A 57,671-nucleotide genomic window follows, 5' to 3' on the forward strand; every position below is an offset into this window, starting at 1 on the left:
CAAATCAAAGCGCGCCATCACAGCCTCCAATCGCTGAAGAAAGTGAATCACAAACCGCTCAAATCTAAAACTATTTTATGGGTATGTGACCTAGACCGGTATTCTCGTGTCCGCCAGACGCGACCTTTTAAAGGGCGTCAAATCCGATATCCCCAAACTAGAGATCACGTTCGCTAAGCATGCAAGTCAGCTAGCCCTGCGATGTGACATTCCGCTCCCAGTACCAGGCAGCGTACATGGCCTTGCGGTCGTGCTTGCGGCTTTTCAGAAAGGCGCGGACGGACCTGACATCCTCCTTTTCGCATGCCACCCAGACAAAAGCCTCGTTGCCGATCGATTCGATCGCTGCCTTTGCGACTTCAGCCAAAGTGCCCCTTGCTTCCGTCGCATAATCCTTGCGGTGCAGCCAGCGGATATCGATCGATCCTGCCGTCGGGAGCGGCTGTTCCTCGCCGGCGTCCTCGACCTCGATGATTGCCTGCATACGGGTGCCGGCCGGCGCTTCGGCGGCGATGCGGGCAATGGCCGGCAGTGCGCTTTCGTCGCCGATCATGAGAATACGGTCCATGGCGGGAAGGCCGCCGCCACCCGGCCCAAGAAGGGCGAATCTATCGCCAGGCCGGCAATCGCGCGCGAAATCCGCGCCCGGCGTCTTAATGCCGGGCAATGGATGCTGAAGGAAATCGATCCACAGTTCTCGGCGTTCTGCGTCGACGGCGCGGATGGTATAGACCCGCACGAGCAGTTCATCCTCGCCCTCGGGCCAGGCGATGCGGCCATCCTCGCGATAGCCGGGCCAGACCGGTTGCCTGCCCTTCGGCGGTACCAGAATGCGGACGTGCATGTCGCCGCCGATGAAGGCTGTCACGTTGGCGCAGGAAACCTTCACCCGGCGCATATGCGGCGTGACGTTTTCCACCGAGGTTACCGTCACCTCATGGATGTCGGGCCGCAGAGCGGCCGATACCGGTTCCGCCCAATTGAGCTCGAAGGGGTCTTCGCCGGCAAAGTAAAACATGTGTTCGGCAATGCTGGTGCGGGTCATCTGAAGTGCGACCTCGGATGGGCAGTTCAGATCGATCACGAGCGCTTTGTTCTCCAAGCGGATACTCGCCGTTCCTAACGGGCTCGTCAGCAGCGCAAGATCGGGGCTTCGCTGTACGTCGGCGTGCTCGACGAAGTGCTCACACATTTCATCGAGCATGTGCATCGCGTCCTTCGGATGCGCTACGCCCGAAAGGGTAAATTGTTGGACTGCGTTCATCCGCGTTGCTCCTTGCGCTGTGGTTCCGTTTCCGGTGCGGTCAGGTGATGCCGTCCGACCGGCAGCATGATCGGTCGGCCGGAAACCGGGTCTGTCATGATCTGGCTTGCGAGCCCGAAGACGTGCCGCACCATGGCCTGCGTCAGCACCTTTTCCGGCGCACCCGTGACTTCGACCCTGCCGTCCCGCATGGCGACCAGAAAATCGGCATAGCGGGCGGCGAGATTGAGATCGTGCAGCACCATGACGACTGTCGTGCCGCGCTCCCGGTTGAGGTCGGTCAGAAGGTCGAGAACCTCGACCTGATGGCTGATATCGAGAAACGTCGTCGGCTCGTCGAGCAGCAGGATGTCGGTCTGCTGCGCCAGCGCCATGGCGATCCAGACACGCTGGCGCTGACCGCCGGAAAGTTCGTCCATGGGCCGCTCCGCCAACTCCGCCGTCTGCGTCGCATCCAAGGCGGCTGCGACCGCCTCGTCGTCCCTCTTTGTCCAGCGGGAGAACAACGTCTGGTGCGGATGTCGGCCGCGGCTGACGAGATCGGCAACCGTAATGCCTTCGGGCGCAATCGGTGATTGCGGTAGCAAGCCAAGCGTGCGGGCAAGCTCCCTCGGTGGCGTATGGTGGATCGACTTGCCGTCGAGCAGGACCTGTCCTCCCTTCGGCGAGAGGAGACGCGACATGGCTCGCAGCAGCGTGGACTTGCCGCAGGCATTGGCGCCGACGATGACCGTAATCCGGCCCGGCGGTACGGCAAGATCGAGACCATGGAGGATTTCGGCATCACCGTAACCTGCCGAGATTCGACTGGCGTTCAGGGTGTGAGGAGTCATAGCGAGCCTCCGCCGCGATTGACGCGTATGATCAGATAAATCAGATAGGGTGCTCCGAGCGCGCCGGTCACGACGCCAACCGGATAGCGGCTTGGCAGCAGGAACTGACCGACATAATCCCCGCCGAGCACCAGGATGGCGCCGATCAGAGCGGAGGGGATCAGCAGCGAGCCGGAGGCCCCGACGATGCAGGCGGCGATCGGCCCGGACAAGAAAGCGACGAAGGCGATCGGACCGGTGACGGCTGTCGCCGAGGCGATGATGCCGACCGCGGCGACGATGACGACCATCCGGGTTGTCGAGATTCGGACGCCGAGTGCTGCGGCCATATCGTCGCCCATGCGCAGTGCGTCGAGATCGCGCGCGCGGCTAAGAAGTAGGCCGCCGAAAGCGATGAGCGCCAGCAAAAGCGGCAGGGCCTGGCTTAACTGCGCGCCATTGACGCTGCCGGTCAACCAGCGCATCGCCTCTTGCAGCGTCCAGGAGGGCGCGGTCGAAAGGATATAGGCAATCACGCTTTCCAGCATGGCGGAAACGCCGATCCCGACAAGGATCAGGCGAGTGCCGGCGACGCCGTTGCGGAAGGACAGACCATAGACCAGCACCGCGACGCCGAGACCGGCAGCCACCGCGAGAACCGAGACCGACGGACCCTTCATTGCTAGGACGACGATGGCAAAGACGGCCGCGGCACTCGCTCCGGACGTAATGCCGATAATGTCAGGGCTCGCCAGCGGGTTGCGCAGCATCGTCTGGAAGGCAACGCCGCCGAGGCCGAAACTCAGGCCGGCCAGCAGGGAGAGCAGGGCGCGCGGCAACCGCAACTGTCCAACCGTGAAACTGGCGCCGGCAATCTTCTCGCCCGTCAAGACGCGGGCCACATCGCCAAGCGGCGTAGAGGATTGCCCGAGCGACAGGGTGAGGACGAAGAGCGCTGCGATGATCGCAAGCAGCACCGCAATAACCAACCTATGCCGTTGTAGGCTGCGTTGGCGACCGGAAGCGATGAGCGCAACTGTGGGAGACGGCATGGTCACAGGTCGCGTACCCTCTGACGCCGGACGATCCAGATAAAGAACGGTGCGCCGATCAGTGCGGTAATGATGCCGACATCGATTTCCGCCGGCCGCGCAACGATGCGGCCTGTAATATCGGCAAGCGTCAGCAGGCAGGCGCCAGCAACCGTCGAAAAGGGCAGTAGCCAACGGTGATCGACGCCGATCAGCAACCGGCACAGATGCGGTACGACAAGTCCGAGAAAGCCAATCGGGCCGCAGCCCGCCGTGGTTGCGCCGCAAAGCAGTATGGCGCCGAGCGAGGCGATGGCACGCGCCAGGGCGACGCGCTCTCCAAGCCCGGCGGCGAGTTCGTCGCCCAGCGCCAAGGAGTTCAGCTTGCGCGCGGACAGGAGGCTGATGGCAAAGCCGACGGCGAGAAACGGCAACACGGGGAGGAGGCGATCGAACGTCGCGCCGCCGACGCCGCCGATCTGCCAGGAGCGGATGCCGCCGGCGATGTCGCCGCGCGGCAGCACCACCGCGATCACCATCGACGAGAAGGCGACCGAGGTCGCGGCGCCCGCGAGCGCCAGCTTCAGCGGCGTTGCCCCGCCGCGTCCCAATGAGCCGACCGTGTAGACGAAGACCGCCGCGCAGCCCGCGCCAAGGATCGCTGTCCAAATATAGCCATCGGCTGAATCCATGCCGAACCAGGCAACGCCAACCACGACCGCAAGCGATGCGCCCATATTGACGCCGAGAATGCCAGGATCGGCAAGTGGATTACGGGTCACGCCCTGCATGATCGCCCCGGCAAGCCCGAGGGCGCCGCCGGCGAGGACCGCAAGCGCGGTACGCGGGATGCGAAGTGCCACGGCCGCCTGTCCAATCGTATCGCTCCTGCCAGTAAGGGCAGCAGTAATATCGACCCATGCCACGTCGCGGGTGCCGACCGTGACGGACAACATGCAAAGCAGGAAGAGCAGCGCCAACAGTCCGAGCAGCCAGAGGCCGCGTCCGCCATTGGAATGAGCGGCGACGCCCGTTCGCGCTCGCGGGGGTTTCAATGCAGCGGCGGTCATTTCGATTGCTTGGCCGACTTCTTCGCGGCTTCGGACAGCAAGGCGATATAATCCTTGAGCACCCAGGAGACCGAAAGCGGCGTCGGGTTGGCGGCATTGCCGATCGGATTGTTGCCAAGCATCACCAGCGAGCCATTGGCGACAGCCGGCATCTTTGACAGAAGTGGATTGGCATCCAGCGCATCGAGCAATTTCTGGCCGCCATAGGTCACCAGAATGTCGACGTCGTCGAAACTGTCGACATGCTCGGCGCTGACGGAGCCGGAAAACTTGCCCGGTTGCGAGGCGGCGACGACGCTTTTCGGCGAGGTCAGCCCAAGATCCGCGAAATACTTCACCCGCGTATCGTTGGTCGTATAGAAGTTGACGATGCTGAGGTCGGTCGCGTTCAGATGGGTGATGAACATGGCCGACTTGCCTTTGAGTTCGGGATGGCCGGCCAGGGCGGCGGCGATGTCGCTCTCGATCTTTTTGATGAGTGCCTCGCCCTCTTCAGCCATGCCCATGCCCTTGCTGTCGAGGCGTATCGTCTCCCGCCAATCGGTCGAATAGGGCGCCTCCGGATAGGCCACCACCGGCGCGATCTGGCTCAACGTTTCGTAGGCGGCGCGGCTCAATCCTGAATAGGCGGCCAGAATGACGTCGGGCTGTGTGGCGGCAACCGCCTCGAAATCAATGCCGTCGCCTTCATCGAACAGGACCGGCGTCTTGGCATGCAGTTCCTTCAGCCGCGCAAGGTTCCACGGCAGGATGCCGTCACCGTCATCATCGCCGAAATTGGCGCGCGCCATGCCGACCGGAACGACACCCAGCGCTAGCGGCACCTCATGATTTGCCCATTCAACGGTTGCGATCCGTACCGGCTTCTTTTCGATGACCGTCGTGCCAAAGGCATGCTTGATGGTGATGGGGTAGGTGGTCGCCTCGGTCGCCCAGGCTTTTCCTGGCAACAGAGCCGAAACGACAATCAATGCTGCTCGAGCAGCAGACAAAAGGGACCGCATCATTGCCCATAACCCGTCCGTTGATAAGTGGACTTTCAGTTTCAGGTTAAAGCGGTGACGTCAACCGTAGGCGTGTCATCAAGGTCACGCCGTCGTGAGATTTCCGTTGGTTTGTACAAAACCATGGAAAGTTACAATACTGGATAATATCACTCAAGTTAGTAGCGATGTCGGGGCATGCCAGACCAGTGCGACGAAAGATCGGAGAGGGGCTCTCGATCATATCGCGATTTTGGTTCGGATGATCTTTTTCGGGATCATGAGATCGCGCCTCCGACGGAAGTCGGACATCGTGACGTTAACTTTTGGAATTTGACAATGGATATCAATTCAACAGGCCGCCGCTCGAACCGAGCTTTCTCCCGCAGCCTGAAGACCGTTCTGTTCGGCTGCACGGCGCTTGTCGCGCTGACGCCGGCAATGCTGTTCGCCCAGGAGGCAGGCTCCGATACGACGCTGGCGCCGATCGTGATCAAAGGCAGCGGCACGTCCAGCGTTCTGAATACGGAAAATGATTCGAAATCGATCGTCGCGACCGAGACGACGGGCGTCGGCAAAATGCCGACGGACATTCTCGTCGCTCCCGCCTCGGTCTCCGTCATCACCTCGAAGGAAATCGAAGAACGTGCCGCCGACAGCGTCGAGAAGGTCGTTCAGTACACGGCGGGTGTCAGCGGCGATTTCTACGGTTCGGACGATCGCTACGACTATTTCGATATCCGCGGCTTCGTCCCCTATACCTATCGCGATGGACTGGCGATCGGCAGGACTTTTGGCGGCGTGCGCGAAGAACCCTATGCCTTCGAACGCATTGAAGTGTTGAAGGGCACGAGTTCGGCCGGTTTTGGTGTCGCCGAACCCGGCGGCTCGGTGAATTACGTCACGAAGCTGCCGAAACGCGAACGCTTCGGCGAAGTCTATGGCACCGGCGGTTCATTCGCGCATAAGGAAGCCGGTTTCGATTTCGGCGATAATATCACCGAAGATGATACGCTCTCCTACCGCCTGACCGGCAAGTTCCAGCGAGCGGATGGGGAATACGACTATTCACGCGACAACGAGAACTTCATCATGGGCGGTCTTACCTGGCGCCCAACGGATGTGACCAGCCTTTCCTTTGTGTTCGACCATCTCGACAAGCGGGGCACTCCGGGCAGCGGTGGCCAACCCTACGGCACCGACTTCCGGCGCAGCAAATTCTTCGGCGAACCGGATTATTATTTCAACGATACCAATCGCAACACCTATAGCCTCTTGTTGGATCATGATTTCGGTGATGGCCTGAGCTTTAGTTCGAAGGCCCGCTACAGCAATTCGAAGCTCGATTTCGGCAGCGTCTATCCGTCCAGTCTGCGCACCGACGGCTCTCATCTGATCGATCGCTACTACTTCGGCAGCGACACCGCTTCCGAACAGTTCGTCATTGACGCTCATTTGATGTATGAGGCGAACTTCGACAACGTCGAAAGCCGCACGCTGGCGGGCATCGATTACAACAATTTCAAGTCGGAGAACTACGGCGTCTATGTTCCGGGCGCTCCACCGATCAATTGGCTGGACCCGGTCTATTCGGGCGCCCCCAGTTCGATCTCGCCGACCTATGGAACGCGCAACGACCAGAAGACGACCGGGCTCTATCTGCAGGAGGATCTGACCTTTGCCGATAGGTTGACGGTCAGCCTCGGTCTTCGCAACGACTGGCTCGACCTCAGCGAAACGGATCTGTTTGCAATCTCGAATCCCACGACCTCAGGAAACCACAGCGAATTTTCCAAGCGCGTCGGCGTGAGTTACAAGTTTACCGAGGAGTGGGCGGCCTTCGCAAGCTATGGCGAGTCCGTCGCGCCGCCGGCGATAGGAGCTGATCCGACCACCGGAAAGCAGTACGAGGTTGGCGTCAAGTATCGCCCGGATGCTTTCCCGGCTTTGTTTACAGCGTCGATTTACGATCTGACGAAGGGCAATATCACCACCTATGACTCGGTCACCTACATACCGCAGACCGTCAAGAAAGTGCGGCATCGCGGCCTCGAACTTGAGGCCAAGGCGGAAGTGACTGATAATATCAACCTGATCGCGGCCTACAGCTATATCGACTCTCGGATCGATGAGCCAGGCGGTGCCAATGATGGCAATCGCCTGATGCATGTTCCCAAGCATATGGCATCCGCCTGGGGAACCTATACGCTGGAGGGCGAGGGTGCCCGCGGCGACATGACCTTCGGTCTCGGAGCCCGGTATGTCGGATCGTACTTTACGGATCTTGCCAACACCACGAAGTCCGAAGGCGCGGTCGTGTTCGACGCCGCCTTTGTCTACAAGATCCAGAAGAACACCACGCTTCAGGTGAATGCCAGCAATCTGTTCGACGAGAAGCATCTCGTTCACCAGAACAACGGCATCATCTTCTACAATCCGGGTCGGACGATCATGGCAACACTGCGCCAGACCTGGTAACGACATAACTCCCGCCGGATAATGTCTTTGGCGGGAGCATTCGACCTAAAGGATTTGCTGCAGTCGCCGCCAGGCGGCAGGTGTATCTCCGGCGATCTGCCTGAACATTCTTGTAAAATGCGCCTGATCGGAAAAGCCAATTTCCGCCGCAACGGCGGCGATGGTCATGTTGCTTTCGACAAGCAGCTTTTTGGCGTGGTCGATGCGTTTGGCGAGCTGCCATTGCAGCGGTGTTTTGCCCGTCGTTTGCTTGAAAACATTGGAAAACCAGCTTTCCGAAAGCCCGACGATGCGCGCCATTTCGGCGACAGTCAGCCGATGATCGCGCAGATCGTCGACACGCGAAACAAGCTTGTTCATCTGCGCCTGGGTGAGCCTGCCTGACGCCTGCCCATCCCGCTCCTTAGGGAAATCGAACAGACCCGCGACGATGCTGCCCACCAGGCTTTCAGCATAGAATTCATGACGCGTGGGGTTCGAAAGCTCCTCCACCAAGAGGCCCGCCAGCGTGTCGACCGGGCCGACATCATGGACCTCGACGGGCAGCCTCATCGCCGCGAGCGCCGCCGAAGAACCCATGGCGGGCGACAGGACGCGCAGCAACCGATCCCTGTGGATATGAAGATTCAAATGGGAAAAACGATGGGCGACGTTACTGCCGGTCCACATGGGCATGCCGGCCGGCACATAGATGGCGCGGGACATCGGCCTGTAACGCTGCGAAAACTGCCCGTCATCATTCGAAACCCGAAATTGCGGCGACATATCGTTGAAAAAGATCATGATGTGCGGATGAGCAGCGAGATAGTAGCCCTTCGCTCCGGACTCGCTTTCAGCCTGCCAAAACGCGCCTAATATCCCGTCGAGTGGGCGCCACCGAACCGGAGCTGTGGGTCGAATGCCCTCGGTACGCCAAATCATGGATTGCGAAAAACTCAATAGTCCGACCTGTTCTCGTACATTGTTGATGGGGCTGAATACCCGTTCAAAAAGTCTTTGATCGCAGTAAGTAACACGATGTTTCAAATGCAATGACAAACATGAGTATTTTTATCGTGTTTGTTGCCGTAAATCAATCGCAGGCAAATTTCGGTGGAGTTGGTATCGGGGCGCTACGGCTTTCGCCCGCCGGCGACTGCCTCGACCGATTTGGAATTTACGACACGGACATAGTCTCGGAGCCCTCCGTACTGCCATCATTTCCACCCGTGATAGCGATCCCGTGTGAAACCCGGTTCACAGCGAATATCTCTATTCTTATGAATAGATTGGACTATCCGTACTGGGATCAGACAATCAGTGGTCTCGCATTGGGCCTGAGAGATCGAGTTTTCTACGCGGTAACTCCACAGTTGAAGGTAATGTCCGCGACGACCTAAACGACGGCGTGTCTTCGAAACTGCACGACTGGCCGTTTCGTTCGAAGCCAAATTCTCAAGCACGAGATGAAGTAAATCAAATATGTCAATGAGACCGGTATTCTTGCAGGTGACATCTTCGGAACGACCCAATCGAGATTGGGGATGTCTTGGTTACTCTACCTGCACCCGCAATACATCGAGAGCGTCATTCCTGACGTGCGGATAGAGATCTCGTCGAACCATCTTCCGAGCGTCGGAATCGCCCGCGGAAGGCCTCCGTTTGGATTGCGGGCAAGCGTTGAGTCCAGGCGTCAATTGGAGAATGTTGCATCCCCTTCGGGCCAGGCATGGACTGCCTACCAGCCATAGCTGAAGGTAGCGCCGATGCCGTTATCTCCATCCTGTACCACGTCGGTTTCTGTATTTCGCCCGTACTGGAAAATGCCATAGGCGTTGTTGTTGCCGTTCTGCCGCAAGGTTGCGGAATGGCCATTGCCGCGCTGCTGGATGAAGCCGAGGTTGCCGCTGCCATTCTGAGCGATGCCAGCAGCGTTACCGCGACCCAACTGCCGGATATCGGCGTTCTTCAGATCGCGGTAGAGCGAATAGACGCGCAGTCCGGTCGAGAAGAGATCCGCATCCTCGGCATTAGCAGGCGCCAGATTGAACGAAATCCGGCCGCCGGCATAGGCTGGCACGGACAAGGCTGCTTGCCCCAGGCTCCCGGCAAGAAGAGTGACGGTAAGGATCTTAAACACGTTGCGGGTCATCCTGATCTCCATTTGCCGGCTGCCTTTGCCGATGATCAACCTTCGCATCTTGCAGCTGAACCCAATCGGAATTGCCCGTTCAGTTGGCGTTCAGTCGTTTCGTCCGGATCGAAAGCAAAAGGCGCCGGAAACCGGCGCCTCTTTGAAGGGAATTGCAGGGTGTGGCGCGATCAGCTGCCGCCGACCTGCTTCGTGCAACTGAAACTCTTATCCCCGATCATGACATCCAATGTCGCCTTGTACTCGGTTCCTTGGGAGTTGAGCGATACCGAGCTGAGGATTGTCGCATGCCCCGCCGTAGCCTCAAAATCGCCACTCTGGTTGATCGTGGAGCTTCCACCGTTTCCCACTTTCTCGACATGGAAGGTGTATGTCCCGGTGGCATGCGTGTCAGCGTGGACGAGCGCATCCAGTCTCACCATACCTGCTCCAGGCGTTGCCTTGATTTCGCAAAGCTGCGCCCCGTCAGATGGGTTGGCAGTCGTCATGGCCGCAATTGCGCCAACGGGAAGCAGGGCCAGTGCGAGAACCGTCATCAGGCGGCGCGGATATTTGACGCTATTTGACATGGGTTGTCTCCCCTAGTGGTCAGCAGTAGCGATCTTGACCTCTTTCACGTCATCACGCCGCTGCTTACGGGCATGCCTGCACGAAGGCTGCGACATTGCCGTTGCCGCCCTGGCTGACATTGGCGCTGCAGCCACGACCGACCTGGACGCCAGCCGCGATGTTGCCATTGCCGTCTTGGGTAAGGATGGTCGTGTGGTTGGAGCCAAACTGGCCGATGCCCGCTACGTTGCGGTCGCCGCTCTGATAGGTGGCGCCGTAGTTGTCATTGCCTTCCTGACCGACAGCTGAGAGGTTATGGCGACCATATTGATGGCCGACGATCCGGTTATAGCCACCGTTCTGGTAGGTTCTGATCCGGTTTCCGTAGCCTTGCTGCGCGCCACCGGCGGAATTCGACCAGCCATATTGTTCGATACGCACATCGTTGGCCATGGCGGGAGCCGCGGCGGTGATGCCGACGAGAGCGACGAGTGCGGTTGCAATGAAAGACGTGCGGATCATGACTATGTCTCCTCAGGCGGATAAGACCGCGGTTGAACGTCTTTCTTTTAGATGTTCCCTTTGGAACGGAAGCTGAAGACACCATTCAGTCAAGGTTCATTCGCAAGGACGGGCGCCTGCTTTCTCGCGATCAAACCGAGTATGATACTCCGTTAATGAAGGGAGCGAGCCGATCCATGACGATTTCAATCTTGGGCATCGATATGGTCAAAGCGGCGATGTCACATGATATATGTAACGACTGTGCGTTGCTCTCAAATTGGGCGCGGGACACTGCTACAGATTTCAGCGTCTCGGAAATGTAAGAGGACGGATCTGTGGTCTGAAGCCCCTCAAGCGCAGGGATGCGTGACTTTCATTGGAGCACCGTCTCTTTAGCGCGACAAGGTTGTAGGTTCGGAATTCAAGTTGGCTTGAGGCGCGTGGCTGCGGGCGATCTACTGGGCGTACTGGCGAGGTGCCTCCAATGGCCTATGTCTTAAATCCTCATTTGCTTGCTTTCTGCTGCATTTTGCCGGCAGGAAACGTCGCCTGGGCATGGCATTGGCGATGGGCTGTCCCATCGCCAATGAGAGTCCGAAATCCGGTAGAAACACTCCTGCCTGACCTTAGGCCATCAGGAACGAGATGACGGCGGCGTTGAAGTCGGCAGTCGAATCGACGTTCGAAATATGGGCAGCACCGGCGATCTCAATATAGCGCGAAGAGGGAACGGCATCGGCCATCCGCCGGCTTCGGGCGGGAGGAGACATGCGATCCTCGGCTCCTGCGATGAAGAGCGTCGGCATGGCCAGCAAAGATAGCCTTTCCCTGACATCGAAGCCGACAATTCCTTCCGCGACACAGGCAATCGAATGTCCATCGCCTGTGGCGGCGATGCCGTGCCAGACCTGGTAGGTCCTCATACCTTCCTCGCTCGCACGGAAGGCCTCATTGACGTTCATGGGCCAGATGCCTTCCAGACGGCGTGCCGGCCCGTCCTCGCTGCGGAACGTCGCGGCCCATCCTTGCGCCATGTCCCTGAAGGCGTCGGTCGCGGTCGTGTCGAAACTGTTGGCGACGACGAGGCGGCGGACGCGGTGCGGCATCGTAAGTGCTGCTTCGAGCGCCACCATTCCGCCAAGTGACAGACCAACAATGTCGACCTCGTCGAGCTTGAGATGATCAAGGAGGGTCTGAACATCAAGGGCGAGGTCCGTAACACTGATCGGATGGCCGATCTTCGCCGATGCTCCGTGACCCGCATGGTCGGGAATGACGACGCGAAACCCTGCCTCGACCAGCGGACCGATCTGCGGCGCCCATGCGCGCCCCGAATTGCTGATGCCATGCAGCAAGACGACCGGGCGGCCCGATCCGAACTCGATGAAATAATTCCGGCGTTCGTCGTTATAATAATAGGCCATGCCTATTTCCTCTCATGGATTGGCGATTATCGGGAAAGCCTGGCGTAGGAAGCGGGCGAAAGGCGCAGGCACATGACCGCAAGCACGATGGTGCCGGCTGCCATGACGATCCAGGCTTGTGAAAGATCGGAAAAGCGATCGCGAAGTATCCCCGCAAGGAGCGGCATCAGGCCTGCAATGATATAGCCGCCGCCCTGTACAAACGCGGCCAGATCACCGGCCAGCGCGGGGTCCTCGATGTGATCGAGCGTGACAATCAGGGATAATGGGAAGAGGGCGCCGATGCCGAGCCCAAGAAGGAGGCTGGCTGGAAGAGCAAGCGATAGTGGTGCCGCAAGCAGGCAGAGCAGCCCTGCCAGCAGAAAGCCGAGGACAGTCAGCAACGGTCCGCGTCGATCGGGAAAATAGCCGATGAATGCCGATACTGCGAGCCCGGCAATCACCTCCGTCAGCGTCAGGCCGCCCAGGAGGAAACCGGCGTCATCAGCGCTCCATCCAAAGCCCGTGTAGTAGGGAGGCAACCAGGCGAGGACCAGCGTGTAGGCGCCGGTTCCTATGCCAAAGAAGACGAGCAATTCCCAGGCGCGTGTATTGCGCCAGAATGCGGGCCGGTGGGACGCGGAAACCGGACCTGTAGCAGGCTCAACACCGGTCAGATCTGTTGTAGACGCAAACCAGAATAGCAGTCCGACCAGCGCCGGCAGAGCCCATACCGCCAGCGTCAGCGGCCAGTCAAGTTCCCGCGCCAGGCCCGCGGCAGAGGCAGCCGCGATCGCCGCCCCGGCCATGATGCCGGTCGTGTAGAGGCCCATGACCCGTCCGGCCTTCGACGCAAATTGCCGCTTGATGAAGGCAGGAAGAAGGACCTGGACCAAGGCGATGCCGATACCGGCGATCAGTGCTGTCGCAATCAAGCCCGCTTTTCCCGTCAGCTCCAGGCGGCCGATGCAGGCGATCATGACGAATGCCATGCCGAGCCCAATGCCACGCCGTTCTCCGAAGTAGTTTCTGAGGCGGCGGCCGAGAAGAGCGCACAATCCCATAACGATGACGGGAAGCGCCGTGAGCAGGCTCGCCTCGGTGTGTGTCAGCCCGGCGGAACTCTCGATCCGGTCAAGCAGCGGGCCAATGGCAGCCAGAGCCGGCCGCAGATTGAGAGCCAACAGGATGCACGCGACAATGTGTATGGTCGATTTTGGGAGCCGACTGACCATAGGAAGCCTTTCTGTCTTGATGTAAAGTATCTTTATATCGAGACAATTTATGCGTTGCGTCGGGTCGACGCAAGAACTATCTTGATGTCAAGATTTTTGATATGGAGACAATTTGACGTGGATGATCGTGCCGGCAGGGCGGCTGCGCAGTGGCGCAAGGAACTTCCCGATATCGATGCTGACGTAATGGCAACCGTCGGCAGGTTGCTCGAAGCGGCACGATTGATCGAACGCGGGCGGCTTACGCCATTTGCGGCACGCTTTGGTCTGCAGAAAGGAGAATTCGATGTCATCGCCTCGCTGCGGCGCGCCGGTCCTCCTTACGAACTCACCCCCACGGATCTTTATGACGCGCTCATGCTTTCTTCCGGAGCAATGACTAGCCGGCTGGACAGGCTGGAACAGGCGGGGTTGATCGAACGCCGCCCGGCGCAAAGCGATCGCCGCAGCGTTCGCGTTCGTTTGACGGAAAAGGGATTGGGTCTGATCGAGGAAATTCTGCCGCTGCATATCGCAAACGAAAAGGAAGCGTTAGGCGCCCTTACTGACGAGGAGCGCTCCGAATTGGATCGGCTCCTCGTGAAGTTGGTCGGCGGATTAGCCGACACCTAAAATCGCCCAGAAGCGCAGGGTGGCAAGTCTGGTTTGCCATGTCAAAGCGCTACAGTTTGATCATGTTGTTTCGGCGAAGCCCGCTGTTTCGTTTTATCTCCGTCTTGGTTTCCCATCCTGGCAAACGCGACGGACGCGGCGGTTGACCGCGAAATTCCGACGCTGGTTCCCGCAGGGGTCTTGCAACATGTCGGTCGCGAAGAGATGAAATCCGATCGCCGAGAGCCTCCGTGGCAAACTGCAACATGATTTAGGTTGCCCATGATGGAGAGCACATCGGTTGCTCGCGTGACTGCCTTATTGCCCGCATGGTTCGCAACCCTGTCCGGTATCCGATTGTAGCGGGACGAAAGTCCAAGCTTGTTGCAAGCTTTCGGCAGGCTCTCTGATTCGCCACTTGCGCCAAGTATTGTGTAGGAATTCGCTTTAGATCTCGCTGTTCGATGCGGTGCTCGTCTATTGTCGGACAGATGAGGCGAGGGATGTCTGGCCTCGCTCCCCTATCGATTTCCGCAGTTCTTACTTCGCGACCTCAGAATTACACTTTTTGATTGAATGTGGTCGGCAGAAGGCCAATCTGCCGCTGTCCTACAGCAATGCGTACGTTTAAATAGTACCGCAGATCAACTGAAGATCTACCAAATGTTGCTGGCTCAATTTTTACGACCGGTCATCTGGAACTACAATTTCTATAAAACACATTATTACATTTATGTAATTTGCATATTTATTGTTGTCTTTAGCGGGCGTATCTGGCCTCCTATCCATAACAGCGCCAAAAGCGACGAGCATGAAGCTCACTATCTGTCATGATCCGGCTCTCACGGGCGGACTTCCCCCACATATACCAGCCTTACATGTGCTTAGCGCATGTCGGCTCGTTGCGGCTTAAGAGCTTCGCTATGTCGTCTTCGTCGTGCTCACCCATGCTCGTTAATGTGTTGCAGAACGTGTCCGAGCTTATGGCATCTGGAAACAGCAATCAGGCCATCAACAACCTGCTCTCGGTGCAGGCACTGATCCGTGAGCAGCCCTTGGCTTGCAACACACTTGCATATCTATTGCTGCATAACGACAGACCAAGGGAAGCAGTTACATGGTTCGACGCTGCTCTTGTTGTCAATCCGGCCGACGCGCAGGCGATTACAGGCCTCGGTATGGCGTCCCAGGCCATTGGCGATCATGTTCGGGCACTGCAATGCTATGAAGCGGCCCTGGTTTGGCGTTGGAATGAAGCCGCGGCCTGGTATCACCATGGCGCCTTGCTCACACAGCTCGGCCGCTTGCGAGAAGCACTTGCGAGCCTCGACAAGGCGATCGAGCTTCAGGAGGACTATGTCAAAGCGTTCACCAAACGCTGTCAGGTCCTGTCCGCACTGGGAGACGTCTCGGGTGCTGCCTTATCTGCAATGCGTTGCTGCCAGCTGTCACCGAATGACGTCTCATCATGGCTGCTTTTCGGTGATCTCTGCCTGAAGCACGATGACGTCCAGCATGCGCTATCGGCCTATGATCGTGGTTTGGAGGTCGCGCCCAACAACTTTCAATGCCTCTATAACAAGGCATTTGCCCTCAAGCAGGTAGGGCAGGCGGCGGCGGCTCTTGAGCATGTTCGGACAGCGCTTGCTGTAGAGCCCCAAAACCGGGATGCGCTTTTGCTTTGCGCGGGCTTGGAGCACGATGCCGGAAACGTTGCATCGGCCCACGAGTACTATCGCCGTGTTGCGGCCATGGGCGTGGCGCGCAGTTACCTAGCCGCCCATCGCCCTCCGCGGTTTCGAGCGATGCTGCTCTTCTCACCACTCTCAGGAAACACGCCCTACGAGGATCTGATCAGTGACGCCTGCTACGATGCTGATGTCGCTCTCGTTTTACCGGATCAGCGTGTGGAACTGCGAGCCGCGGACGCGGACATCATCGTCAATCTCGTTTCCGAGGCCGATCTCAGGCGAGATATCGTTGCGCATGTCGCAGAGATCGTCGCTCCGCTGACAATACCCGTGATCAATCATCCCCTTCAAATCCTTGGCACGGACCGCCAGAGCATCTCACAACGCCTCGCTGCTATTCCAGACACGGTTGTCCCCGCGACCATCCGCGTGGAGGCGACCGCGCTTCATCAGTTTCTGTCGTCCAACAGCCTCCCGACGTTCAACCTTATCGCCCGCCACGCCGGGACGCACGGCGGCGACAAGATGGAGTTGATCTCCGATCTTTCGCAACTGCGTGCCTTTGCCGGTGAGGCTGGCGATCAACCGCTCTATCTGACAGATTTCTTCGACTACAGATCCGCCGATGGCTTCTACCGTAAATATCGTTTCATCTTCGTCGGAGAGGACATTCTTCCCTATCATCTCGCCATTGGCGACGTCTGGAAAGTTCATCACGTATCGACCCGCATGGGCGACGTCGAATGGATGAGGAGAGAGGAACAGTCATTCCTGGAGCAGCCTCAGGACGTTTTGGGGTCCAAGGCCATGGCGGCGTTGGAGGCCATTCGACGCGAGATCGGGCTCGATTATTTCGGGATCGATTGCTCCCTGGATGCCGAGGGCCGTCTCGTCGTATTCGAGGTCAACGCTTCGATGTTGATACATCTTCACAATGCCGGATTTGAGTACAAGACGCCTTATGTCCTGCGTATCAAGCACGCGTTTGAACAGCTTTTGGCCCGGCGAGCGATATCTGTTGATTGCCGCTAGGAACTGACCCGACGTTGGACTGATGGACGCGCCCGCCAGAGGAAGTATCTCTCGTGATCTGCTGTCGCTGTCACGTGGAGAAGCAAGGAGCTTCCACTTCGAAATCAACAACTCGGCTTTGCGGGTCGGCGGCAGCAAGGGATGGGCGTTGCGCCTTGGGAGCGTCGGTTCGATTCCATGCAAGGGCGAGATAGATAGCCGAACTTCCGGCGGCCCTTGACAACTTCGACACTTCAAGCCGGATCGACTTTCAGTAGTATGCATCCTTCCCAAAACGCCTTGGCTATGGTCGCAAGCTTGAGGGCTTGCCATGATCGGTAGTCCCGAACGGTGTCTGGTGAGATCCAGTAATTATTGTGATTTCCTTCCTTGACCCACCCTATCGAGCGAGTGAGGCGCGCCGTTTCCAAAAGATACGCGGTATGAGTTTTGGAAAGTCCGTAACGTTTCGCGAGCGCGCCCAGTGCGATCTTGCCGACCCATATCTGCGTTCCGGCTCCCGTCAGATCGCGAGGAACTCCCAAAGCGAGCTCGTGCAGGATGCTGCTGCCGGAATTCGACCGGGTGAGTTGCGCGATGCTGACCGGCGGCTCGTACCATGTCTCTTGAGCGACGATTTCGCGGGCAAAGAGCGGTTGGGCGTAGCTTAGCAATTCCGGATGCTTTTCCAGGGTCGCCTGACGTTGACCTCCGTCGATCATGTCGAGCGCGCGCAGGTGGATGTCGAAGTAGCGACAGATGAGCTGCTCGGCCATGGTTGTGACCCGAAGCGCTCGCTTGCGCTTGTCCCCAACTGTCAGCGATGCACAGAAGCCATAGCGCTGCATCTCCTTCAAGAACATCGTGACGGTGTTGCGGCTGGCGATCTTTGCTTCTCCCAGCGCTTTGAACAGGGACGCCGGCGTTAGCGGCATTGCCGAGGGCGTGATCTGGTGTTCGAAGTGAATTGCCGTTGCAACGTGGCTTAAAAGCCATCGCTGCTGGTCGGCCACATAGCGACATTCCCGTTGGAGCTCGACATGCGTCGCGAGCAGCAACTGCGCGCAATATGCCAGGCCATCGGGAAATCGATCGATGTTCACGAGCGTAGCGGGGTGACAGGCAGGTGGGCAGGCAATCGTCTGGTGAAGCATGGGGCGTGCTGAAGAGGGGCTAACGGCTGGAAATCATTGAAGAATATTCCGAAAGTCGTCACTTGAAAAGCGCGCCCCGTCTTCGTCAGCACTCGTATGTTCAAAATATGTCGTGGAAAGCCTGAAATCCCTCCCGCATCGGTGGCTGCGACGACCTCATTGCCACGGTTACGCGTGTGCCGTTGTTATCCCCATGCATACGTTCGACGGGATGTGCGCGCGCAGGTGTGCTGACCTGAGACAGCCGTAATCGCGTCTTCCCCGGAACTCGGCCCGATCATGCTTGCCGCTGATTGTTGCGGCAGCTTGAGCAGCTTAAATTGCGACAATCCCCGCATCGAAACGACAGGCATGACAGCTATCGGGCGCTACTTCGAGCAGGTCCAGTTCACGATGCGGCAGCCGCCGTCATTTTCCTCGCAATTCGAAAGAGCGGTGTCCTGCGCTTCGTCGCGTCTGTCGCTCCAACCATAACCGAACCCGCGATGGCTGCCGACGGCAAGCGCAGCGCAGGCATTGTGGAAATAAACGATGACTTGGCAGTCGTCGGCATAGGAGGAACAGCCCGACAAGGCTTCGTCCTCGGCATCGGCTCGTGTGGAATAATTATGGGAAGAGCCGTAGGAGCCGGTGTGCCTCGAATAGGCCAGCGCACCGTATTCTGCTGCGGAAGCGATGCCAGTGCTCACCGCTGCGGTCAGCGCAACGGTCGCCATAGTCAATTTCAAGGATGTCATGTCTGCAGATCCCATGGAATGTGGGGTGCAGCCGTGCCTTTCTCGCTGCACGTTGCACCCTGCTTTCGAGGTGGTGAATGAAGGCAGATCTCGTTGACCCGGCCGCGGCAAGGAAAGGCGTTTAACCTCTGTGCGGTCATGGCCGATTAATTCGAACCGGCCGGACTGCCGGCGAGAGGTCAACGTCACATTAACTCGCGCGGATTTGTATCCTTTTCATTCCTAGAGCCGCTGGAAAGGTCTCAAGTCCAGGACTTCAGCTTGCGCCCGGCCTTGTCGGTAAATGCGCCGACGATGATCATGACGAGATCGATGAGTGTCCAAATGCCCAAGCAACCAAGCGTCAAGAGATGAAGGATGCCGGTGCCGATCTTGCCAACATAAAATCGGTGAAAGCCGAGAACGCCGAATATGAAGCACAGAAGAAACGTTGGCAGGATCTTCTTATCGGATTCAATTGGAGCATCTGCTGTATTTTGCAAAATCTGTTCCTCGTTAAATTTTCGGTACGCAAACGATCACCCCTACAAAGTCTGTAGGGGGCCGCCTGCGGCTGCATTTATTGGTCGAATTGCAGGAAGACGAAGCGTGTCGTCGGCGATGCGGCAAGGCACCTGCGCGCCGACTTGCCCATCCCTCCTTGAGGTCTACTGGACTAGGTCGAAGCTGCTCATGATTTCATCGAACTTCGCCTTGTTGGCCTTGTCGCCGTCCGGTGTGCCCCAATAGCTTATCACGAGAAATTTGCCGTCGGTCGGCAGCGGCAGCAACATAATTTCAAATTCCTGCGGCCCGTCTTCGTTCGAGCCGTTGAAGGTAATGTCGGTTGCCTTCGTTGAACCGAAGTCGACTTGTTTCGACTGCATCGAAGACCCATCGATCTTCATTTCGGCATCCTTCAGGAACACCTTCATCGAAGCTTCGGTCGCCGCCTTGACGTCGTCCGCTGCCAGTACCTCGGCGGCGATGTACGTGCTTCCATCCGGAGATGTGCCTTGTGCGCCGGCATCAATCGCCTGAGGACTCCAGTCGTCCGGAATTGTAACCTTCACCGTTGGCGTATCGTCTGGGATGGAAAAATTCTTGGCCATAGCTGAATTCGACAAAACTATCGCCACTGCCGCTGCGGGAATAATCCACAACTTCATTGTTGTCTCCTGATATTAATGCTGGGGCGGCATTTATACTTACGATTCTTCTCCTGGAACTATTCCCTATGGCTGGGTGTATATTTCGTCAATGAACTATTTTTGGGCATACTTTATAAGTATTAATTGAATGCGTCTGGCGACACAATCACGGATAGTGGAGCTGTTCGTGGGAGATAATTCTTTTTGAATATCATTTCATCATACTTTTAAATATACTCAAGTTTAATAGCTCGATATCTGCATCGGTATTCGCGAATGTTGCCGGATCGATAGATAGGCATACTTGAGTAAATTCATCTCAAGATTGTCAACCTCTGGCGTTCGGGATCGTGGAAACCTTGGGCGTGAGGTGCCGCCGTATCCTGCCCGACCTGGTGCGGCGGAGGCGCTGTCAACTTCAGCCGGGCCGATTATGACTCTTGGCGGAAGCGCGAGCCTGGAGGATTGCCTGACGGCAATCTTGCCGTTGAATTGGATTCATACAGAAGCTACGGTTTCAATTATCGGTAGCAAGCTACCGGAATGCCTGCGGCGGCAAACAATCCGTGACCGGCCGACCGTTTCCTGATCGAAGCGAGGGACCGTGTTCCTTGCCGGTGTGGCAAGCACTCTGACAGCAGTGCCGGATCGATGAGCTACGCCCCGGCCAATCGCTTCGCAGATGGCCACTAAGGCTTGTCGATAACAGCCTCTGTTCCCCGATCGGCTCGGTGGAGTACTGTGGAGCTTTACGATCTTCCACCGTCGGAGCGGCAGAATATCTTCCGCTCTTCTTGTATCTCTTGCGGCTCACTCTGTGAGTTGCCCAATGATATAGAGTTAATGGTTGTAATGAATTTTGGCTTGATTACAGCATAGCGATAATGTGACTAGGTGCGAGGCTATGAAAATCTCGGGGCGCGCTTCCGGATTTATTTTATGTTGGGAATGTGATAGCTGACATATATTAAGGCTGCGAGAGTGAGAATGGTAGAATTCAAATTTAGCGAACCACCTTTGGGAAACGGTGCAGACGACATTTCAGGCGAGTGCCAACGCCAATTGCAGCCTATTGTTAGTGAAATCGTTCAGGCCGCAGCTGCAGCTGGGTGGAATCAGAAAGATGTTCTTCTGGCGATAGTGGATGTTGCTTGGGATCTATATGAAAAGCGTCGGGGCGATATTTAGCAGCCACAGGGGGCGATATCGGCCCTCCACTCCGACGCGAATTAGGATTTAGCCTGGAAACAACCTTCTGTCGAAGTGCGCGGGATGTATTCGCCCGCGTAAAAACCGACGTGCCCCGCCGCCTCATCCTTTCTTTACTATATGCATATCTCCCCTTCCAAACTCCGCGATTTATACTATTTAATCTCGCGCTATAAGCTGACTACAATGTCGAGCTGACAGTGTTGGGAAACTGGGATCTCGAGCGAAGTCGAGGTCCGGTCCGCTTGTTTGCACTTACAGGATTTCGTTCGGGCGGGGCGATGAAGAATGATTTATGCGGGTGAGGTTCGGGAACGGGCCGATCGATATGTATTTGATATAATTCCTGAAAATGCAGGCCCGAGGAAGGCCACCGCGCGCGGGAGCGTTATCAGCTCCGTGCGTAATCCCGGCTCACAGAAATTCCTGGCAAAGGAACACGCCGTAGGGATCGTGTTGGCGCCCTCGCGCAAGTTGAGGGCCTCTCTAGGCAGCGACAGAATCACCGAATATGACGCGCCAGTCGGTTGTGTAGCGGTTAACCCCGCTGGCGTGGACAGCAGCCTTGCGTGGTCGGAAACCAGGAGAAATCTTGTCGTCGCAATTCCCCCCGAAATTCTATCCGAGCTGGCGCTGCAGGAGTTTGATCTTGCCAATGTAGAACTCGAGCCTCCAGCATTTGGCACTGTCGATCTTGCTGCCCTCAGCATCGCGCAGAGGATTTCTGTCGAGTTAACCGGGAAGGCAACTCCAAATGAGCTCTATTTGGATTCATTGGTTACGCTGTTTAGCACACATCTTCTTCGTACTTATGCAAGCACGATGAAGCAGCTTCCGTTGCCCAGGGGAGGGCTCTCCGCGAAAAGCGCTCGACGCGTGGAAGAGTATCTTCGCGAACGCTTCACCGAAAAGGTCCACGTCGCCGAGCTTGCGGCGGTTGCCGGCATTTCGCCCAATCATTTCATCGTGAGGTTCGCCAAGACCTTTGGCATGCCACCACACCGGTATCTGATAAATCTGCGCCTGGATCTTGCGCAAAGATTGCTGTCTGAGGGCGAAATCGCGATTGCGGAAATCGCCTACATGTCGGGGTTTTCGGATCAAAGCCATCTGGCGACCACGATGAAGAGATACCGTGGACGGACGCCGACAGAGCTTCGATATATGCGATAACCGCACGGGCCCGAACGCAAGCCCCGGTCCGTCCCAAGCCAATTCGAATATTCCGCGACCGATGATTTTCCGTGCGCCAGCCAAGAGATGCGTGGCGGGCATGGGCATTTTCTGCTCGTGTAGCAGAAGAGATTTTTCGGAATGGAAAGAACCACTTGCCGCCGATCGTCCAGCAGTTTGCATATTCATGCAGAACAGCCTTCGGTTAAGTGTGGCAAAGTGGCGACACCTGCAACCGGCTAAGCAAAAACCGTAGTTTTCTAAAAAAAATCCGGAATTTTCTAAAATACGGTTGCACTGAAATAAGGCCATGTTCCCGAATGGTAATCATCCGGTGCTATATGGACATTCAATTCCCTGAATTTGAAATCTTTGCTCCGAAAATCGAGGTAGCCTGGTCTGCCTTGCAAGAACGATATGCCAGCCGTCTGACAGGCGCGGAAGTCGATCATTTATTTGCTTGCCTTGTCTTCGGTCTGACCTCTCCGGCCTATGCCGAGGGAGAGCCATTATTTCACTTTGATGTCTGCCGCACCCTGGTGGCGACAAAGCTTCCGCCCGATCGGGCCGACGCTGCATTGTATTCCGTTCCGGTATCGACGCAGCCATGGGTCGATACGGTCCGCGAACAGCTCGAAAGCCAGGCCGCCAAAATGGGTCGCGCGCTTCAGCAAGCGCACAATTTCAACGACGACACAGCCGCAGATGCGGGTTCACGCGTGCTTGGTCGTCCAGATAGCAGCGAGGAGAAAGCAGCATGAGCGAGTGCGTTGGGGAGCATCTGCAGGCCAAATCGCCTTTTGATTTTGTTGGAAACTGGATGCGAGAGAAAATCGATAACCGTTCCGCGCGCCGCAGGCTGATGGCAGCCCTTCGAGCAGCTCACCGTGTATTGGGCATGAAACGCCTTCGGCTGGGTTTGGGAGTGCCCACGATCGGCGGCATTGCCGGGATACTGCTCGCCGCCATCAGCGGTATGGCGCCGCAAACGGCCTTCGCGCAGCTAGCCATTGGTAACGGGGTCCTGACCAACACCGCAAATTGCTCGTCTCCCTCTGCAGGAGGGCAAAGCGTAGCTATCGGTTGTGCGACCGCCGCCACCGGCTCTGCCTCAACCGCCATCGGTGATGGCGCCAAGGTGAATGGCGACAACGGAGTGGCAATAGGCACCGGTAACACCGCGACGGGTAATGCCTCGATCGCTATTGGCTATACGATGAGTGCCAATGGCCTTAACGCGATAGGCGTGGGTGTTTTCGCGAATGCGACTGGCGTCAATGCTCTTGCCGTAGGCGGAAACGCCCACGCAATGGCGGACGGAGCGTCGGCTTTTGGTGTTAATACCACTGCAAGCGGGGCGAACGGCCTCGCTCTCGGCTCAACGGCCACCTCTTCAGGTGGCGCCTCGGTGGCAATTGGATTATCTTCCAACGCCTCATCTTCAAACGGTGCCGCCGTGGCCTTGGGGGTCGGCGCCACGGCAAATGCCGGAACGGGCGGCGGTTCTCCCGTTGCCATTGGCACTAACGCCAATGCAAGCGGCACGGCTCCTGCCGGCTTCACGTTCGAGGCTGTTGCGTTAGGCTCCGCTGCAACGGCCACGGGGGCATGGGCGAATGCCGTTGGTTCGAGTTCATCTGCGACAGGGACCGGAGCCAGCGCATTCGGTACGTCGGCCGCCGCAACGGCCAACCAGTCGACAGCGATCGGAAATGGGGCAGTTGCTTCCGCTTTGAGGGGCTCGGCCATGGGCTACCTCGCCAATGCCTCGAACACCGATTCTATCGCCATCGGCACGTCAGCCGCCGCATCGGGGACTAACTCGCTTGCCATCGGCCCTACGACGGTCGCATCGGGAGACTTCGGAGTTGCATTAGGTAATCAGGCCGAGGCGCTTGCTGCCGGCGGTAGTGTTGCAATAGGCTCGGGCGCAATTGTCGCAAACGGTGCGACCTCCGGCGTCGCTCTCGGCAACAATGCAAACGCCGGCTCCAACTTAGCCACCGCGGTCGGCCCCGGCGCGAATGCCTCGGGGACTGGGGCCGTGTCCATGGGCTCTCTGGCAAAGGCCACGGCCATTAATGCCGTCGCTTTGGGCGCGGGCGCGGCCGCGAGCCAGGCAAACACTCTAGCTTTGGGCGAGTCCTCCACTGCCAGTGGTGTGAACAGCACATCGATCGGCGGTGGGTCGGTCGCTAGCGGGCTCCAGGCGGTCTCTTTGGGCATCAACGCGAACGGGGCAGGCGCCAACGCGATTGCAGTCGGAACAGCGGCTCAGGCCACCTCTGCCGAAGCGGTTGCGGTGGGCAATAATGCAGTTGCGACCGGCGGCAAGGCGGTCTCCATCGGCTCCGGCAACACCGCTTACGGCGATGGCGCGGTTGCCATCGGCGATCCGAGCTACGCGAGTGGCACGGGCGCTTTCACCGGCGGCGCCAACAACATCGCCAATAGCGATGGCACGGCAAGCGCCACCGCCGCCAACCAGGCGAGCGGCGCGGTCGCGATCGGCAACAACAACAAGGCGATCGGGCAGGGCTCCGTCGCGCTTGGCAACGGCTCGACGGCCGGTGCGTCCGGTTTTGTCGGCAACGTCGCCTTGGGCAATGGCGCAACGGCGACGGCAAGCTCGGGCGATGTAGCGCTCGGCTCCGGTTCGACGACGGCTGCGGCCGTCGGTACGCCCAGCGCGGTGATCGGCGGCACGACCTACACGTTCCAGGGCACCACGCCGACCTCGACGGTCAGCGTCGGCGCTGTTGGTGCCGAGCGTACCATCACCAATGTCGCGGCGGGCCGGCTCAACAATGGTTCGACCGATGCGGTCAACGGTTCGCAGCTCTTCGCGACCAATCAGGCGGTCGACAGTGTCACCACCACCGTCAACAACATCAATGACGGCGCTGGCATCAAATATTTCCATGCCAATTCGGCGGCGGCGGACTCGTCGGCGACGGGTGCGGAATCAGTCGCGATCGGACCGCTCTCGATCGCGTCAGGGCAGAGTGCCATCGCGGCAGGCAACGGTGCGGGTGCCTCCGGCCTCGACTCAGCTGCGTTTGGATACATAGCCAAGGCCACGGGTGACTTCAGCACCGCCATGGGCGCCGATGCCAATGCGACGGCCACGTCCAGCACTGCGATCGGCCAGAATGCGTTTGCAACTGCCGTTCAGGCGACAGCGCTCGGCGTCAACGCCAGTGCCAGCGGCACGAGTGCGCTCGCGCTCGGCGCCAACGCCTCTGCGGGTAATGCAGGCGACGTCGCACTCGGCTCCGGCTCGGTGACCGACGTAGCAGTCGGCACGGCCAGTGGGGTGGTCAACGGCACGACTTACGCCTATCAGGGCATCAACCCGGCTTCGACGGTCAGCGTCGGCGCTGTTGGTGCCGAGCGCACCATCACCAACGTCGCGGCGGGCCGGGTCAGCGGGTCGTCCACCGACGCGATCAACGGTTCGCAGCTCTTTGCCACCAATCAGGCGGTCGACGCCATCGGCACGACGGTCAACAACATCAATGACGGCGCTGGCATCAAATATTTCCATGCCAATTCGGCGGCGGCGGACTCGTCGGCGACGGGTGCGGAATCAGTCGCGATCGGACCGCTCTCGATCGCGTCAGGGCAGAGTGCCATCGCGGCAGGCAACGGTGCGGATGCCTCCGGCCTCGACTCAGCTGCGTTTGGATACATAGCCAAGGCCACGGGTGACTTCAGCACCGCCATGGGCGCCGATGCCAATGCGACGGCCACGTCCAGCACTGCGATCGGCCAGAATGCGTTTGCAACTGCCGTTCAGGCGACAGCGCTCGGCGTCAACGCCAGTGCCAGCGGCACGAGTGCGCTCGCGCTCGGCGCCAACGCCTCTGCGGGTAATGCAGGCGACGTCGCACTCGGCTCCGGCTCGGTGACCGACGTAGCAGTCGGCACGCCCAGTGCGGTGATCGGCGGCAAAACATATAACTTTGCCGGCACGACACCTGCCTCGACGGTCAGCGTTGGCGCACCAGGCGCCGAGCGCACCATCACCAATGTTGCGGCGGGCAGGCTCAACAACGGTTCGACGGATGCCGTCAACGGCTCGCAGCTCTTTGCGACCAACCAGCAGGTTGACCTGAACACGACCGGTATCACCAACCTGAACAATGAGATCACCAACATCAACACCGGGGCAGGCATCAAGTATTTCCACGCCAACTCGACCTTGCCGGACTCGCAGGCTATCGGAACGAATTCCGTCGCGGTCGGACCGAACGCGGTGGCCAACAATGCCGGCGATGTGGCAATCGGCCTCAATGCAGCGTCGGGAGCGACCACGGCGGTCTCGGGCGCAACCGTGGGCGGCACCGCATACACCTTCGCAGGCGCGACGCCGGCGGGCGCATTTTCTGTCGGTTCGGCAGGTGCCGAGCGTCAGATCCAGAATGTCGCAGCCGGCCAGCTTAACGGCGGCTCGACGGACGCGGTCAACGGTTCGCAGCTCTTTGCCACCAACCAGGCGGTAGACAGTCTTAACACGACCGTCACCACGATCGGCGGCAACCTGACCAATCTTGGCAGTACGATCAACAACATCGCCGGTGACACATCGACGACCTACACTGATGCAAATGGTAAGGGCATTCGCTATGTGCGCACCAACGACCGCACCCTTGCCGTCAGCGATTCCTCCGCACAAGGCATCGGCTCTACTGCGGTCGGCTACAATGCCACCTCGGTCGCCGACAATTCGCTTGCACTTGGGATGAATAGCCAAGCCACCATCGTCGGCGGAGTTGCTCTTGGTTCGGGATCGGTTGCCGATCGCGCCCTGGCGCCGGCCACCGGCCAAATCGCGGCCGGGCCGACGAACTTCATCCAATACAATACGACGGATAAAACCCTGCTGGGCGCCGTCTCGGTCGGCTCGAGCACGTCCTATCGACAGATCATCAACGTCGCGGACGGTACCAGCGCGCAGGATGCCGTCACGGTTCGGCAGCTCCAAGGCGCCATCGCTTCGGTCGCAACGACGCCGAGCAAGTACTTCCATGCGAATTCGGCCGCTGGCGACTCCCTCGCCGTCGGCGCTGAATCGGTGGCGGTAGGTCCGACGACCGTCGTCAACGGCGACAACGGTATCGGTATCGGCAATGGCGCGATCGTCGACCAGGTTGCTCCGGGCGGCACGGCGATCGGCCAGAATGCCCATGTCATGCTGGCAGACGGTGTTGCGCTCGGCACGAACTCCGTGGCTGGAGGCGTTCAATCGGTGGCGCTCGGCGCTGGTGCGCAAAGCAATAATATCAACAGCGTTGCGCTCGGTGCGCAATCCGTAACGAGCGTGGGCGCCGAGACGAACTATACCGGCTTTGCGCTAACGAGCCCTCAGACCTCTGTCGGCGAAGTGTCGATCGGTTCGGCTGGGGCGGAACGCAAGCTGACCAATGTCGCAGCAGGTTCGGCAAATACCGACGCAGTAAATGTCAGTCAGCTGAGAGGTCTCGGCACCAACATTACCAACCTGATCGGCGGCAATACGACCGTGAACCCAGATGGGTCGATCACTGGCCCGACTTACAACATCCAGGGAAACAGCTACAGCACGGTCTATGATGCCTTCGGTGCGGTCGACAATTCGCTGACCAGTATCATCAATGGCGGCGGCATCAAGTATTTCCATGCCAACTCGACACTGGCGGACTCCCAGGCGTCAGGCACCGATAGCGTTGCGATCGGTCCGCAGAGTGTCGCCAGCGGTGTGAACAGCCTGGCCGCAGGCAACGGCGCCGCAGCGGTAGGGCAGGGAGCGGTTGCTCTCGGCCAGGGAGCTCAGGCCAACAACGCCAATGATGTGGCATTGGGTTCCGGTTCTTCGACGCAGGCCGCTGTCGGTACGTCAGGCACCACCCTTCAGGGTCAACACTACGACTTTGCCGGAACAGCACCTGTCGGAACGGTGAGTGTGGGCGCGGCAGGGGCGGAAAGAACCATCACGAATGTCGCTGCCGGCCGCATCTCCGCCGACAGCACCGACGCCATCAACGGCTCGCAGCTTTATGCGACCAATTCGGCGATCGACAGCCTGCAGACTGGTGTCGGCACGATCACCAAGAACGCCGTCACCTATGACCTCAATCCCGATGGCAGTAAGAAGAACAGCATCACGCTGCAGGGTGGCGACGTCAACGCACCGGTGGTCATCTCCAATGTCGGCAAGGGTATTGCCCCGACAGATGCCGTGAATGTTGCCCAGTTGGGCGACAGCATCACCGAGGTCAAATCGTATACGGACACCTCTTCCGCCAATACGCTGACCGCTGCCAACAACTATACGGACCAGAAATTCGGGCAACTGAACCAGGAACTCGGGGATATACGCTCGGAGGCAAGGCAGGCCGCCGCGATCGGGCTTGCCGCGGCATCGCTTCGTTATGACGACCGTCCGGGCAAGCTGAGCGTGGCCGTCGGTGGCGGCCTCTGGCGGGGTGAGGGCGCCGTGGCCTTCGGTGCCGGTTATACCAGCGAGAACGGCCGGGTTCGAGCGAATTTGTCAGGCACGGCGGCAGGCGGGCAGGTGGGTGTCGGCGCCGGCGTCAGCTTCACCCTGAATTGAGCCGACGATGTCCAAAGGAGCGCTTTTCGGCGTCCCGGCTTTCATGGCCTGCTTGTTCCTGTTCGGCTCGACTGCGGCTGGACAGGGTGTAGCCTTTCCCAACTATCGCGTAAGGCCCTCCGAAGTTGTCGTTCCTCCAGACGCGAAGGCGGGCGAATATCAGAGGATCATTCGCCCGTTCGAAAACTGGACACTGATCTGCGACGAAAACCTGAAGAAGCGTCAGCGGGTTTGCAACGTTACTCAGATTATCGAGAACGAGGCGGGACAGGTCGCGTTCAGCTGGTCGCTCGCCGCCACCAAGAAAGGCGAGCCCTATATGATTTTGCGCGCTGCCCCGGTTGCCAGGAGCGACGGTCGCATCTCGCTGAAATTCGAAGGGCGCAAGGAGCCGATACAGGTCCAGTTAAACGGATGCAACAACACGGTTTGCGTCGGCATGCTGCCGGTCGGACCCGTCATGCGTGAGCAGATTTCGAAGAGCACCGCGCCGACGATCTCCTATCCGACAGCGGACGGACAGACCATCAGTGTGACTGCAAATCTCAAGGGCCTTTCCACTGCCGTTAAGGCGATAAACTGACGGACGGATTTTCAATGAGCCAGCAATCCATTCACGATCGCATCATGTCTCGGAACAAAAACGACGCAGCAATTCAGAACCTGGCGGATGAGCAAGTCACGCCGAAGCGAAGTTGGCGGAAGGTGGCGATCCTGTCGGCGTTTGCAATTGCAGTCGTCTGTGCTGCCGGCTACGCAGCCGTTCGGTACGACGTCGTTGGTGACCTTCTGCCACAGCAGGCGGTTGCCGCAGCGAACGACAAAAATCCGACGCTCCCGGATACGCCATTTCTGCAACATGCCAAGCAGGCAGGCCTGAAATCCTGCTCGACCATCTTTCCGGTTTTGGGGCAGTTGCTGACGAATGGCACCCAATACAATGTCCAGTCGATCTGGAACAATGAGGCGGCGGACAAGCATGCGGTGCAGGCGCTTGTCGGCATGAACTATGCAACGCAGGGCTATAATGGGCCGGCCGCCGGCATCGTATTTGCAGCACCGGTCGCGTCCGGCTGCGAGGGCTCGATGGTTCGCGTGGCGCCGTTTACAGCCTCTTGCCAGGATATTTCGACGAAGTTTCCTGATGGAAGCAAGCTGGTCAACAATCTCGGACCGATCGGTGTCTACGCACTCGGTGGCGAGGGAGGGGACGCGATGCTTTTGCCAACCGAAAGCGGCTGCGTCGTTATCTCCGTAGCGTCGGCAACGGGAAAGCAAGGGGGCTCCAAATGAGATTGAGATCTGCGATCGTGGCAATCGGCCTGCTTCTTGCCTGCACTGCACGCCTGGGAGCTGCCGATCTCTTTACGATGGAGCAGGCGCCGGCTCCGCCGCCGGAGGAGCATGGCATATGGGCGGCCATTGCCTATTCCGCGCCGGATGAGAAATACGGCTTCTTTTCGGGAGCCGACAAGCGACAGGAGGCGATGGATATCGCCCTCAAGCATTGCGAGCGGGACAAGGGCCGCAGTTGCGTCGTCGTCAGCATATTCCGCAATCATCGGCATTGGGATGACGACGACAAGACCGGCTTTCCCTACAATCATTGCGGCGCCCTCGCCATCGGCAAGGAAAGTGGTAACCGCGCGACGCCCTGGGGCGTTGATTCGGCATCGACGCGCCGCGAAGCGGAGGATCTTGCGCTTAAGGCATGCGAGCGCTCGGGCTCTCGCTGCAGCGTGCGGGAATGGGTATGCACGTGACCTACCCCAGCCGTGACCGATCCGAGTGCGCGCGTTCGCACCGGCGGCGGTCATGTGCGCTCTTCATCCGCCACCTTGCCCTCTTACGAAGCGGGTCGCGGCAGATCGTTTTTCAAATCGCGAGATCTTATCCCTTGTCAAATCAGAGATTCATTTCAGTTCGGACCATTGGCCGCATGGGATATGCGGCCCTCGCCTTTGTCTGCATGAGCCTTGCTTCGTTGACATCGGTGCCTGCGGCCCTTGCCCAGTCGGCTTTGCCAAACGGCGCATCGAACCTGCAGGAGACCTACCAGGACTGGCGCGTCGCATGCAGTCAGCGTGACAAGGCGTCGGCATGCACGATTTCACAAGATCAAACCCAGCAGAATGGTCAGCGTCTGCTTGCGGTCGAAATGCAGATGCGTCCCGACGGCAGTGCGCTCGCAACGTTGTTGCTGCCGTTCGGAATTGTCCTCGACTCCGGCGTGACACCGAATATCGATGACCAGCCGGCTCTAAAACCGGTTCGTTTTCGCACTTGCTTGCCCAATGGCTGCATTGCCTTGCTGCCGATCGACGCCGCGACACTTGGCAAATTACGGACGGGATCGCGCCTGAACCTCAAGGTCGTTGCCGATGGCGGCAACGCCCTCGGCTTCCAGGTGTCCCTGCAAGGCTTTTCGGCCGCTGCCGATCGCATTACCGCTTTAGCCGCTCGCTAGACATTTTCGGGAAATGTGCAGCGGCTTTCCGTTCGAAAATACGCAATAAGCGGGACCGGGCATTTCGCGCTTTGAAGAAAAAAGCGAAAAGGCCTAGAGCCGTTTGCCGGAGGTGGGGTCGAAGACGACCGCCTTGTCGAGATTGAAGGCGAAGGGCAACTGCTGGCCTGGCGCCACCGCGGCATCGGAACGCATGCGCGCGGTCACCTCCTTGCCGCCGAGGTGCGTGACGACAAAGGTGTCGGCGCCGGCCGGTTCCACCACGTCGACGACGGCATTCACCGTTTCGATCGCCTTGGAATTGCGATCCGCGCTGTCATGGTCGGTGATGGCTTCAGGTCGGATGCCGAAGATCAGCTCGCGTCCATTCTCCAACGGTGAGCCGGCGATATTTTCCGGAACTGGCAGACTGCGGTCGCTGCCGTTCTTGCTGAGGATCTTGAGGACCGTCCTGCCATTTTCCTGAGCAACCTTGGCCGGAATGAGGTTCATGGCAGGTGATCCCATGAAATCGGCGACGAAGAGGTTGCTCGGCGTATTGTAGATTTCCGCCGGCGTGCCGACCTGCTGCAATTCCCCATCCTTCAGCACTGCGATCTTGGTGGCGAGCGTCATCGCCTCGATCTGGTCATGCGTGACGTAGACGATGGTCTTGCCGGTCGTCGCATGCAGGCGCTTGATCTCGAGGCGCATATCGACACGCAGCTTGGCGTCGAGGTTGGAGAGCGGCTCGTCGAACAGGAAGAGCTTGGGATCGCGCACCAGGGCGCGGCCCATGGCGACGCGCTGGCGCTGGCCGCCTGACAGTTGCGATGGCTTGCGGTCGAGGAGATGGCCGATCTGCAGTGTCTTGGCGACTTGCGTGACCGCCTTGTCGCGCTCGGCTTTGGCGACTCCCCGCATCTCCATGCCGAAGGCGATGTTCTGCCCGACCGTCATGTTGGGATAGAGTGCGTAGCTCTGGAACACCATGGCGATGTCGCGCTTGGACGGATGCAGCTCGTTGATCCTGTTGCTATCGACCCGGATCTCGCCCTCGCTGATGTTCTCGAGGCCAGCGATGGTGTTGAGCAAGGTCGACTTGCCGCAGCCGGACGGGCCGACCAGAACGAGGAAGCCGCCCTTGTCCAGGTCGAGATTGATCCCCTTCAGGATTTCGACGGCGCCGTAACGCTTCTTGAGATTGTTGATTTCCAAAAACGTCATGGGGTCAGCCTTTCACAGCGCCAGCCATCAGGCCGCGCACGAAATAGCGGCCGGCGAGAATATAAACGAGAAGGGTGGGGAGACCCGCGATCATCGCGGCGGCCATGTTGACATTGTATTCGACCGTGCCGCCGGACGTGTTGACGATGTTGTTGACCGCCATGGTGATCGGGCTGCTGTCACCCGGCGCATAGGTCGAGGCGAAGAGGAAGTCGTTCCAGATGTTGGTGAACTGGAAAATGACCGTGACCACGATGATCGGCACCGAATTGGGCAGCAATATCCGCCGGAAGATCTGGAAAAAGCCTGCACCATCCACCATCGCAGCCTTGATGAGTTCGTTCGGAAACGCCTCATAATAGTTGCGGAAGAACAGGGTGGTGAAACCTAAGCCGTAGATCACATGCACGACCACCAGTTTGAGCGTGGACGAGCCGATGCCGAGCGAGGTGCCGATAGTCGACTGCAGATAGCTTGCCGCCATGTTGAACTTGCCGAGCAGGGTCGCCATCGGCAGGAGCACCGACTGGAAGGGAATGAAGCAGGCAAAGAGCATCAAGGCGAAGACCAGCTTGTGGCCGCGGAAGCGCCATTTCGTCAGCACATAGCCATTGAGCGCGCCGAGGATCGTCGAGATCGCCACAGCCGGCACAACCATGTAGACGGAGGCCCAGAAATGCGCGGCAACGCCTGAAATGCAGTTGTTGAGCGCGTCGCATCCTCCGCTCCAGGCGCGCAGCCATGGAGTGACCGTCGGCGCGCTCGGCAGGGACAGCATATTGCCGTCCTGGATCTCGCTCATCGTCTTGAAAGACGTGACGACCATGACCCAAAGCGGCAAGAGATAGAGGAGGGCGAAGATGGCGAGCAGACCATAAATGATGAAGCGTCCGCCGCGATTGCCGCCTGCGGGGCCGGCGATTTCTCTGGTTGCCGTGCTCATCGAGCCTTCTCCCTCAATTCGGAATAGAGATAGGGAACGATGATCGCGGTGATGGCCATCAGCATGATCACCGCGCTGGCCGAGCCGACATCCATCTGGCTACGCTTGAAGGAATAGTCGTTCATGAAGAGCGAAGGGAGCCAGGCCGAGCCCCCAGGTCCGCCCGATGTCAGGGCCACCACGAGGTCGTAGGATTTGATCGCCATGTGCGTCAGCACGATGAACGCGGACAGGAAGACGGGCCGCAGGATCGGAATGACGATGCGCCAGTAAATCCGGAAGCCGGACGCGCCGTCGATTTGCGCCGCCTTCAGCATTTCGGAGTCGATACCGCGCAGTCCCGCCAGGAACATCGCCATGACGAAGCCGGAGGTCTGCCAGACGCCGGCGATGACGACCGTATAGATGACGAAGTTGGGGTCCTTGAGCCAGCCGAAATGAAAGCTCGTCCAGCCGATGCGGTGGAGCGTCTGTTCGAGGCCGAGGCTCGGGTCGAGGAACCATTTCCAGGCGACGCCCGTGACGATCATCGAAAGCGCCATGGGATAGAGATATATGGTGCGCAGAAAGCCTTCGGCCCGGATCTTCTGGTCAAGCAGGATGGCAAGCAGAAGGCCCAGCGCCATGCAAATGCCGACATAGAGCACACCGTAGATCGCCATGTTGGTGATCGACGTGTACCAGTTCGAAGGCGGACTGCTTTCGAAGGTCCAGTTCCAAAGTTTCAGGTAACTCGTCCATCCGACCAGCTTGGTGCTGGGAAAATCCTTCGAATTGGTGAAGGACAGGAAGATGGTCCATAGGATGAAGCCATAGACGAAGACGACGATCAGCGCGAAGCTCGGAGCGAGTACGATCTTGGGCAGCGCGTCCTGCAGCTTCTCTCGAAATCCGGCACGGGTCTGCACCGTCGGTGCGGTCGTGGTTAAGGCCATGGATTTGTCCTGTTCTCTTTTCTCCGGGTGGTTTTTCCTCAAGGCCTAATGGACCTGTCGGCAGGCGGCGCTTCAAGGAAAAGGCCTAAACCCCCGCTGGGAGCATGACAACATCGCAAGTTGAGGTCGGGCGCGGCTGGCGCGCCCGACTTCCATCCTTACTTTGCGTCGTTGATTGCCTTCACGAGCTGGGTCACGGCCTCGTCGGAGGTCTTGATCTGGCCGTTGAAGAACTTGTCGACCACGTCGAGATAGGCGTTCGTCACAGCCGGAGGAGCACCGTAGCCCTGAGCGAGCGAGCCGAAGAGGGTGCCGTTTTCATTGGCCTTCTTCAGGTCGGCCATGCCCTTCTTGCCGCAAATGTCAAAGTCGGTATCCGGAACGTCCGTCCGCGAAGGAACCGAGCCCTTGATCACGTTGAAGGCGGACTGCACTTCCTTGGACATGGTGGTCTTGGCGAGAGCCACCTGCGCGTCCTTGCGGTCGGCGCCGACATCGAACATGGCGAACATGTCGGAGTTGTAGGCAACGCTGCCGTCCGTACCGGGGAAGCGATAGCACAGGAAGTCTTCGCCCGGCTTCTTCTGGGCATTGTGGAATTCGCCCTTGGCCCAGTCGCCCATGACCTGAACGAGGGCATCGCCCTTGATCACCATGGCGGTCGTGAGGTTCCAGTCGCGGCCGGAGAAGTTGGGATCGACATAAGCCTTGAGCTTGGCAAGGTTATCGAAGGACTTCTTCATGGTGTCGGACTTCAGGGATGCCTCATCAAGGTCGTTGAAGGCCTTCTTGTAGAATTCCGGTCCGCCGGTTGCGAGCACGACGTCGTCGAACAGGATGGCTTCCTGCCAGTCCTGGCCACCGAGAGCAAGCGGGGTCACACCGGCCTTCTTGGCCTTGTCGAGCAGAGCGAGGAAGTCGTCGAAGGTCTTCGGCTCGGTGCCGCCGATCTTGTCCATGACGGCCTTGTTGATCCACACCCAGTTGACGGAGTGGACGTTGACGGGCACGGCAACCCATTTACCGTCATAGGTCGAGAACTTCTGGAAGGCGGCCGGAACGGCCTTGTCCCAGCCTTCGGACTTGGCAAGGTCCGTCAGGTCGCCAAGCTTTCCGGCTTCGGCGTAGACGAGAACGTTGTAGCCCAGCATCTGCGACGAGGTCGGATAATTGCCCGCGGCAACCATCGCCTTGAGCGTGGTCATGGCCGCATTGCCGCCGCCGCCTGCGACGGGGACGTCCTTCCAAGTGTAACCCTGCTTGGCGAGCGCATCCTTGATGACCTTCAGCGCGGCGGCTTCGCCGCCCGAGGTCCACCAGTGCAACATCTGAATTTCTTTGGTCTGAGCCTGCGCCGCGCCGGCAAAGCCAAGGCTAGTAGCGGCCAGTGCTGAACCCAGCAACAGCCCCATGAGCGATTTATGCAGCATTTAGTCCTCCCATAAACACACGCCGATTGAATTCGTTAACTAAAAAACGCCGACGGGGTCGGCGACCTCCAAACAAGACCCGAGACAGGTTTGCCCGACAAGCAAATGCTTCCCGCTCGTCGCCTCAGGTGAGGTTGGTTGTAACGTTCGGTAACAACGCTTGTCAATTAATGACCTTGAAATTACAATAAAATAGTGATGTTACGTAACATTATGCCTTGGTACGTAACGAGGGAGTTAACGCATTGGCAATCACACTACGTGATGTGGCTCGGGCAGCCGGCGTCTCGGCAATGACCGTTTCTCGCGTCCTCAATGGGCGCGATGGCGTCGACAACGAAACGCGCCGCCGGGTCGAGGATGCCGTAAAGACACTCGGCTACCTACCAAGTCGCGTCGCCTATAGCCGTGCATCCCGCAAGACCTCGACAATCGGGCTGGTGCTTCGGGATATAGCCAATCCATTTTACGCCATTCTTGCGCATGCGGCGGAGGCAGCGGCGCGCAAGGCAGGGTACCGGGTTCTCCTGTGCAATACCGAAGGCGATCTGCGTGTCGAGCGGGAATATCTGGAGGATTTCGTTCTTTACGGCGTCGAGGGACTTCTTCTTGCGCCAGCCAGCGATGAATCGCGCCATAGCGTATTGCCGTTGCTAAGGCGCGGTTTTCCCGTCGTGCTGGTCGACAATTCCTTGCCGGGCGTCGACTGCGACGTACTGGTGACGGACAACGTGGCCGGCGCAAAGCGTCTGGTGGAGCATCTCGGCGCGCTCGGCCATCGGGACATCGCGCATATCGGCGATGCGGAGGACACGTTCACCGGCCGCGAACGGTTGCAAGGCTATCGTGACGGATTGACGGCGCTCGGCATCGGGTATCATGAGGGGCTCGTCTTTCGCACTGTCGTCGATCAATTGGGCGGATATCGCGCCGCCCAGCAGATACTGGCGCTCAACCCGCGTCCGACTGCGATCTTTGCCGTCAACAACATGACGGCGGTCGGTGCAATGCAGGCGCTGCGAGAAAGGCAGCTCTCGGTGCCGGAGGACATTGCGCTCGTATGTTTCGACGATCTCGAGAGCTTGGCCGTGCTTTCCCCGTTCCTGACTGTCATCGATCAACCGGCCGCCATGCTGGGCAGGCTTGGGACGCAATTGCTGCTGGAACGAATCAGCGGCAAGGCGGGGGCTCGTCATCAACGCATCACGCTCCAGACCGAGCTCACCGTTCGCCTGTCCTGCGGTGTCGGGCTTGGAGCTCCCAAAAAACAAGAGCTGATGGCGGAAGGCTCCCACTGAGCAACCGATCTGGTGGCGGGACTATTTGGCGCGTAAATTCCACGCTGGCGCATTATGCTGGGGCCGGAGCTTCCGTTTTTGGCGGAGTTAGGCAATCTTGATTGTAATCGTTGGGAGGACATCATGACACGCACGGTGATTATCGGCGCGACCGGCCACGTAGGCACCTACCTCGTGCCTCGCCTGGTCGAGGCGGGGCACGAGGTCGTGGCGATCAGTCGCGGTCAGGCGAAACCCTACTTGCCGAACGGGGCCTGGAATGAGGTCGATATGCGGGCGATGGATCGCGCCTCGATGGAGCGGGATGGCAGCTTCGGTCCGGCCATCCGCGCATTGAAGCCGGATATCGTCATCGACATGATCTGCTTCACGCTCGACAGCGCAAGGCACCTGACTGAGGCGCTCGCCGATCATGTCGGCCATTTCCTGCACACGGGCACGATCTGGACACATGGTTTTTCCACCGTCGTTCCGACACCGGAGGAGGCGCCGAAACGTCCGTTTGGCGATTACGGCATCCAGAAGGCGGCGATCGAAGCACACCTGCTGGAGGAGGCACGTTGCAGGGGATTTCCTGCAACCCTCATCCATCCCGGTCATATCGTCGGTCCCGGTTGGGTTCCCCTCAATCCGGCCGGACATTTCAATCCATCCGTCTTCTCGACTTTGGCGCGGGGTGAAACGCTCGCCTTGCCGAATTTCGGCTTAGAGACGGTCCACCATGTCCATGCCGATGATGTCGCGCAAATGTTCATGGGCGCGATCGCCAATTGGCGGGTTTCGACCGGAGAGGCCTTTCATGCAGTGTCAAGTGAGGCACTGACGCTCAGAGGTTATGCCGAGGCCATGTCGCGATGGTTCGGGCATGAGCCGAAGCTCAAGTTTCTGCCCTATGAGGCATGGGCCGACGGCCAGACGCCGGAAGACGCGCAGGCGACCTGGGAACATATCGCCAGAAGCCCGAATTGCTCGATTGCCAAGGCCGAGCGGCTGCTCGGTTATAGGCCGCGCTATACGTCGCTGCAGGCCGTTCAGGAATCGGTTGCCTGGCTGATGGAGAAAGGGCGGATTGGCTGAAGATTGGGCGTCAGGCCGGGATCAACCGCACTCAATCCATGTTTCCATACCCTTGGCCGCTGCGCGCCCGGTCGCAAAGCAGGCTGTAAGCAGATAGCCGCCCGTCGGCGCTTCCCAATCGATCATCTCGCCGGCGACGAACATGCCGGGGAGCTTCTTCAACATGTATCGCTCGTCCAGCTCGTCCCAAGGAATGCCGCCGGCCGACGAGATGGCTTCGGCAATGGGTCTGGGTCTCAGCAATGGAATGGGCAGCGCCTTGATAAGGCGGGCAAGGCGTTCCGGATGCGCAAGGATGGCGGGGTCGGCAAGCTCGCGCAGCAGCCCCGCCTTGACGCCCTCGATGCCCGTGCCCTTGCGCAGTCGATTGGTGAAACTGGCCTTGGGGTCCTGTCGCGCAAGATCGCGCGCCAGGCGCTCCTCGCTGCGTCCAGGTGCCAGGTCGACGATAAGCGCTGCGTCGCCCTTTTTCGCCAACCGGTCACGCAGCGATGTGGCATGTGCATAGACGAGGCTGCCCTCTATCCCGGTTTTCGAGATGACGAATTCACCCGGAAATGTCCCTGTCTCCGATGTCGCCGTCACGGCCTTGAGCGGCTCGCCGGCAAAGCGCTCGCTGAATGTCGCGCTCCAGGTCACGTCGAAACCGCAATTGGCCGGCTGGAACGAGGCAACATCGATCCCCTTGTCGCGAAGCCAGCCGACCCAGGCCGCATCCGAACCGAGCCGGGCATAACTTGCACCGCCGAGCGCGAGGAGAACGGCATCGGCGCGGACAAGTTCGCGCCCCTTAGGTGTTTCGAACAGCAGGCTATCATCGTTAAAGCCGCACCAGCGATGCCGCGTCAGGATGTTGACGTCCCGCGCCTCCAGCCTCGCCAGCCATGCGCGCAGCAGCGGTGACGCCTTCATGGCTTTCGGGAAGACGCGGCCGGAAGAGCCGACGAATGTTTCCGTTCCCAAACCGTCTGCCCAGGCCCTGACATCATCGGGTGTGAAGTCGTCAAGGGCCGCGCGCAATCGGGCCGAAGCCGCGCCGAAGCGGCCGGCAAAAAGACTATAATCTTCGGAATGCGTGATGTTGAGGCCGGATTTTCCAGCCAGCAGAAACTTGCGCGCGACGGTCGGCATGCCGTCATAGACCGCGATGCAATGTCCCGATGAGGACAAGGCCTCTGCCGCCATCAATCCCGCTGGGCCGGCGCCTATGATTGCAATTTGCTTTTTGGTCATGCTCATCCGACGCCGCTTTCCTGTTGCTCTCTAGGGCCTGAGCGGGTGCGAAAGCAAGATCGTTGCATCGCTTCGGTATTCGACACCCTCATCCGGCCGGTCGCGGGCGCAGCCGCGATCTCGTGTTTCCGACGGCCATCCGCCGTCATGTCGACATTTAAATCGATATAACCATCTGGTTACTACGGCTCACGATTCGCCAGGGACTGTCAACTTATGCGATGATCGGTTACTTATCGCCGTGAGGATCGGCCGTTTAAGCCTGATGAAATGCCGCCGGGAGCCATGATGTCGGAAGCCAAGACCGTGAAGCGTAGCGCCAAAAGTGCAGACCTTGCCGATAAAGAAAAAACCGCATCGCGCGCAACTTCGGAACGGCCCCGTCTCAGGGATGCGGAGCGCACCAGCAAGGCGATCCTGGCCGCGGCAACCAAGGAATTTGCCGAGCGCGGTTATGGCGGCGCCCGCGTCGATGCCATTGCCGAGCGCGCCAAGATCAACAAGCGGATGCTCTACCATTATTTCGGCGGCAAGGATGCGCTCTATGTCGCGGTTCTCGAGGGCAGCTACATTGCCATCCGCTCGGCGGAGGCACGGCTCGATCTCTCGCATCGCTCGCCTCAAGACGGCATGCGCGAACTCGTTGTCTTCACCTGGCAGTATTTTCTCGATCACCCCGAATTTCTCGGCATTCTCAGCACCGAAAACATGCACAAGGCGCGCTTCCTGAAGCGTTCGGCGCGCATTTTCGAGCTGCATTCGCCGCTCGTTTCCGAGATTTCCGGCCTGCTCGACCGGGGTGCGGCAGCAGGTGTGTTCCGCAACGATTGCGATCCGGTGAAGATCTACATGAGCATTGCGGCACTCGGCTCGTTCTTCCTGACGAACCGTTGGACGCTCTCGACGATCTTTCGCCGTAACCTCTCGGATAAAGCCGAAATCGACGCCTGGGGCGAGCATATCGTCGAAGTCATTTTCACTTATCTGCGCCCCTAGAATTCTCGGGATTACAAGCTCGGCAACGATAGTTGATTGACGCTGCAGCCATTGACGATGGCCGTTGACAGCATGGCTTCGCCGTGTCAGTTATGTAACTATATAGTTATTTACGGGAGGAAGAACTCATGGCAACGAAGCCGATCGGCATCATCATGCACGGTATTACCGGCCGCATGGGCTATAACCAGCATCTCGTGCGCTCCATCCTGGCGATCCGCGAACAGGGTGGTGTCTTGCTTGCAAACGGCGACAGGCTGATGCCCGAGCCGGTGCTCGTCGGCCGCAATGCCGAAAAGATCGAGGCGATCGCCCGCAAGCATGGTCTCTCGAAGACGACGACCGATCTCGATGCCGCCCTGGCTGATCCTTCCAACACGATCTTCTTCGATGCCGGCTCGACGCAGATGCGCGTCGAACTGCTGGAGAAGGCGATTGCCGCGGGCAAGCATGTCTATTGCGAAAAGCCGATTTCCGAGACGCTGGAGGAAGCGCTCTCGGTTGCAGCCTCGGCCGAGCGCCGCGGCGTCAAGAACGGCGTCGTCCAGGACAAGCTGTTCCTGCCGGGCCTGCGCAAGATCGCCATGCTGCGCGACAGCGGCTTCTTCGGCAAGATCCTCTCCGTGCGCGGCGAGTTCGGCTACTGGGTGTTCGAAGGCGACTGGGGCGTCAAGGCGCAGCGCCCCTCGTGGAACTACCGCAAGAAGGATGGCGGCGGCATGATCCTCGATATGCTGCCGCATTGGCGCTATGTGCTCGACAACCTGTTCGGCGAGGTCAAGTCCGTCAGCTGCCTCGGCGCGACGCATATTCCGAGCCGCGTCGACGAGAACGGCAACACCTATGCCGCCGATGCCGACGATGCGGCCTATGCCACCTTCGAACTCGAAGGCGGCGTCATCGCGCATATCAACTCCTCCTGGGCAGTGCGCGTCCGTCGTGACGACCTCGTCACCTTCCAGGTCGACGGCACGCATGGCTCCGCCGTCTGCGGCCTGATGCGCTGCTGGACGCAGCATCGCGTCAACACGCCGAAGCCCGTCTGGAACCCGGACCAGCCACAGCCGATCAATTTCTTCGACACCTGGGAAGAGGTGCCGGATACGCAGGCCTTCGACAATGGCTTCAAGGCGCAGTGGGAGCAGTTCCTGTGCCATGTCGTCGAGGATGCACCCTGGAAGTTCACGCTTCGCGAGGGAGCCAAGGGCGTGCAGCTGGCCGAGCTTGCGCAGAAGAGCTGGGCGGAGCGTCGCTGGATCGACGTGCCCTCCCTTTCTGCCCGCTAGGAGGCTGGTTCCATGACGAGAAGTCTTCGCTTGCCGTCGGCAGGTGGTGTTATCGCTACCTTCACTCCGGCTAACGAGCCGCTGATCGCGCCCGTCAAGCCGACGGGTGGCCATCATTTCAATCGTGTTGCCTATGCCGCGGCGCATGTCGTGGTCGACGCCCTTGCGGATAACGATCCATGGCTCGATCGCAACATCGACTGGGAGCGCACCATCGCCTTCCGCGAATATCTCTGGGGTCTTGGCCTTGGCGTGGCCGAGGCGATGGATACGGCGCAGCGCGGCATGGGGCTGGATTGGACCGGCGCGAAGGAGCTGATTGCGCATGCGCAGTCGGCGGCCCGTGGCCGGTCGGATGCCGTGATCGCCTATGGCGCCGGAACTGATCACCTTCAGCCTGGCCCCGATGTTACGATCGATGATGTCATTCGCGCCTATGAGGAACAGGTCGCCTATGTGGAAGGGCAGGGTGGCCGCGTCATTCTGATGGCGAGCCGGGCGCTTGCCGCTGCCGCCAAGAGCCCGGACGATTATATCCGCGTCTATGACCGCATTCTCGGTCAGGTCAAAGAGCCAGTTATCATCCACTGGCTCGGCTCGATGTTCGATCCGGCGCTGGCGGGTTATTGGGGATCTCCCGACGACATGCAGGCCATGGAGACCGCGATCGCGATCATCAACCAGAATGCGGCCAAGGTCGATGGCGTGAAGATTTCGCTGCTTTCGGCGGAAAAGGAAATCGTCATGCGCCGCCGGCTCGATCCGTCGGTCAAGATGTATACCGGCGACGATTTCAATTATGCCGAACTGATCGCCGGGGACGAACAGGGCTATTCTCATGCCTTGCTCGGCATCTTCGATGCCATAGCGCCAGCCGCGAGCGCGGCTCTTGCCAAGCTCGCGCAAAACGACCTCGACGCCTTCCATTCGATCCTGGCGCCAACTGTTCCCTTGTCGCGCCATATCTTCAAGGCGCCCACACGCTTCTACAAGACCGGCGTTGTCTTTCTCGCCTATCTCAATGGTTTTCAGGACCATTTCCAGATGCTCGGCGGCCAGCAGAGCACACGCTCGATCCAGCATCTCTCGGAATTGTTCCGCCTGGCGGATACGGCGCGGGTGCTACGCGATCCGGATTTGGCGGTCTATCGCATGAAGGCAATCCTTGCCACGGCCGGTATTGAATAGCGAAGAGAGATCGGGGGAGGATCATCACGATGGCCATAGAGGGTCTGTCCATCAATCTGGCGACGGTGCGCCAGCAATACGACATGCGCCAGGCGGTCGAAGCGTGCCTGAAACAGGATATCGTCGCGATCGCCCCCTGGCGCGATCAGGTGCATAAGATCGGCCTTTCCGAAGCCGCTCGCATCGTCGCGGATAACAAGCTCAAGGTCACGGGCCTATGCCGTGGCGGCATGTTTCCTGCAGCAAGCGCCGAGGGCAGGGCTGCCGCGATCGATGACAACAGGCGCGCGATCGACGAAGCGGCGGCTCTGAATGCCGATTGCCTCGTCCTCGTCGTCGGCGGCTTGCCGGAGGGCTCGAAAGATATCGCCCATGCCCGCGAGATGGTGGCGGACGGCATCGCCGCGATCCTGCCGCATGCCCGCAATTCGGGAATTCCGCTGGCGATCGAGCCGCTGCATCCGATGTATGCCGGGGACCGCGCCTGCGTGAACACGCTGGAACAGGCGCTCGACATCTGCGATCTCCTCGGCGAAGGCATCGGCGTTGCCGTCGACGTCTATCATGTCTGGTGGGACCCGAAGCTCTATGAGCAGATAGCCCGCGCCGGTGCCGGTGGCCGGATTCTCGCACACCATATCTGCGACTGGCTGGTGCCGACCACTGACCTGCTGCTCGACCGCGGCATGATGGGCGACGGTGTCATCGACTTGAAGCGCATCCGCGCCGAGATCGAGAAGGCTGGCTTCTTCGGTCTGCAGGAAGTTGAGATTTTCTCCCAGAACAATTGGTGGAAACGGCCGGGCGAGGAGGTTCTTTCCACCTGCGTCGAGCGCTTTCGCAGCGTTTGCTGAGTTGCGGCGGATCGAAGCGCCTCACAATTCTCCAAACCGGGTGCATGTTCTTGGGGTCTTCGGTCTCACGTGTATTGTCATCTAGAGTGTCGGTATCGTTTTGTGGCGATACTGACGCCATTTGGTCACCTAGGCCACTCCTCTTTCCGCCAGGAACGATAGTATCAGCGCTGAAATTCTCTCAGGGTCTTCCCAATGAGGATTATGTCCGTATCCGTCGAGGGTGATCGATCGAACGGACTGGAATGCATGCGAAAGCGCCTCTCGATGTGACCCGTCAAACAGCGGATCGAGGGAGCCGCCGATGCAGATGACGGGTGCCGTGACCTGCGCCGCGCTGAGGCGAAGGTCCGTTTCGTCGAGGCTATTCAGGATATCGCGCCAGATTGCCGAGGGCATCGCCGCCGCGTCCGCCTTCATCTTCGACAGAAAATCGGCATCCACAGGGCGGCTGCAGGAATACCAATCCACCAAAAATTGTCCGGCGGGATCGATGGGGTCCGTAAGCGCGTGAATGCCGCGCGAAATTGGGGTTTCCCTATCGAAACATGGGGTTAGACTTGCGCTGAGAAGGATGAGTGCGCTGATGTCGTCCCGGCGACGCGCGGCAAGTTCAATGGCCGTCATCGCGCCCATCGAATGCCCGATGAGCGCAATCTGCGAGAGGTCGAGACATTCCATCAGCATGTCAATGCTCTCGGCAAAGTCGCTGACATGCATTCGGTTACCCGGCTCGGACGCTCCATGGCCCGGTAGATCGGGTATGATGAGGCGATAGCCGGGAAAGGCGGGCTCAAGTGCAACGAAGCTGCGACCTGTGTCTGAAAAGCCGTGCAACATAAGGATTGCCTGCCCGCTTCCGCCGGTGTCGACAAAAGCGATGGGGCCTTTCTCGGGCAGTTCGATGTGCCGCTTCCGATGATGAAAATCGTCGTTGCGGATGCTCATTTCAGCCCTAGTGCGGTTTTGACTGCGGGAAGACCAGCCTCGCCATTGTAAGTAGATACTCCAGCCAGCCAGTTCTCCAGCCGTTGCGGTTCATCCTTGATTGCTTTCAAGGCCGCGTCGCCGGGTTCCAGGCCGTCATTCATGATGTAAGCCATACCGCGATTTTCGTAGGCGACATCAAATGTCAGATTGTTCAGGAGCTTCGCGACATTGGGGCACTCTTGCAGATACCCCTTGCGCACCTGCGTCGATACTGTCGCGGCACCAAAATTCGGGCCGTAGAATTTGTCGCCACCGGTGAGGTATTTGATATCGAAAACCGTGTTCATCGGATGAGGTGCCCAGCCCTGGAACACAATGAATGATCGACTGCGCGTGCGGCGGCTTACTTCCGACAACATGCCCTGTTCGCTCGATTCAACCACTTCCCAGCTCTGGAGACCGAGGGCCGGATCTTTAATGGCATCGAGCATCAACTGATTAGAACCAGGTTCGATACCGTAGAGCTTATGGTCGAATTTGTCCGCGAATTTTTGCAGGTCGGAAAAGTCCCTGACACCTGCCTCCCAGACGTAAGTCGGCACGGCGAACGTATATTTAGCACCCTCAAGGTTGGTACGAACGGTTTCGACCGAGCCATCCTGCTTATAGGGTTCGTAGTAGGTGACCATCGCGGGGTCCCAATAGCCGAGAAACACGTCGAGATCTTTGTTTTTCAGGCTTCGATAGATGACGTCGATACCGAGAAGCTGGCTTTTTGCCTCATAGCCCAGCGCCTTCAGCAGCGTGAGGCCGATCCCAGTCGTAAAAGCAAGATCATTCCAGCCGGGCTCCGCCATTCGCACGATCTTGCAGCTTTCCGGATCGCTCGCAAATGCAGGTGTAATCGTGCTGGCAGCCATGATTGCTGCGATGCCCGCGCTGAGTGATAGCTTCATGTTTAGTCTCCTTTTTAACCACGCGGTTTATTTATTGTCCCATGGGTCAATTATTGATCTTTGCGGAAAACTTGTCAATGTTGACGCAACTGAGGAGTCGAAATGAGACTGGCCAAGATCAGCGAGATTCGAAAGCGTGAGCTCCGGCGCGCCGCCTTTGAAGTTCTGCAGCGCGAAGGCATGGCGGGAGCGACGCTGGAGAAGGTCGCCGCGCAAGCGGGGGCGTCGAAAGGCATCGTCCTGCATTATTTCGCAAATAAGCAGGAGCTGTTCGAACATGCGATGCGCGAAGCGAATGCGGTCCTCAGGGATGCGGTCGTGGCGCGCTTGAACCACGCCAAAACTCCCATGGAAAGATTGGAAGCAATTATCGAAGGCAATTTCGAAGATCGCTTCTTTCAGCCTTCCATCTGCCACGCGTGGCTGTCGCTCTGCGCCGAGGTTCCGCGCGAGCCGCAATTGGCGCGTATCCAAAGAGTCATTCACGCGCGGATGCGATCAAACCTCATGTCGGCTCTCGTACATATTTTGCCGTATGACGAGTGCGAAGCCGTTGCCCTCGGCATCACGGCGTTGATCGATGGGATCTGGCTGCGATTGGGATTGCAATCGGAGCGTATGACGAGAGAGGATGCGCTTCGTCAGATGCGCGACTATCTTTCCCACCGCCTGCCATCCGCCACCTAGTTACTCTCGATAGCGGAAAGAAAAAACCGGGCCAGCGAGTGGCCCGGTTCTCTTTCAAAGTGATGACGTCAAGGCTTACTCAGCCGAAACGATCTTGCCGCCTTCCCACTTGTAGAGCGAGAAGCTCTGCGAAGTCAGGTCGCCGGTTTCGCCATAGGTGACTTTGCCGATGGCGGTGTCGATCGGTTCGCCCTTCTTGAGAGCTGCGCCGACGGCTTCGGCGTCATCCGCCTTGCCGGCCTTTTCGATGCCGGCCTTCAGAACCTGCACGGCAGCATAAGCATTCAGCGTGAAGGCTTCAGCCGGGATGTTGCGTGCCTTGAGAGCGGCAACCGCGCCCTGCGAATCCGGGTTCTTCAGAGCGTCGGATGCGTTGGTGAAGAGCGTACCGGCAGCCGAATCGTTGGCGATTGCCCAATATTCGGTGTTGGACAGGCCGTCGCCACCGATGATCTGCGCCTTGACGGAGATGTCGTGCAACTGGCGAGCCAGCAAGCCTGCTTCCGGGTGGTAACCGCCGAAGTAGATGACTTCGACGCCAGCCTGCTTCAGCTTTGCCGTCAGGGCGCTGTAGTCCTTTTCGCCGGGGGTCAGCGAGTCGTTGACGACTTCGGTGATGCCGCCCTTGTTGATCGCTGCCTTGAAGGCATCGGCCAGGCCCTTGCCGTAAGCGCCCTTGTCGTTGAGGATCGCGATCTTCTTGTCCTTGAAGTTTTTCACGACATATTCGCCGGCAACGACGGCCTGCTGGTCATCACGGCCGCAAGTACGGAAAACGTTGGTCAGGCCGCGATTGGTCAGGTCCGGTGCAGTCGCGGTCGGCGTGACCATCAGGATGCCGTTTTCGGCCAGCGCGTCGGAAACCGGAATGGCAACGCCAGAAGTGACCGGGCCGACAACAAAGCGGATGCTGTCGCCGACAAAGCCGTTGGCGACGGATACGCCCTGCTTCGGATCGCCGGCGTCATCGCCGAGCTTCAGAACGAGCTTCTGGCCGAGAACGCCGCCGCTCTTGTTGATTTCGTCGATGGCGGTCTGCGCGCCATTCTTGACCTGCTCGCCATAGGCCGCGACCGGGCCGGTCAGCGGCGCGATGAGGCCGATGGTGATGTCCGCATGCGCGAGAGGTGCGAAGGCCAGCGAAGCGACGAAGGTCGCGGCCGTCAATGTCTTCAGACTCATGTTTGCTCTCCTTGGATGAGCGCGGCAGCGCCCTTTGAACCCGCCCGCAATAGCCTGTCTCGACGCGCAAACTGCCGTGAGGCGTTCTCTTGGAGAAGACAGAACCTATATCGAAGCCGATGATTGCCTTCGGACATTTTTTTGATCTCGAAAGCGCTCATGAGGGTATTTTCTGTAGGAATATTGCGACGATTCCGCAAGAAAATAACCGCTGCGAAGACAATTTTGACGATTTTTCGAAAATTTTGACGAGGGATAGTTGTTGCGTGGTCGCCACCAGCCTTGCGGTGATATGCGATAGGGCAATGCCAATCTGGAAGTGGAAGTTTCCACGCCGCTGACCCACATAAGCATGGCGCCTCTCATGGCGCGACACATGCCGAGGAGATGAATACCGCGTGAATGAGTATGACAATTCGAAAGCCTACTTTGACCTCTGGCGACTGATCCCCGATGGTGTTCCGATCGTGACGCATTCCAGCCGGCTCTTTCCCGTGCGTCGGGATGGCGAGCCGGCGATGCTGAAGATCGCGGTCTCGCCGGAAGAGAAATCGGGCGCAGAGCTTATGGTCTGGTGGAATGGTATTGGTGCTGCGCGCGTTCTCGAGCATGCAGACGAGGCCATCCTGCTCGAGCGGGCAACAGGTCCCCGTTCTCTCATCGAGATGGTAGGGAATGGCGGGGATGACGAGGCAAGCCGCATCATCTGCAAAGCCGTTGTGGGGCTCCATGCGTCACGCGGGACCTCCCTACCAAGTTTGATTCCTCTGGTTCACCGGTTTCGTTCGCTTGAAGCCATGGCTCATTGCGAGGGTGGGACTTTCGTGCTGTCTGCAGTCACGGCCCGCAAACTGCTGTCGGAACCCCGCGATGTCGTGGCCCTGCATGGCGACATCCATCACGGCAATATTCTGGACTTTGGGGAGCGCGGCTGGCTTGCGATCGATCCGAAGGGGCTCGTGGGTGAGCGCGGCTTCGACTACGCCAATCTCTTCTGCAATCCTGACAAAGGTATCGCCACATCTCCCGGCCGCCTTGCGCGGCAGGCGGCAGTCGTTGCCGAGGCGGCGCAGATGGAGCGCGGACGCCTGCTGCAATGGATCATTGCCTGGGCCGGTCTCTCTGCCGCCTGGTTGATCGAAGATGGCGAGGACGAGCACGTCGAGCCAACGCTTGACGTTGCCGAAATCGCAGCTGCGGAACTATCCGCGACCGGGCTTTAGGAGATCAAAGCCTCGCGCCAGGCCTGCCGATAGCGGCTCAGCCCTGCCAGCTCGGCGCGAACCGGCAAGTTTTCCGCCGCGGTGGCAGGGCGTATCCCCGCCAGCAAGGCGGCACCCTGGCTGGTGCCCGTCGAGCCGGCCAGCGCGATGACGTCGCTGTTCGTTGCGGTTGACAGGGCTTTGAGGTAGGCGCGGTTGAGCGCGAAGGGCCCCTCGACGAAAATCGGACCCCTGGCGCTGATCAGGCCGAGACAGGCTTCGGTCATGAGCGCGAGATAGAGGCTGACGGCGGCAAGGCGCTCGGCATTGTTCGCGGCGCTATCCGCGATCCAGCGCCGCTTGCTGCCGGGAAAAGGGCCAGAACCTTCAACGACGTTTGGTAGAAGCATGAGGCCCTTGCCGATTGCCGGCTCCAGCGCCGCTTCGACTGCTTCGGGAGTTGCCGCGCCGATTTCCGCCGCCAGAAGCTCGAACTCGCGGCCGCCCATGAAGCGGGAAGACGGCACGGCGCGGCCATAAGCATCGACATTGGCAAGAGTGTCGCGTGCGGGGTCGAGATGTTCGAGATCGCCGCCCACGCCGAAACTGATCACCCATGTCCCGGTCGAGACCACGGCGAAAGGCGCTTCGTTCTCGACCAGATGCGGCAGAAGCGAGGCGTTGGAATCATGGATGCCGCAATAGACAGGTATGGATTTCGTGAGGCTCATATCGACCGCAAGCACCGGCAGTACCGGCCCGAGGGCATCGAAAGCCGAGCGCACCGGCGCCATCAGCCCGCGAATGCCGAGGGTATCGACCAGAGACGAATAGTTTTGCGTCGTTGGGTTCCAGAGATCCGTGTGGCAGCCGAGCGAGGTCACCTCGTTGGCGGCAATTCCCGTGAGGCGAAATGCCCAATATTGCGGATAGGTCAGGATCGTCGCGACGCGGGTAAACTCCGCCGGGAAGATGCTTTGCTGATAGTGGATCTGCGCGCCAACATTCAGACCGCCCGACAGCTGCGGCGAAAAGGTTTCGGCAAAGACCGGGCGCAATTGCCCATAGGCTTCCTGAACCGCCTGGGGATAGATGTGCTCGTAATCGAGAACCTGCAGCGCAAGGTCGCCCCTGGCATCGAGCAGCACCGCCGAGGCGCCGTGCGTGGTGATTGAGATCGCATCGAAGCCGGGCACGGCTGCGAAATCCTTCAGCGCCTCGATGATGAAATGCCAGAGTCTTTCGATGTCGTAATGCGGGTAGGGCTCGGTCTTCAGGACGCTGTTGCTCGTCTTGAAGACGGCGATTTCGCTGCCTGTGCTCGCATCGAGCACGACGACCTTGGCGTTGGTCTTGCCGATGTCGATCACGGCGATATGGCGATAGGCTTGGGTCGCGCTCATGGCAGATGGAAGACCGAGACGAGATCGCTCTGAACCGGCGAATTGTCGGGATTGGTCGCCATGATATCGGCCATGTGCACCCACCATTTCTTCATGACGGGATGATCGGGCAGGCTCGCCATGGTGTTATCCGTCGGTCGCGTCAGCACGCCGAATAGCGTGTTCGTTTCGCGGTCGAGATGGATGGAATAGTCCCTGACGCCGGCCTGATGCAGCAGATCCACAAGCTCAGGCCAGATTTCGTCATGCCGCTTCCGGTATTCCGCCTCCATGCCCGGATTGAGCGTCATCTTGAAGGCGTGGCGTTCGAGAGCAGCGGTCATTTGGAGCTCATGGTCCTGATGCGCCGGGCGACGATCGGCAGCGCGATGGTGATGATGAGAAGGAGGCCGATGAAGATCGACATGACGATGCCCGGAACGTTGAGAAGGCCGAGGCCGAAGGTGACGAGGCCCATCACGAAGGCGGCAAGGACGACGCCGCCGATCGTGCCCGAGCCGCCGAGGATCGAGACACCACCGAGCACGACCATGGTCACCACCTCCAGCTCCCAGCCGAGCGCGATCGAGGGACGCGTTGAGCCGAGGCGCGAGGTGAGGCAGACGGCGGCAATGCCGCTCATGATGCCGGTCAGAAGAAACAGGATGAATTTCACCCGTTCGACCGGAATGCCGGAGAAGCGTGCAGCAAAATCATTGTTGCCGATCGTATAGATCTGCCGGCCGAAATTTGTCGCATGCAGCAGGATCGCAAAGGCGATCGCCAGCACGATGAACAGCACGAATTCGAACGAGAAGACCCAGACGACGTAGCCTTGGCCGAAATAGGCGAAACTGTCGGGATAGTTGCCGTAAGCCTGGTCGCCAAGCACGATGTAGGAGATGCCGCGAAACAGGCTCATCGTGCCGATGGTGACGACGATCGACGGTAGCTTCATCACGGAGACGAGGAAGCCGTTGAAGATGCCGCAGACCAGACCGACGCCGATGCCGATCGCGACGAGGCCGGGCGTGTCGACGCCGACTTGCGCAGCGGCGCCCATGGCTGTCGAGGCCAGCGCGATGATGGCTGCGACCGACAGGTCGATTTCACCTGATATGACAAGCAGCGCCATGGCAAAGGCGATCATTGCCTTTTCGGTGAAGTTGAAGGTCGCGTCCGAGAGATTGTAGGGATCGAGGAAATAGGGCGAGGCTAGCGAATTGAAAATGAAGATCGCGACCGCGACGCCGAAGAGCAGCGTTTCCCAGCTCGACAGGATGCGCTTGAGAGGAGTGCCGAGGCGATCCGGAATAACGCGCTTTTCCGCCGTTGCCGCTTGCGAAGCGTTGCTCATGCGCTTGCTCCCTCACTGGCGGTGTCTTTTGCGGCCTGATCCCGAAGGATGATGCGGCCGCGATTGCGTTCGCGCCGGGCGTTGAAGACGACCGCAAGGATAATGACGGTGCCGGAGATTGCCATCTGCGTGAATGGCGAGATGCCGATGACCGGCAAGGCATTCTTGATGACGCCAAGAAAGAGGGCACCCAACACGGCGCCGGCGACCGAGCCGACACCGCCTGCGATCGAAATGCCGCCGATGACACAGGCGGCGACGCTATCGAGCTCGAAGCCGTTGGCGATATCGACATAGGCAACGGCATAGCGGGAGACCCAGAGATAGCCGCTGAGCCCGGCGAGCGCGCCGGAGAGAACGAAGGCGAGGAAGCGCGTCCAGCCGACGTCGATGCCGGCATACACGGCGGCCACCGGATTGCCGCCGCTCGCATAGGCCGAGCGGCCGAACTGTGTGTAGCGCAGCACCAGAAACATCATCAGCACGATGACGATGCCGATCCAGGCAAGTACAGGCAGGCCGAGAAACGGCGTGCGCGGTACGTTTAGGAAGACCGGTGTGAACTGATGCGCATTGACCCAGGCGCCGCCCGACAGCACGAAGGCCATGCCGCGATAGATCGTCAGCGTGCCGAGCGTGACGACGATCGGCGGTATTTCCAAGGCCCAGACGAGATAGCCATTGATGGCTCCGAGAACCGCGCCCATCAGGATCGCCGTGATGACGAGCGCGATCAGCGGAATATCGGGATAGGCCGCGTTCAGCATCGCAACCGCCATGCCCGTCAAGGCGAGGTTGGCGGCGACAGACAGATCGATCGATTTCGTCAGGATGACGGTCATCTGGGCAAGCGCCAGGATGATGAGGATCGAGGTGTCGTTGAAGATATTGGCGAGATTGGCGGGCTCTGCAAAGCCGGCCGCACGCGTCGCGAAGCCGGCTATCATCACGATGATGATGATGGCGAGCAGTGTTTCTCGTCTTTTGAGGATGCGCGGCATCCGGCTCTCCCTATGCATTCCCCGTGGCGGCTCGTACCAGCGTTTCCGGTGTCAGTTCCTCGCGGTTGAAAAGACCGGCCGAAAGCCCCTCTTTCATAACAAGCACGCGGTCCGCCATGCCGATGATCTCGGGCAGTTCGGAGGAGATCATGATGATGCTGAGACCTTCGGCCGCCAGCTCGCTGATGAAACCATGGACGGCTGCCTTCGAGCCGATGTCGATGCCCTTGGTGGGCTCGTCGAGAATGATGATCTTCGGCTGCGTTGCCAGCCATTTGCCGATGACCACCTTCTGCTGGTTGCCGCCTGACAGCGTGCCGACGGGCACGGAAAGGGCGGCGGCGCGCAGATCGAGCCGTTCGGCATATTTGCGGGCAAGAGCGAATTCGTTGGCCGCCTTCAGGAAGCCTTTGCGCGAGGTGCGCCCGAGCGATGGCAGCGACATGTTCTGATAGATCGGCATCGGCAGCGCCAGACCGTGGCGGCCGCGCTCTTCCGGCACATAAACGATACCGGCGCCGATGGCATCCTGCGGCGAGCGCACCTGGATTTCGCGGCCATCGAGCGTAAGGCGCCCGGAGAGCGGTCTGGTGATACCGAAGAGCGATTGGCAAAGCTCGGAGCGCCCGGCGCCGATCAGGCCGTAGATACCGAGGATCTCGCCGCGACGCAGTTTGAAGGAGATATCGCGGAATTCCGTTCGGTGACAGTATTTTTCGACTTCGAGAACGGTATCGCCGAGCGCGACCGCACCCTTGGGAAAGGCGTTGCCGACATCGCGTCCGACCATCATGCGGACGATCTCGTCCTGTGGCGTTGATTTCAGCTCGCCGTGGCCGACGGCACGGCCGTCGCGGAAGACGACGAAATTGTCGGCGATCTCATAGAGTTCGTCGAACTTGTGGCTGATGAACAGGATCGCCTTGCCCTTTGTCTTCAGGCCTTCGACAATGCGGAAGAGATCATCGATCTCCTTGCGGGAGAGGGCGGCTGTGGGTTCGTCCATGATGACGATGCGGGCCTCGATCGACAAGGCGCGTGCGATCGCCACGAGATGGCGCTGCGCAATGGAGAGGTCCTTCAAGCGGATTGTGGGATCGATTGCGCTTTCAAGCGATTGCAGGAGCTCTTTCGAGCGGCTGTTCATCCTCTTCCAGTCGATGGTGCGCCAGGATGTGCGCGGCGCGTGGCCGAGAAAGATGTTTTCGGCGACGGTGAGCTCATCGAAGAGCACAGTCTCCTGATGGATGGCCGTGACGCCGGCATCGATGGCCGCCTGTGCATGGGCAAAAGCCGTCGGCTTGCCGTCGACGAGAATTTCGCCTTCGTTCGGACGATAGATGCCTGTGAGAATCTTGACGAGGGTCGACTTGCCCGCGCCGTTCTCGCCGATCAGGGCGGTGACCTTGCCGGGGTAAAGCGAAATGCTGACGCCATCCAGCGCTTTGACGCCGGGAAAGATCTGGGAAATGCCACGCATTTCCAGAATGGCCTGATTGTTCGCGGCTGGTGCGTCCGCGACAGAGCGTTGAAGGACTGTGGTCATCAGCAATGTACCGGATCAGAGAAACCAGGTCCGGCGGCTGTCGCCGCCGGAGAGCTGCGGATTCTTGCTTCGATCAGAAAACCTTGGAGAACTGATCGATGTTCGAAGCGTTGTAGACGAACGGATCGGCCATGGCGGCTTCGCCGTTTGCATCCACCTTGATCTTGCCCATGCGGCCGGCATTGATCTCGCTGCCCGGCTTGCCGTCGGTCTCGCCCTTGACGAGGCGATAGGCGATCTGCGTTGCAGAATAGCCGAGATCGATCGGGTTCCAGATCGCGAATTCCTTCGTCGCGCCTGATTTGATCGCGCCGGCCATTTCGGACGGCAGGCCGAGACCGGTCACATAAACCTTGCCGATCTTGCCGGCATCCTTGACGGCCTGCGAAGCGGCAAGCACGCCGACCGTCGTCGGGGCGACGATGACCTTGACTTCCGGATGCGAGGTCAGGAGGCCCTGGGCTTCACGATAGCTCTTGTCCGAGAGATCGTCACCATAAACCGTCGTGACCAGGTTGAGGCCCGGGAAGTCCTTCAGCTGCTTCTTCATCTCGCCGATCCAGATGTTCTGGTTGGTCGAGGTGGTTGTTGCCGACAGGATGGCGAAGTCGCCCTTGCCGCCGTCGAGATGATCCTTGGCAAGCGTCAGGCACATCTTGCCGATCAATTCATTCGACGAAGGGTTCAGCTGCAGGATGCGGCCGGCCTTGGCGACGCCTGAATCCCAGGAGATGACCTTGATGCCACGTTGCGCCGCCTTCTTAAGTGCCGGGACGACTGCATCGGGATCGTTCGCCGAGATCGCGATGGCATCGACGCCCTGTGCGATCAGCGAATTGATGACTTCGATCTGGCCTTCGGCCGTGGTCGAGGTCGGGCCGGTGTAGATCACCTGCACGCTGCCGAGATCCTTGGCTGCTTCCTGAGCACCTTTGTTGGCGGCCTCGAAGAAGCCGTTGCCCAGCGACTTCACCACGAGACCGATCTTGATGTCCTTCGCACTTGCTGCGCCGGCGAAAAGCGTTGCAGCGAGCGCAACGCCGATCGCCAGTTTCTTTGCTATATTCATGCCACTTCCTCCCAAAGTTGATAGGCTATGCTTCCCCCGCCATAGCCGCGCATTTTTATGCGACCGACGGGGAATCCTCCTCCTCGGCGTGAGCCGAAACGCCTGCGATGACAAGCGAAACGCCGGCGTCCTCGATCATGCGCACGGTCTCCGCGGTCACGCCGTCATCGGTGATGATCGTTGAAACCTGCTCGAGCGGGCAAAGGATCAGGCTGGAGCGCTGGCGGAATTTGCTGGAATCGACCATCAGGACGAGTTCGTCCGCTTGCCGCATCAGCTTCTGCTCGCTCTGGATCAGCAGCCCGTCGGCTTCCATGATGCCGAGCGGGCCGACGCCCTGCGCGCCGAGAAACATGCGGCGCGCGTAGAAATTGCGGGTCGTGTCGTTGTCGAAGGGCGAAAGGATCAGACTTTGCTCGCGATAGATCGCGCCGCCCGGTACCGTCACCGTATTCTTCGAATGCTTGACCAGATGCTCGGCAATCGCGAAGGAGTTCGTCATCACCTGCAGCCGGAAAGCCGAGATGTAGTGGACGAGCTGGAATGTCGTCGTGCCGCCATTGATGATGATGGCATCACCGGGATTGCATAATTCCGCGGCCTTGCGCGCAATTGCGCGTTTCTTATCGATATTGACCGATTCCGAAACGCGGAAGGGGCGGCCAACCAGATTACCGAGCTGCGGAGGATGGATCGATTCCGCGCCGCCGCGCACGCGCCGGATCTTTCCCTGCACATGCAGGGCGGCGATGTCACGGCGTATCGTCGCTTCCGAAGCCTCTGTCAGCTCGGAAATATCCTGAATCGTCACGACAGGCTTTTCCTGTACGGCGCTCAGAATAATGCGATGGCGTTCACGTTCGTGCATCGGTTCCTCCTTGATGGCGATTATTTCGCAAATATGACAATGTGTCAATCATAAACGATCATAAACTTTCATATTGCATTGCAACATTGTCGAATATGATCGTTTTCGATTGACAAGGTGACTGTACGTGAGCGATACCCTGCTCACAAAGGGCGGCTCCAATCGTGATGCGATCCGTCCGCGAGACTTGATTTTCAAGGGAGGATGACATGGCGGCTGACGTTCAGCTTCTAAACAACCGTTGGGATGATGCATATGCTGACGGACTCGATGAGCCGGGCAAGCTCCTCTATCGGTCGAATCTGCTCGGTGCCGACAAGCGTATCACCAACTACGGCGGCGGCAACACATCGGCCAAGGTCATGGAAACCGATCCGCTCTCCGGCGAGAAGGCTAGGGTGCTCTGGGTCAAGGGCTCCGGCGGCGATGTCGGAACCATCAAGCTCGATGGCTTTGCCACGCTCTATCAGGACAAGCTCGACAGCCTCAAGAACATCTACCAGGGCGTCGCCGACGAGGATCGCATGGTTGGCTTCCTGCCGCATTGCACCTTCAACCTCAATGCGCGCGCGGCTTCGATCGACACGCCGCTGCATGGCTTCGTGCCCTTCACCCATGTCGACCACATGCACCCGGATGCGATCATCGCAATCGCCGCCTCCAAGAATTCGCGCGAACTCACGCGCGAGATCTTCGGGGACGAGATCGGCTGGCTCCCATGGCGTCGTCCTGGCTTCCAGCTCGGTCTTGATCTGGAGTCCTTCGTGAAGGCAAATCCGAATGCCAAGGGCGTCGTGCTGGAAAGCCATGGGCTCTTCACCTGGGCCAACGACGCCAAGGAATGCTACGAGCTGACGCTTGCGATCATCAACAAGGCGATCGAATGGTTCGCAGCCAAGACGGAAGGCAAGACCATTTTCGGCGGCGCGGCCGTTCAGAGCCTGCCGCAGGCGGATCGCCGCGCCATTGCCGCACGGCTGATGCCGGAGATCCGCGGCCGCATCGGCAAGACTGAGCGCAAGCTCGGTGATTTCGACGACCAGGATGCCGTACTCGAATTCGTCAATTCGAAGAGCCTCCGCCCGCTCGGCGCGCTCGGTACCAGCTGCCCGGATCACTTCCTGCGCACCAAGATCCGCCCGCTGATCGTCGATTTCGATCCAGCCAAGCCTGATGTCGATGCCGTCATTGCCGGTCTCGACAAGGCGCTGGAGGACTACCGCGCCGATTACGCGCGCTATTACAGTGATTGCAAGCATGACAACTCACCTGCCATGCGCGACCCGAACCCGGTGATCTTCCTCGTTCCCGGCGTCGGCATGCTGTCCTTTGCCCGCGACAAGGCGACGGCCCGCATCGCCGGCGAGTTCTACGTCAACGCCATCAACGTCATGCGCGGCGCATCCACCGTTTCCGAATATCAGGGCCTGCCGGAGCAGGAAGCCTTCGATATCGAGTATTGGCTGCTGGAAGAGGCAAAGCTGCAGCGCATGCCGAAGCCGAAGAGCCTCGCCGGGCGCGTCGCTTTCGTCACCGGCGGCGCCGGCGGCATCGGTCGCGCCACGGCGGCGCGCCTGGTGGGCGAGGGCGCCTGCGTCGTTCTGGCTGACATCGACCAGGCGGCGCTTGAAAACACGCAGGCGGATTTCGTTAGGAGATACGGCGCTGACGCGGTGCGCAGCGTCAAGCTCGACGTCACCAAGGAAGATGCCGTCATCTCCTCCTTCGCCGAGGCTTGCGTTGAATTCGGCGGTGTCGACATCCTCGTGTCCAATGCCGGCATCGCGTCGTCCGCGCCGATCGAAAGCACCGAGCTTTCGATGTGGA

Annotated in this window: 50 protein-coding genes (1 of these 50 running past the window's edge); 20 read left to right on the forward strand and 30 right to left on the reverse strand. The window is 59.3% G+C overall.

The genetic code is table 11. The features are described from left to right. Positions 1-190: 190 nt before the first annotated feature. The 5 genes from BJ928_RS35340 to BJ928_RS35360 are packed head-to-tail and all read right to left on the reverse strand — an operon-like array spanning position 191 to position 5,184. A complete protein-coding gene (locus BJ928_RS35340) occupies positions 191-1,264 on the reverse strand; it encodes a DUF2218 domain-containing protein (RefSeq protein WP_047636824.1) in 1,074 nt (357 codons plus the stop codon). Continuing rightward, on the reverse strand, positions 1,261-2,097 hold the full coding sequence (locus BJ928_RS35345) for an ABC transporter ATP-binding protein (protein WP_047636822.1): 837 nt from the start codon (positions 2,095-2,097) through the stop codon (positions 1,261-1,263). Before BJ928_RS35345 ends, BJ928_RS35340 begins: the two co-directional genes overlap by 4 nt. Then, positions 2,094-3,128 (reverse strand): iron ABC transporter permease, encoded by a 1,035-nt coding sequence (locus BJ928_RS35350; protein ID WP_183079502.1) that lies wholly within the window; start codon positions 3,126-3,128, stop codon positions 2,094-2,096. The genes BJ928_RS35345 and BJ928_RS35350 overlap by 4 nt, the downstream gene beginning before the upstream one ends. A gap of 2 nt (positions 3,129-3,130) precedes the next feature. Then, positions 3,131-4,177, reverse strand: coding sequence for an iron ABC transporter permease (locus tag BJ928_RS35355; RefSeq protein WP_047636817.1), 1,047 nt, complete (start codon positions 4,175-4,177; stop codon positions 3,131-3,133). Next, positions 4,174-5,184 (reverse strand): iron-siderophore ABC transporter substrate-binding protein, encoded by a 1,011-nt coding sequence (locus BJ928_RS35360; protein WP_120296816.1) that lies wholly within the window; start codon positions 5,182-5,184, stop codon positions 4,174-4,176. Before BJ928_RS35360 ends, BJ928_RS35355 begins: the two co-directional genes overlap by 4 nt. A gap of 315 nt (positions 5,185-5,499) precedes the next feature. Between BJ928_RS35360 and BJ928_RS35365 the strand changes: the two genes are divergently transcribed. Beyond that, positions 5,500-7,638: a TonB-dependent siderophore receptor gene (locus BJ928_RS35365; RefSeq protein WP_047636816.1), complete on the forward strand. Its 2,139-nt coding sequence runs from the start codon at positions 5,500-5,502 to the stop codon at positions 7,636-7,638. Between the two features lie 45 nt (positions 7,639-7,683). Here BJ928_RS35365 and BJ928_RS35370 read toward each other — a convergent pair whose 3' ends face one another. The 6 genes from BJ928_RS35370 to BJ928_RS35405 form a co-directional block, all read right to left on the reverse strand. Next, positions 7,684-8,577, reverse strand: coding sequence for an AraC family transcriptional regulator (locus BJ928_RS35370; protein ID WP_120296818.1), 894 nt, complete (start codon positions 8,575-8,577; stop codon positions 7,684-7,686). A gap of 778 nt (positions 8,578-9,355) precedes the next feature. After that, the gene (locus BJ928_RS35380; RefSeq protein WP_047636833.1) at positions 9,356-9,769 is read right to left on the reverse strand and encodes a curlin; all 414 of its coding nucleotides are present in this window, start codon (positions 9,767-9,769) and stop codon (positions 9,356-9,358) included. Positions 9,770-9,939: 170 nt separating this feature from the next. Then, a complete protein-coding gene (gene csgH / locus BJ928_RS35385) occupies positions 9,940-10,338 on the reverse strand; it encodes a curli-like amyloid fiber formation chaperone CsgH (RefSeq protein WP_047636812.1) in 399 nt (132 codons plus the stop codon). Positions 10,339-10,402: 64 nt separating this feature from the next. Next, complete coding sequence (locus BJ928_RS35390) at positions 10,403-10,840, reverse strand: curlin (protein ID WP_047636811.1); 438 nt, start codon at positions 10,838-10,840, stop codon at positions 10,403-10,405. A gap of 608 nt (positions 10,841-11,448) precedes the next feature. Continuing rightward, the gene (locus tag BJ928_RS35400) at positions 11,449-12,246 is read right to left on the reverse strand and encodes an alpha/beta fold hydrolase (protein WP_047636809.1); all 798 of its coding nucleotides are present in this window, start codon (positions 12,244-12,246) and stop codon (positions 11,449-11,451) included. A gap of 26 nt (positions 12,247-12,272) precedes the next feature. Continuing rightward, positions 12,273-13,409: an MFS transporter gene (locus tag BJ928_RS35405; RefSeq protein WP_197070158.1), complete on the reverse strand. Its 1,137-nt coding sequence runs from the start codon at positions 13,407-13,409 to the stop codon at positions 12,273-12,275. A gap of 18 nt (positions 13,410-13,427) precedes the next feature. On the opposite strand from BJ928_RS35405, the gene BJ928_RS35410 reads away from it, so the two are divergent. Beyond that, positions 13,428-14,072, forward strand: a complete 645-nt coding sequence (locus tag BJ928_RS35410; protein ID WP_348628283.1) for a MarR family transcriptional regulator — start codon at positions 13,428-13,430, stop codon at positions 14,070-14,072. A 962-nt stretch (positions 14,073-15,034) separates the two neighbouring features. Next, on the forward strand, positions 15,035-16,774 hold the full coding sequence (locus tag BJ928_RS35415) for a tetratricopeptide repeat protein (protein ID WP_047636807.1): 1,740 nt from the start codon (positions 15,035-15,037) through the stop codon (positions 16,772-16,774). A 233-nt stretch (positions 16,775-17,007) separates the two neighbouring features. Here the strand turns inward: BJ928_RS35415 and BJ928_RS35420 are convergent, their stop codons facing one another. The 4 genes from BJ928_RS35420 to BJ928_RS35435 form a co-directional block, all read right to left on the reverse strand. After that, the gene (locus BJ928_RS35420; protein ID WP_052228054.1) at positions 17,008-17,907 is read right to left on the reverse strand and encodes a hypothetical protein; all 900 of its coding nucleotides are present in this window, start codon (positions 17,905-17,907) and stop codon (positions 17,008-17,010) included. A gap of 368 nt (positions 17,908-18,275) precedes the next feature. Next, complete coding sequence (locus BJ928_RS35425) at positions 18,276-18,644, reverse strand: DUF4189 domain-containing protein (RefSeq protein WP_183079504.1); 369 nt, start codon at positions 18,642-18,644, stop codon at positions 18,276-18,278. A 242-nt stretch (positions 18,645-18,886) separates the two neighbouring features. Then, entirely contained in the window at positions 18,887-19,126 is a 240-nt protein-coding gene (locus tag BJ928_RS35430; RefSeq protein WP_082012050.1) for a TM2 domain-containing protein, read from the reverse strand. A 165-nt stretch (positions 19,127-19,291) separates the two neighbouring features. Continuing rightward, entirely contained in the window at positions 19,292-19,792 is a 501-nt protein-coding gene (locus BJ928_RS35435; protein ID WP_147413976.1) for a hypothetical protein, read from the reverse strand. Positions 19,793-20,761: 969 nt separating this feature from the next. Here BJ928_RS35435 and BJ928_RS35440 point away from each other — a divergent pair. The 8 genes from BJ928_RS35440 to BJ928_RS35475 all read left to right on the forward strand — a co-directional run bounded on the left by BJ928_RS35440 (position 20,762) and on the right by BJ928_RS35475 (position 31,218). Continuing rightward, positions 20,762-20,962: a hypothetical protein gene (locus BJ928_RS35440; RefSeq protein ID WP_047636803.1), complete on the forward strand. Its 201-nt coding sequence runs from the start codon at positions 20,762-20,764 to the stop codon at positions 20,960-20,962. 309 nt (positions 20,963-21,271) lie between these two features. Further along, on the forward strand, positions 21,272-22,156 hold the full coding sequence (locus BJ928_RS35445; RefSeq protein WP_047636801.1) for an AraC family transcriptional regulator: 885 nt from the start codon (positions 21,272-21,274) through the stop codon (positions 22,154-22,156). Between the two features lie 341 nt (positions 22,157-22,497). Continuing rightward, the gene (locus BJ928_RS35450) at positions 22,498-22,917 is read left to right on the forward strand and encodes a hypothetical protein (RefSeq protein ID WP_047636827.1); all 420 of its coding nucleotides are present in this window, start codon (positions 22,498-22,500) and stop codon (positions 22,915-22,917) included. Beyond that, the gene (locus BJ928_RS35455) at positions 22,914-28,751 is read left to right on the forward strand and encodes a YadA-like family protein (RefSeq protein ID WP_120296820.1); all 5,838 of its coding nucleotides are present in this window, start codon (positions 22,914-22,916) and stop codon (positions 28,749-28,751) included. The genes BJ928_RS35450 and BJ928_RS35455 overlap by 4 nt, the downstream gene beginning before the upstream one ends. Before the next feature lie 7 nt (positions 28,752-28,758). Then, the gene (locus BJ928_RS35460; RefSeq protein ID WP_047636575.1) at positions 28,759-29,334 is read left to right on the forward strand and encodes an invasion associated locus B family protein; all 576 of its coding nucleotides are present in this window, start codon (positions 28,759-28,761) and stop codon (positions 29,332-29,334) included. 14 nt (positions 29,335-29,348) lie between these two features. Beyond that, complete coding sequence (locus BJ928_RS35465; protein ID WP_047636574.1) at positions 29,349-30,044, forward strand: hypothetical protein; 696 nt, start codon at positions 29,349-29,351, stop codon at positions 30,042-30,044. Next, positions 30,041-30,514 carry a DUF4189 domain-containing protein gene (locus BJ928_RS35470; protein ID WP_047636572.1) on the forward strand — a complete coding sequence of 158 codons (474 nt, stop codon included), beginning with the start codon at positions 30,041-30,043 and terminating at the stop codon, positions 30,512-30,514. Before BJ928_RS35465 ends, BJ928_RS35470 begins: the two co-directional genes overlap by 4 nt. A gap of 176 nt (positions 30,515-30,690) precedes the next feature. Continuing rightward, positions 30,691-31,218: an invasion associated locus B family protein gene (locus BJ928_RS35475; protein ID WP_052228020.1), complete on the forward strand. Its 528-nt coding sequence runs from the start codon at positions 30,691-30,693 to the stop codon at positions 31,216-31,218. 93 nt (positions 31,219-31,311) lie between these two features. On the opposite strand, the gene BJ928_RS35480 is transcribed toward BJ928_RS35475, so the two are convergent. The 4 genes from BJ928_RS35480 to BJ928_RS35495 form a co-directional block, all read right to left on the reverse strand. Next, positions 31,312-32,424, reverse strand: coding sequence for an ABC transporter ATP-binding protein (locus BJ928_RS35480; RefSeq protein WP_047636571.1), 1,113 nt, complete (start codon positions 32,422-32,424; stop codon positions 31,312-31,314). A gap of 4 nt (positions 32,425-32,428) precedes the next feature. Further along, on the reverse strand, positions 32,429-33,367 hold the full coding sequence (locus BJ928_RS35485; protein WP_047636569.1) for a carbohydrate ABC transporter permease: 939 nt from the start codon (positions 33,365-33,367) through the stop codon (positions 32,429-32,431). Next, complete coding sequence (locus tag BJ928_RS35490) at positions 33,364-34,302, reverse strand: sugar ABC transporter permease (RefSeq protein WP_047636568.1); 939 nt, start codon at positions 34,300-34,302, stop codon at positions 33,364-33,366. The genes BJ928_RS35485 and BJ928_RS35490 overlap by 4 nt, the downstream gene beginning before the upstream one ends. A 158-nt stretch (positions 34,303-34,460) precedes the next feature. Further along, a complete protein-coding gene (locus tag BJ928_RS35495) occupies positions 34,461-35,732 on the reverse strand; it encodes an ABC transporter substrate-binding protein (RefSeq protein WP_245432740.1) in 1,272 nt (423 codons plus the stop codon). A 245-nt stretch (positions 35,733-35,977) separates the two neighbouring features. Here BJ928_RS35495 and BJ928_RS35500 point away from each other — a divergent pair, with 245 nt between their 5' ends. Both BJ928_RS35500 and BJ928_RS35505 read left to right on the forward strand, forming a co-directional pair. After that, positions 35,978-37,030, forward strand: a complete 1,053-nt coding sequence (locus tag BJ928_RS35500) for a LacI family DNA-binding transcriptional regulator (protein ID WP_147413977.1) — start codon at positions 35,978-35,980, stop codon at positions 37,028-37,030. 123 nt (positions 37,031-37,153) lie between these two features. Continuing rightward, complete coding sequence (locus BJ928_RS35505) at positions 37,154-38,107, forward strand: NAD(P)-dependent oxidoreductase (RefSeq protein WP_047636566.1); 954 nt, start codon at positions 37,154-37,156, stop codon at positions 38,105-38,107. 21 nt (positions 38,108-38,128) lie between these two features. On the opposite strand, the gene BJ928_RS35510 is transcribed toward BJ928_RS35505, so the two are convergent. Further along, entirely contained in the window at positions 38,129-39,340 is a 1,212-nt protein-coding gene (locus tag BJ928_RS35510) for a TIGR03862 family flavoprotein (RefSeq protein WP_047636583.1), read from the reverse strand. A 288-nt stretch (positions 39,341-39,628) separates the two neighbouring features. On the opposite strand from BJ928_RS35510, the gene BJ928_RS35515 reads away from it, so the two are divergent. The 4 genes from BJ928_RS35515 (at position 39,629) to BJ928_RS35530 (ending at position 43,664) form a co-directional block, all read left to right on the forward strand. Then, complete coding sequence (locus BJ928_RS35515; RefSeq protein ID WP_047636582.1) at positions 39,629-40,336, forward strand: TetR/AcrR family transcriptional regulator; 708 nt, start codon at positions 39,629-39,631, stop codon at positions 40,334-40,336. A gap of 128 nt (positions 40,337-40,464) precedes the next feature. Then, positions 40,465-41,622, forward strand: a complete 1,158-nt coding sequence (locus tag BJ928_RS35520; RefSeq protein WP_047636565.1) for a Gfo/Idh/MocA family oxidoreductase — start codon at positions 40,465-40,467, stop codon at positions 41,620-41,622. 12 nt (positions 41,623-41,634) lie between these two features. Further along, the gene (locus tag BJ928_RS35525; protein WP_047636563.1) at positions 41,635-42,810 is read left to right on the forward strand and encodes a dihydrodipicolinate synthase family protein; all 1,176 of its coding nucleotides are present in this window, start codon (positions 41,635-41,637) and stop codon (positions 42,808-42,810) included. 29 nt (positions 42,811-42,839) lie between these two features. Next, complete coding sequence (locus BJ928_RS35530; RefSeq protein WP_047636562.1) at positions 42,840-43,664, forward strand: sugar phosphate isomerase/epimerase; 825 nt, start codon at positions 42,840-42,842, stop codon at positions 43,662-43,664. Positions 43,665-43,793: 129 nt separating this feature from the next. Here BJ928_RS35530 and BJ928_RS35535 read toward each other — a convergent pair whose 3' ends face one another. Together BJ928_RS35535 and choX are read right to left on the reverse strand one after the other, a co-directional pair. Further along, positions 43,794-44,612, reverse strand: a complete 819-nt coding sequence (locus tag BJ928_RS35535) for an alpha/beta hydrolase (RefSeq protein WP_047636561.1) — start codon at positions 44,610-44,612, stop codon at positions 43,794-43,796. Continuing rightward, positions 44,609-45,550: a choline ABC transporter substrate-binding protein gene (gene choX / locus BJ928_RS35540; protein WP_052228018.1), complete on the reverse strand. Its 942-nt coding sequence runs from the start codon at positions 45,548-45,550 to the stop codon at positions 44,609-44,611. The genes BJ928_RS35535 and choX overlap by 4 nt, the downstream gene beginning before the upstream one ends. 102 nt (positions 45,551-45,652) lie before the next feature. Here choX and betI point away from each other — a divergent pair, with 102 nt between their 5' ends. Continuing rightward, entirely contained in the window at positions 45,653-46,237 is a 585-nt protein-coding gene (betI, locus tag BJ928_RS35545; protein ID WP_047636560.1) for a transcriptional regulator BetI, read from the forward strand. Between the two features lie 75 nt (positions 46,238-46,312). Here the strand turns inward: betI and BJ928_RS35550 are convergent, their stop codons facing one another. Beyond that, complete coding sequence (locus BJ928_RS35550) at positions 46,313-47,419, reverse strand: branched-chain amino acid ABC transporter substrate-binding protein (RefSeq protein WP_047636559.1); 1,107 nt, start codon at positions 47,417-47,419, stop codon at positions 46,313-46,315. A gap of 398 nt (positions 47,420-47,817) precedes the next feature. On the opposite strand from BJ928_RS35550, the gene BJ928_RS35560 reads away from it, so the two are divergent. Next, on the forward strand, positions 47,818-48,642 hold the full coding sequence (locus tag BJ928_RS35560) for an aminoglycoside phosphotransferase family protein (RefSeq protein ID WP_047636556.1): 825 nt from the start codon (positions 47,818-47,820) through the stop codon (positions 48,640-48,642). Here BJ928_RS35560 and BJ928_RS35565 read toward each other — a convergent pair. The 7 genes from BJ928_RS35565 to BJ928_RS35595 form a co-directional block, all read right to left on the reverse strand. Further along, positions 48,639-50,024 (reverse strand): FGGY-family carbohydrate kinase, encoded by a 1,386-nt coding sequence (locus tag BJ928_RS35565; RefSeq protein ID WP_047636555.1) that lies wholly within the window; start codon positions 50,022-50,024, stop codon positions 48,639-48,641. The two genes, BJ928_RS35560 and BJ928_RS35565, sit on opposite strands and share 4 nt — an antisense overlap. Then, positions 50,021-50,347 carry an L-rhamnose mutarotase gene (rhaM, locus tag BJ928_RS35570; RefSeq protein WP_047636554.1) on the reverse strand — a complete coding sequence of 109 codons (327 nt, stop codon included), beginning with the start codon at positions 50,345-50,347 and terminating at the stop codon, positions 50,021-50,023. Before rhaM ends, BJ928_RS35565 begins: the two co-directional genes overlap by 4 nt. Further along, positions 50,344-51,360 carry an ABC transporter permease gene (locus BJ928_RS35575; RefSeq protein ID WP_047636553.1) on the reverse strand — a complete coding sequence of 339 codons (1,017 nt, stop codon included), beginning with the start codon at positions 51,358-51,360 and terminating at the stop codon, positions 50,344-50,346. Before BJ928_RS35575 ends, rhaM begins: the two co-directional genes overlap by 4 nt. Then, positions 51,357-52,361, reverse strand: coding sequence for an ABC transporter permease (locus BJ928_RS35580; RefSeq protein ID WP_047636551.1), 1,005 nt, complete (start codon positions 52,359-52,361; stop codon positions 51,357-51,359). Before BJ928_RS35580 ends, BJ928_RS35575 begins: the two co-directional genes overlap by 4 nt. A gap of 10 nt (positions 52,362-52,371) precedes the next feature. After that, positions 52,372-53,907: a sugar ABC transporter ATP-binding protein gene (locus BJ928_RS35585; RefSeq protein ID WP_047636580.1), complete on the reverse strand. Its 1,536-nt coding sequence runs from the start codon at positions 53,905-53,907 to the stop codon at positions 52,372-52,374. A 73-nt stretch (positions 53,908-53,980) separates the two neighbouring features. Beyond that, positions 53,981-54,976 (reverse strand): rhamnose ABC transporter substrate-binding protein, encoded by a 996-nt coding sequence (gene rhaS / locus BJ928_RS35590; protein ID WP_047636550.1) that lies wholly within the window; start codon positions 54,974-54,976, stop codon positions 53,981-53,983. A gap of 55 nt (positions 54,977-55,031) precedes the next feature. Continuing rightward, positions 55,032-55,844, reverse strand: coding sequence for a DeoR/GlpR family DNA-binding transcription regulator (locus BJ928_RS35595; protein WP_047636549.1), 813 nt, complete (start codon positions 55,842-55,844; stop codon positions 55,032-55,034). 209 nt (positions 55,845-56,053) lie between these two features. Here BJ928_RS35595 and BJ928_RS35600 point away from each other — a divergent pair, with 209 nt between their 5' ends. Continuing rightward, positions 56,054-57,671 carry the 5' portion of a bifunctional rhamnulose-1-phosphate aldolase/short-chain dehydrogenase gene (locus BJ928_RS35600; protein ID WP_047636547.1) on the forward strand. Its footprint extends 479 nt past the window's final position, so only the first 1,618 of its 2,097 coding nucleotides appear in the window; its start codon is at positions 56,054-56,056; the stop codon falls past the right edge of the window.

This window comes from Rhizobium sp. WW_1 (assembly GCF_003610155.1).
In the GTDB taxonomy this organism is placed as follows: domain Bacteria; phylum Pseudomonadota; class Alphaproteobacteria; order Rhizobiales; family Rhizobiaceae; genus Rhizobium; species Rhizobium tropici_A.

Bases quoted from the DNA above. Each gene is read 5' to 3' on its own strand.
- BJ928_RS35340 (WP_047636824.1), bottom strand. From the start codon at position 1,264: ATGAACGCAGTCCAACAATTTACCCTTTCGGGCGTAGCGCATCCGAAG.
- BJ928_RS35345 (WP_047636822.1), bottom strand. From the start codon at position 2,097: ATGACTCCTCACACCCTGAACGCCAGTCGAATCTCGGCAGGTTACGGT.
- BJ928_RS35350 (WP_183079502.1), bottom strand. From the start codon at position 3,128: ATGCCGTCTCCCACAGTTGCGCTCATCGCTTCCGGTCGCCAACGCAGC.
- BJ928_RS35355 (WP_047636817.1), bottom strand. From the start codon at position 4,177: ATGACCGCCGCTGCATTGAAACCCCCGCGAGCGCGAACGGGCGTCGCC.
- BJ928_RS35360 (WP_120296816.1), bottom strand. From the start codon at position 5,184: ATGATGCGGTCCCTTTTGTCTGCTGCTCGAGCAGCATTGATTGTCGTT.
- BJ928_RS35365 (WP_047636816.1), top strand. From the start codon at position 5,500: ATGGATATCAATTCAACAGGCCGCCGCTCGAACCGAGCTTTCTCCCGC.
- BJ928_RS35380 (WP_047636833.1), bottom strand. From the start codon at position 9,769: ATGACCCGCAACGTGTTTAAGATCCTTACCGTCACTCTTCTTGCCGGG.
- csgH (WP_047636812.1), bottom strand. From the start codon at position 10,338: ATGTCAAATAGCGTCAAATATCCGCGCCGCCTGATGACGGTTCTCGCA.
- BJ928_RS35390 (WP_047636811.1), bottom strand. From the start codon at position 10,840: ATGATCCGCACGTCTTTCATTGCAACCGCACTCGTCGCTCTCGTCGGC.
- BJ928_RS35400 (WP_047636809.1), bottom strand. From the start codon at position 12,246: ATGGCCTATTATTATAACGACGAACGCCGGAATTATTTCATCGAGTTC.
- BJ928_RS35415 (WP_047636807.1), top strand. From the start codon at position 15,035: ATGGCATCTGGAAACAGCAATCAGGCCATCAACAACCTGCTCTCGGTG.
- BJ928_RS35420 (WP_052228054.1), bottom strand. From the start codon at position 17,907: ATGCTTCACCAGACGATTGCCTGCCCACCTGCCTGTCACCCCGCTACG.
- BJ928_RS35425 (WP_183079504.1), bottom strand. From the start codon at position 18,644: ATGACATCCTTGAAATTGACTATGGCGACCGTTGCGCTGACCGCAGCG.
- BJ928_RS35435 (WP_147413976.1), bottom strand. From the start codon at position 19,792: ATGAAGTTGTGGATTATTCCCGCAGCGGCAGTGGCGATAGTTTTGTCG.
- BJ928_RS35440 (WP_047636803.1), top strand. From the start codon at position 20,762: ATGGTAGAATTCAAATTTAGCGAACCACCTTTGGGAAACGGTGCAGAC.
- BJ928_RS35445 (WP_047636801.1), top strand. From the start codon at position 21,272: ATGATTTATGCGGGTGAGGTTCGGGAACGGGCCGATCGATATGTATTT.
- BJ928_RS35450 (WP_047636827.1), top strand. From the start codon at position 22,498: ATGGACATTCAATTCCCTGAATTTGAAATCTTTGCTCCGAAAATCGAG.
- BJ928_RS35455 (WP_120296820.1), top strand. From the start codon at position 22,914: ATGAGCGAGTGCGTTGGGGAGCATCTGCAGGCCAAATCGCCTTTTGAT.
- BJ928_RS35460 (WP_047636575.1), top strand. From the start codon at position 28,759: ATGTCCAAAGGAGCGCTTTTCGGCGTCCCGGCTTTCATGGCCTGCTTG.
- BJ928_RS35465 (WP_047636574.1), top strand. From the start codon at position 29,349: ATGAGCCAGCAATCCATTCACGATCGCATCATGTCTCGGAACAAAAAC.
- BJ928_RS35470 (WP_047636572.1), top strand. From the start codon at position 30,041: ATGAGATTGAGATCTGCGATCGTGGCAATCGGCCTGCTTCTTGCCTGC.
- BJ928_RS35475 (WP_052228020.1), top strand. From the start codon at position 30,691: ATGGGATATGCGGCCCTCGCCTTTGTCTGCATGAGCCTTGCTTCGTTG.
- BJ928_RS35480 (WP_047636571.1), bottom strand. From the start codon at position 32,424: ATGACGTTTTTGGAAATCAACAATCTCAAGAAGCGTTACGGCGCCGTC.
- BJ928_RS35485 (WP_047636569.1), bottom strand. From the start codon at position 33,367: ATGAGCACGGCAACCAGAGAAATCGCCGGCCCCGCAGGCGGCAATCGC.
- BJ928_RS35490 (WP_047636568.1), bottom strand. From the start codon at position 34,302: ATGGCCTTAACCACGACCGCACCGACGGTGCAGACCCGTGCCGGATTT.
- BJ928_RS35495 (WP_245432740.1), bottom strand. From the start codon at position 35,732: ATGCTGCATAAATCGCTCATGGGGCTGTTGCTGGGTTCAGCACTGGCC.
- BJ928_RS35505 (WP_047636566.1), top strand. From the start codon at position 37,154: ATGACACGCACGGTGATTATCGGCGCGACCGGCCACGTAGGCACCTAC.
- BJ928_RS35510 (WP_047636583.1), bottom strand. From the start codon at position 39,340: ATGACCAAAAAGCAAATTGCAATCATAGGCGCCGGCCCAGCGGGATTG.
- BJ928_RS35515 (WP_047636582.1), top strand. From the start codon at position 39,629: ATGTCGGAAGCCAAGACCGTGAAGCGTAGCGCCAAAAGTGCAGACCTT.
- BJ928_RS35520 (WP_047636565.1), top strand. From the start codon at position 40,465: ATGGCAACGAAGCCGATCGGCATCATCATGCACGGTATTACCGGCCGC.
- BJ928_RS35525 (WP_047636563.1), top strand. From the start codon at position 41,635: ATGACGAGAAGTCTTCGCTTGCCGTCGGCAGGTGGTGTTATCGCTACC.
- BJ928_RS35530 (WP_047636562.1), top strand. From the start codon at position 42,840: ATGGCCATAGAGGGTCTGTCCATCAATCTGGCGACGGTGCGCCAGCAA.
- BJ928_RS35535 (WP_047636561.1), bottom strand. From the start codon at position 44,612: ATGAGCATCCGCAACGACGATTTTCATCATCGGAAGCGGCACATCGAA.
- choX (WP_052228018.1), bottom strand. From the start codon at position 45,550: ATGAAGCTATCACTCAGCGCGGGCATCGCAGCAATCATGGCTGCCAGC.
- betI (WP_047636560.1), top strand. From the start codon at position 45,653: ATGAGACTGGCCAAGATCAGCGAGATTCGAAAGCGTGAGCTCCGGCGC.
- BJ928_RS35550 (WP_047636559.1), bottom strand. From the start codon at position 47,419: ATGAGTCTGAAGACATTGACGGCCGCGACCTTCGTCGCTTCGCTGGCC.
- BJ928_RS35565 (WP_047636555.1), bottom strand. From the start codon at position 50,024: ATGAGCGCGACCCAAGCCTATCGCCATATCGCCGTGATCGACATCGGC.
- rhaM (WP_047636554.1), bottom strand. From the start codon at position 50,347: ATGACCGCTGCTCTCGAACGCCACGCCTTCAAGATGACGCTCAATCCG.
- BJ928_RS35575 (WP_047636553.1), bottom strand. From the start codon at position 51,360: ATGAGCAACGCTTCGCAAGCGGCAACGGCGGAAAAGCGCGTTATTCCG.
- BJ928_RS35580 (WP_047636551.1), bottom strand. From the start codon at position 52,361: ATGCCGCGCATCCTCAAAAGACGAGAAACACTGCTCGCCATCATCATC.
- BJ928_RS35585 (WP_047636580.1), bottom strand. From the start codon at position 53,907: ATGACCACAGTCCTTCAACGCTCTGTCGCGGACGCACCAGCCGCGAAC.
- rhaS (WP_047636550.1), bottom strand. From the start codon at position 54,976: ATGAATATAGCAAAGAAACTGGCGATCGGCGTTGCGCTCGCTGCAACG.
- BJ928_RS35595 (WP_047636549.1), bottom strand. From the start codon at position 55,844: ATGCACGAACGTGAACGCCATCGCATTATTCTGAGCGCCGTACAGGAA.